Below are 57,671 nucleotides of genomic sequence, written 5' to 3' on the forward strand. Positions count from 1 at the left end.
CGGACTCGGCCGCGGCGGTGAGCCAGCGTTGGAAGAAAGAGGTGTCGAGCGCATGTTCGACTGCGGGTTCACTGCTGGACACAGACGCCTCCTCAGGACGGTAACCGACGGCGACAGCGTACGGATCGGGTCGACCGGCGGGGTGGGCCGGTGGGGTAAGGGGCACGGGGTGGTTCGGGTCAGCAGCCCCAGCGCAGCCCGGCAGTCCGTACGGGCGCGTCCCACAGCCGCAGCAGGTCCTCGTCGACCTGGCACAGCGTGACCGAGGCGCCCGCCATGTCGAGTGATGTGACGTAGTTTCCGACGAGCGTACGTGCCACCGCCACGCGGCGCTCGCCGAGGACCCGGTGCACCTCGGCCGCGAAGCCGTACAGCTCCAGCTGCGGGGTCGCGCCCATTCCGTTGACGAGGACGAGCACCGGATTGTCCGGGCGCAGGTCGTCCAGCACCGCGTCCACCGCGTAGTCGGCGATCTCGCGCGAGGTCATCATGGCCCGCCGCTCCCGCCCCGGCTCGCCGTGGATGCCCACGCCCAACTCCAGCTCCCCGGCGGGCAGATCGAAGGTGGGGCCGCCCTTGGCGGGCGTCGAGCAGGGCGAGAGCGCCACGCCGAAGCTGCGCGAGGACGCGTTGACCTGGCGGGCGATCGCCTCCACCCGCTCCAGCGGAGCCCCTTCCTCGGCCGCCGCACCGGCGATCTTCTCCACGAACAGCGTCGCGCCGGTGCCCCGGCGGCCCGCCGTGTGGGTGCTGTCGGACACCGCCACATCGTCGTCGACGAGCACCCGCGCGACCTGGATGCCCTCGTCCTCGGCCAGTTCGGCCGCCATGTCGAAGTTGAGCACGTCGCCGGTGTAGTTCTTGACGACGAACAGCACGCCCTTGCCGCTGTCCACGGCGGCCGCCGCGCGCACCATCTGGTCGGGCACGGGGGAGGTGAAGACCTCGCCGGGGCAGGCCGCGTCGAGCATGCCGGGCCCCACGAATCCGCCGTGCAGCGGCTCGTGGCCGGAGCCGCCGCCGGAGAGCAGGGCCACCTTGTCGGCCACCGGCGCGTCCCGCCGGACGATGACCCGGTTCTCGACGTCCACGGCCAGATCGGGATGGGAGGCGGCCAGTCCGCGCAGTGCGTCGGCGACCACGGTTTCGGCCACGTTGATGAGCATCTTCATGGGAGTGTTCGTCCTCCACCGGAAGGGGGCTGTGCACCGCTGCAACAGCGTACGGATCCGGCGCGGTCATGGCACCCCTGAGACGCTGAGCCGAACGGCCTAATAAGCCGAAAAAGGTACATAGGCATCATATGGTGCGCGCATGGAGAACACTGCCGCACCGGCGGCCGCCACCGCGCGCCCGCGCCCGCATCCACCCCAGCCGCCGCGCCACCGGCGCCGCGCGCCGTGGCTCGCGGTGGTCGCCGTCGGCTATGCGGCGGTCCAGCTCGCGGTGGTCGTACCGCATGTCGGGCACGCGCTGGGCTGGGACGAGTCGGTGTACGTCTCCCAGGTGGACCCGCGCACCCCGTCCGCGTACTTCAGCGCACCGCGCTCGCGCGGCATCAGCATGCTGGTCTCCCCGGTGGTGGCCGCCACCTCCTCCATTACGGTGCTCCGGCTCCTCCTTACGGTGCTTTCCGCGGGCGCGCTCTACGCCGCCTTCCGCGTCTGGAACAGGTTGCTGCCGCGCGGCCCGGTGGCGCTCGCCGCGCTGCTCTTCGCCGGGCTGTGGATCACCACGATCAGTGGCCCGGCGGTGATGCCCAACCTCTGGGTCGCGCTCGGCGCGGTGGCCGCCGTCGGCTGGTTCCTGCGCCTGCCCACCGAGCGCCACGCCCGCTGGTGGCTCGCCGCCGTCATCGCCGGTGTCACGCTCGTGCGCACCCCCGACGGCGGCTGGCTGGCCCTCCCGCTGCTGGCCGTCGCCCTGCGGCTACGGGCCTGGCGGCCCGCCCTGCCGCCGCTGGTGGGCGGGCTGCTGCTCGGCGCCGCGCAGTGGATTGGCGAGGCCTACGACCGGTTCGGCGGCGTCGGCGGGCGGCTGGACGTCTCCAGCGAGGTCGAGGGCGGCATGGGCCTCCACTTCGCCGTGGGCGCCGCGCTGCGCAGCCTCAACGGGCCGCAGCTGTGCCGCCCGTGCGAGGTGGGGCTGACCCATCCGGAGCTGACCCTGTGGTGGCTGTCGCTGCCGGTGCTGACCCTCACCGCCGTCACCCTCGCCCTGCGGGACCGTCACGAACGGCGGACCCGGACGCGCGTCGGGCTCGGACGGCCGTACGTACCGCAGGACCCCGGGGTGCCGGTCACCGTGCTGCCCATCGTCTGCGCGGCCTCCCTCGCCGTCCCGTACCTGCTGCTCATCGACTACTCCGCGCCGCGCTTCCTGATGCCCTCCTACGCCCTGCTCGCCCTGCCCATCGCCGCGCTCGGCTTCCGCGCCGTACGCGACGCGCGCTCACCGCGCCACATGGCCACCGCGCTCGGCATCGTCGTCCTGCTCCACCTGGGCAGCCAGCTCGCCGTCCTCACCCACACCTCGGCGATCTCCGAGAAGACCACCGGGCGCTACCGCACCGCCGCCGACGGGCTGCAGCGGCTGGGGCTGCGGCCGCCGTGCCTGGTGGCCGGTGACCGGGCCCTGCCCGTCGCGTACCACGCGGGCTGCGCCTCCGCCCAGACCGCCGGGAACAACCGCTCCACCAGCGTGTCCGGGCTGCTGCGGCGGGCCGGACACGAGCCCACCGCGCTGCTGGTGCGGCGCGACGGCGACGCCCGGCCGCCGTCGTACGCCCGCACCTGGATCGGGTTCCCGCTGGCGGGGACGGCGTGGAGCGCCTATCTGCCGCCGGACCAGGCGCGCCGGGTGGCCGCGCGCGGCGCGGGCAAGCCCCTGCCGTCCCGGGAATCCGGACCAAGGATGTCGGGTAATGCCGCGAGCATGGGCGCCATGACGACGCATCCGATCACCAGTTGGGCCGGATTCCAGGCGGCGGAGCCCGGCTTCGCCACGGCCGCGCAGGAGCGCTTCGAGGGCTACCGCACCCATGTCCTGGCCACCGTCCGCCGGGACGGCTCGCCACGGCTGACACCTCTGGAGGTCAACTTCCGCTTCGGGGAGCTGTGGCTCGGCATGATGCCCGACTCGCGCAAGGCTCTCGACCTGCGGCGCGACCGGCGCTTCTCGATCCAGGCCAACCCGGGCCCCGGCACCTCCGCTGGTGGCGATGTCCGGGTCAGCGGCCGGGCCGTCGAGGTCACCGACCGGGACTCGCTCGCCCGCTTCGCCGCCGAGGTCCATCCGCCCGAGCCCTTCCACCTCTTCCGCGCCGAGGTGACCGAGGTCGTGCACACCGCCGCCGAGGGATCCGACCTGGTGCTGCGGACCTGGCGGCCGGGCCATCCCGTACAGGTCGTACGGCGCGGCACGGACGACAGCCCGCCCCGGGTGGACGAGACGGGCTGACCCGCCGCCTGTCGGTCTGCCCGATGCTCCACGGCCCTTCCGAATTTCTGGAACGCGTTCTACCGTGCCCCTCGTCGTGGCGCACGTGAGACTCCAGGAGGGGCCGTGGACCTCGAATACACCCCCGCACAGCGGCAGTTACGAGCCGAGCTGCGCACCTACTTCGCCGAGCTGGTCCCCGACGACGCCTACGCCCGCTACGCGGACCCGGCCGGGCAGAAGCGGTTCTACCGCGAGACCATCCGCCGCCTCGGCACCGACGGCTGGCTGGGCGTCGGCTGGCCCCAGGAGTACGGCGGGCGGGGGCTCGGCCCGGTCGAACAGTTCATCTTCTTCGACGAGGCCGCCCAGGCGGGCGTACCGCTGCCGCTGATGGCCCTCAACACGGTCGGCCCGACCCTCATGCGCTACGGCACCGACGAGCAGAAGCGGTACTTCCTGCCGCGCGTCCTCTCCGGCGAGATCGACTTCGCGATCGGCTACAGCGAACCCGACGCCGGAACCGACCTCGCCGCCCTCACCACCCGCGCCGTACGCGACGGCGACGACTACGTGGTGAACGGCCAGAAGACCTGGACCACCAACGGCGACACCGCCGACTGGGTCTGGCTCGCCGTCCGCACCGACCCCGACGCCAAGCCCCACCACGGCATCAGCATCCTGCTCGTGCCGACCACCGACCCCGGCTACTCCTGCACCGTCATCACCACCCTCGCCTCCCACGACACCACCGCCAGCTACTACGAGAACATCCGGGTCCCCGCGAGCCGCCGCGTCGGCGCCGAGAACGAGGGCTGGCGGATGATCACCACCCAGCTCAACTACGAACGCGTCACCCTCGCCGCCCACGGCACCATGGCCATCCGCGCCCTGCGCGGCGTCCGCCAGTGGGCCGCCGACACCAAGCTCCCGGACGGCCGCCGGGTCATCGACCTGGCCTGGGTCCGCGCCCGCCTCGCCCGCACCCACGCCCGGCTGGACGCCATGAAGGTCCTCAACTGGCAGATGGTGGACGCCCTCCAGCGCGACACCCTCACCCCGCACGACGCCTCCGCCGTCAAGGTCTACGGCTCCGAGGCCCGCCGCGACGCCTACGCCTGGCTGATGGAGATCGTCGGCGCCGCGGGCCCCCTCAAGGAGGGCTCGGCGGGCGCGGTCCTCCACGGCGAACTGGAACGCGGCTACCGCAGCAGCGTCGTCTTCACCTTCGGCGGCGGCAACAACGAGATCCAGCGGGAGATCATCTCCTGGATAGGCCTGGGCATGCCCCGCGTCCGCCGCTGAATCCGTTGTCCGGTTGTGCGTGTGATGAGCGCGCTCGGTTCAGCCGGCCTCCGCCGTCCGGTCGTGCCGCTCCCTGGCCCGCAGCGCCAGGGCGATGAGGGTGGCGTCCTCGGGTCGGCGTACGTCGTGTCCGGTGAGCTCGCAGAAGCGGTTGAAGCGGTGTTGCACGGTGTTGCGGTGGCAGTACACGGCCGCGGCTGTATCGGCTATCGCACCGTTCCCGGCGAGATGGACGCGCACGGTGCGCAGCAGCCGGTCCTTCTCGGCGTCGCTGACATCGGGTCGGTCGAGCCCGCCGAGCACGTCGTCGGCGAGATCGTGCGCGAGATCCGAGGTGTGGTGGACGAGGACGTCCAGCCAGCTGTCCCGTAGCCACCTCGGCCCGCAGGCGTCCATGGGCAGGCTGCGTGCCGTGGTGATGGCCAGCCGGACCGCACGTGGTACGTCGGCCAGCCGGCCGGCGGCGGACGACACCCCGCAGGGCGTCTCCCCCAGATGTCCCAGGACGGTGTGGGCGGCGGTGCGCGGCCCGAGCTGGGCGGTGAGGACCACCGCCGAATCGAGGGCCTGCTGCTGTACCGGCACCCCAGCGGTGCGCAGCTCCGCCGCGGCCCGGCGCAGCGCGGCGCCGTACTGCGGGGCGGCAGCGGCGCATACGTACTCCCCGCTGACCTGGAAGCCGAGCGCCAGCGCGCTGTCGCCCACCACGGTGGGATTGCGGCCGTCGCAGTCCATCAGGCGGGCGAACCACATCTGGCGCTCGTCCTCCGCCCGCCGCCCCATCTCCAGCACGGTGCGCTGGTACGCGGTCATGATCCCGGTGACATGGCGCTCGACGGCCTCCCAGATGTAGTAGGCGGAGGCCACCAGATGCGTCATGTTCCGGTCCTCGGCGCGCCGCACCAGGGCCGTCCACACCACGCGGAAGTCCAGCCGGGCCGCGTCCAGCAGGGACTCCAGCGGGACCCCCTGCCGCGCGCGCCGCGTTCCGACCCGCTCGGACACCTCAGCCATGTGCTCGGGCACGGGCAGCTGGGCCACGGTGCGCAGCAGCATCTCCAGCGCGTGGCGTGCGGAGTCCCGGAAGTCCGTGTCCGGTACGCGGTCGGCGTAGGCCCGGCGGGTGGGGCCCACCACCTCGATCCACAGCTCGATCAGCCCGTCGAGGTCGTCCAGGCACTCCCGGGCGAGCTCGGCGATGCGTGGGTCGGGCGGAGGGAAGGCGACGGCCGCATTGTGCATGTGCACGATTCTGGGCAGCGCATCAGATGCATTTCAACCTTGGCTGGATTCCATCGCCCCGGGATTCTGATGTGACCCCCGGGCGACACGCATCGGGGCCTACCATCCAGGAGGTCACGGCAGTGCATCTGACTCCTCGCGAGGTGGAACGGGTCCAGCTCTTCACCGTCGCCGAAATGGCCCGCCGCCGTCGTGCGCGCGGTCGGCGGCTGAACGCCCCGGAGGCCATAGCCCTCATCTGCGACGAGGTGCTGGAGGCGGCCTGGGACGGGGCGGACCTGGACGAGGTGATCGAGGTCGGGCGGTCGCTGCTGACCGTGGACGATGTGCTGGAGGGAGTGCCCGCTCTCGTCGGTACGGTCCAGGTCGAAGCGCTGTTCCCGAGCGGAACGTCCCTGGTCGCGGTGGAGAACCCGATCGAGGGCGGCGATGGGGCCCACGCTCCCGGGGCGATCCGTACGGCCGCGGAGCCGGTGCTGATCAACGCCGGGCGCCCCCGGCTGCGGCTGACCATCCGCAACAGCGGCGACCGCACCGTCTACCTCTCCTCGCACTACCCGCTCGCGGAGGCCAACTCCGCCCTCGAACTGGACCGCGAAGCCGCCGCCGGGATGCGGCTGGACATCGCGGCGGGGACGGCCCTGGCCGTCGAGCCGGGCACCGAACACGAGGTGGACCTGGTGGCCGCCCGCCACGAGGGACATGAACAGGAGAAGCCGGCATGACGCGGATCGACCGACGTACGTACAACGCGCTCTACGGTCCCACCACGGGTGACCGTGTCCGCCTGGGTGACACCTGTCTGTGGGTCGAGGTGGCGGCCGACGACGGCACTCCCGGTGACGAGCTGCTGGGCGGCTGCGGCAAGACGGTCCGCGATGGGCTGCTGGCCTCCCCGCGCTCCGACCGGGCCTCGGCCCTGGACCTGGTGGTTTCCAGTGTGCTGCTGATGGACCCGGTCCTGGGAATCCGCAAGACCGACATCGGTGTCAAGGACGGCCGGATCGTCGCGGTCGGCGGAGTGGGCAACCCGGATCTGATGCCGGTGGACTTCGCCATCGACTCGCACACCGCGGTGGTCACGGGGGAGGGGCTGATCGCCACCCCGGGCATCGTGGACAGCCATGTGCACCTGTCCTCGCCCGAGGTCGCGCCCGCCGCGCTCGCCTCCGGTGTGACCACGGTGGTGGGCATGGGGCTCGGCGGGGTCTGGGACATCGGCTGCAACCCGGCCCACAATCTGCACACCCTGATGGGATCCTGGCGCGGCACCCCGCTCAATGTGGCCTTCCTCGGCCGTGGCTCCTCCAGCTCGCGCGCTCTGCTGGACGAGTCGGTGCTCGCCGGGGCCGGCGGATTCAAGATCCATGAGGACTTCGGGGCGACCCCGCGCATCATCGACACCTGCCTGGCCACCGCGGAACACGCCGATCTGCCCGTGGCGCTGCACACCGACTCGATGAACGAATCGGGCTATCTGCGCGACACCATCGGCGCCACCCGCGGCCGCACCGTGCACGCCTACCACGTGGAGGGCGGCGGCGGACACCCTGATCTGCTGGAGATCCTCTCCGAGCCGAACATCCTGCCGTCCTCGACCACCCCCACCATCCCGTACACGGCGAACACCGTCGGGGAACTGTTCCCGATGACCATGACCGTGCACCGGCAGAACCATCACGTCCACAGCGATGTCGAGATCTCCCGCGGCCGCATCCGCGGCCACGCCATCGCCGCCGAGAACGCGCTGCACGACCTCGGCGCCATCAGCATCGTCAACTCCGACTCGATGGGCATGGGCCGCATCGCCGAGACCGTTCGGCGCACCTGGCAGCTCGCCCATGTCCAGGCGCTGCGCGCGGGGGAGAGCGGAGTGGAGCGGCCCGCGAACGAGCGGGTGCTGCGCTACCTCGCCAAGATCACCCTCAATCCGGCGATCGCCCATGGCCTCGCCCACGAGGTGGGCACCGCCCAGCCCGGACGCCTCGCCGACCTTGTGCTCTGGCATCCAGCCTGGTTCGGCACCAAGCCCGAACTCGTCATCAAGGGCGGCTTCGTGGCCTGGGGCAACCGCGGCTCGGGATCCGGCTCGACCCGGCTCACCCAGCCCCGCACCTACGGCCCCTACTTCGGTGCGCTCGGCGACGCGCCGGCCCAGCTGTCGCGGATCTTCGTCGCCCAGGCCGCCCTCGACGACACCAAGGCCCGCGCCGCCCTCCCCGGGGGCTTGCGCTACGCGCCGGCGCGCGGCGCCCGTGGGCTCACCCGCGCCGACATGCTCCACAACACCGCCACCCCGCGCGTCGAGGTGCCCCGCGAACCCGCCCCCGTCCTCGTCGACGGCCTGCCCACCACCACCGACGCCGCCACCGAACTACCGCTCGCCCAGCTCCACCACTTGGCCTGACCGCCCGGCCGGTTCCTCCGTCCCCGATAGCCGCCACCGGCTACCGCCGTCTCCTGGAGAACCCGTGAGCACCATCCCCACCGCGCCGCCCCGGCCCAGCGCGGGAGACATCAAACGGCTGCTGTCCGCCGCGTTCATCGGCACCGCCCTGGAGTGGTACGACTACTTCCTCTACGGCACCGCCGCCGCCCTCGTCTTCAACAAGCTCTTCTTCCCCTCCCTCGATCCGACCACCGCGACCATCGCCTCCTTCGTCACCTTCGCCGTCGGGTTCCTGGCCCGGCCCATCGGCGCCGCCGTCTTCGGCCACATCGGCGACCGCTACGGACGCAAGGCGGCGCTCATCATCACCGTCATCCTGATGGGCGCCTCCACCGGCTGCATCGGACTGCTCCCCGACTACGACGCGATCGGCGTCTGGGCCCCGGCCCTCCTCGCCGCCCTCCGCTTCCTCCAGGGCATCTCGGTCGGCGGCGAATGGAGCGGCGCCATGCTGCTCACCCTGGAACACACCCCCGAGGAGAAGCACGGCAGTTACTCCTCCATCCCCCAACTCGGCTCACCGGTCGGCACCTTGCTCTCCAGCGGCGCCTTCGCCCTGGTGGGGATGTTGCCCGACGACGCCTTCTACTCCTGGGGCTGGCGCATCCCGTTCCTGGCCGCCTTCGGGCTGCTCGGCTTCGCGCTCTATCTGCGGCTGCGCATCGAGGAGTCCCCGGTCTTCCGCGCCATGCACGAGGCAGCCGAGCGGGAAGGACCGCCGCCCGCCCCGCTGATCGAGGCGTTCCGCAGGACCTGGGGCCGCATGCTCATCGGTGTGGCCGCGGCGTTCCTCGGCATCGGCGGGTTCTTCCTGCTGACGACCTACGTGATCTCCTACGGCACCGAGCAGCTCGGCATCGACAAGGCCGTGATGATCAACGCCACTCTGCTGGCGGCGGTCGCCGAGATCGCCGTCATCGTCATCGCCGGACGGCTCGCCGACCGCGTCGGCCCCTGGAAGGTGTGCGCCGTCGGGGCAATCGCCTCCGTGCTGGTGGCCTTCCCCGCGTTCTGGCTCATCGACACCCGGCACACCGGACTCGTGATGCTCGGCGTTTCCCTCGGCGTCGCCGTCATCTCCATCCCCTACGCGGCGATCGGCGCTGTCGTCACCGGGATGTTCCCTGACATCGTCCGCTACAGCGCGGTCGCCATGTCCTACAACCTCGCCGGCGTCCTAGGCGGCCTCGTACCGCTGGCCGCCGCCTGGCTCACCGGCCTCGCCGACGGCGCCTCCTGGGGCGTGGCACTGCTCCTGATCCTCATCGCGGCCTGCACGGCCACCGGCTCCTACCTCGCCGGACCGCCACTGCGCCGCCGCCTCGCCCCGTGCACCCCGGAAGAGTCCGCGACTGTGAAGGCCACCGCATGACACCGCAGCACCCCGCCCGCACCGGTGGGCAGGTCCTGATCGACCAGCTCGTCCGGCACGGCGTCGACACCGTGTACGGCGTCCCCGGCGAGAGCTACCTCGCCGCGCTCGACGCCCTGCACGACGCCCCCGTCCGGATGGTCGTCTGCCGCCACGAGGGCGGCGCGGCCTACATGGCCGAGGCACACGGCAAGCTCACCGGCCGCGCGGGCGTGTGCTTCACCACCCGCGGCCCCGGCGCCACCAACGCCCTGGTCGCCCTGCACACCGCACACCAGGACGCCACCCCGCTGGTGCTCTTCATCGGGCTCGTACCGCGCGGCCACACCCACCGCGACTCCTTCCAGGAACTGGATCTGCGCGCCACCTTCGGAACCAATGCCAAGCTTGTCGAGACCATCGAGGACGCCGCCCGCATCCCCGAACACGTGGCCCGCGCCTTCGCGGTCGCCGGCAGCGGGCGCCCCGGGCCGGTCGTCCTCGGACTGCCGGAGGACATGCTCACCGACACCGTCCAGGTGCCCGACGCCACCCCGCTGCCCGTGCCCGACGGCGCGGTCTCCGCCGCCGAACGCGACCGTCTGGCCGCGCTCCTGGGCGCCGCCGAGCGCCCGCTGCTGCTGCTCGGCGGCAGCCGCTGGACCGACCGGGCCCGCGCCGACATACGGGAGTGGGCCGAGGCGTGGTCGCTGCCCGTCACCGTCGACTTCCGCTGCCAGGACCTCGTAGACAACGACAGCGACAGCTACATCGGGGCGCTGGGGTACGGACGGTCCGACGCCGTCGCCGAGCGGGTACGCGGGGCCGACCTGCTGATCTGCGTCGGCACCGTCCCCGGCGACGTGTGCACCGACGGCTTCACCCTGCTCCCCACCGACGGGACCGGCCCGCGCCTGGTCCAGGCACTGCCCGCACCGCAACCGCCCGCTCCGCTCTACCCGGCCGACCTCGCCCTGCTCGCCGGTCCCGAAGCCTTCGGCGAGGCGGTACGCGGTCTGCTCCCCGACACCGCGGTGCCCTGGGGCCCGCTGACCAAGCAGGACCGCACCGCGCACCTGGAGTTCCGTACTCCGGTGCCGGACGACGACGACCCGCTGGATCTCGGCGCCGTATTCGCCCACCTGGACGCGCGGCTGCCCCGCGACACCGTCGTCACCTTCGGCGCCGGCAACCACGCCGTCTGGGCGCAGCGCTTCCTCACCTACCGCGACGGATGGCGCCAACTCGCCCCGCGCAACGGCTCGATGGGCTACGGCATCCCCGCCGCCGTCGCCGCCGCGATCGCCGAACCCGGCCGTCAGGTGGTCTCCGTGGCGGGCGACGGCTGCTTCCTGATGAACGGTCAGGAACTTGCCACCGCCCTCGCGGCGGGCGCGGCCCCCCTCGTCCTCGTCCTCAACAACTCCACCTACGGCACCATCCGCCAGCACCAGGAGCAGAGCTACCCGGGACGGGTCAGCGGTACCGGCCTGGTCAACCCGGACTTCGCCGCCCTCGCCCGGGCCTTCGGCGCCCACGGCGAGACGGTCACCACCCACGACGCGTTCCCGGCGGCCCTGGAGCGGTCGCTGGCCTCCGGCACCGCAGCACTGATCGAACTGAAGGTTACCGAAGGTCTCCTGGCTCCCGGTGTGACCGTCGACTCCCTCCGTGAGGAGCACCAGCATGTCTGATCTGGCCCTGCACAACATCATCGACGGCGAACCGGTGACGGTGGCCGAGCGCATGGAACTCACCGACCCCGCCACCGGCGAGGTCTACGGCACCGCGCCGCGCTCCTCCTCCGCCGATGTGGACACCGCCGTCGCCGCCGCCCGCCGGGCCTTCGCCCCGTGGCGCCGCTCCACCCCGAGCCTGCGTCAGGAGGCGCTGCTGCGCCTCGCCGATCTCGTGGCCGAGCACGCGGACCAGCTGCTGGACGCGGAGATACGCGCCACCGGCAAACCGCGCGAGACCACCCGTGCCCTCGAAATCCTCCGGGGCGCCGACCAGCTGCGCTTCTTCGCCGGGGCCGCCCGGGTCCTGGAGGGCGTGGCGGCGGGCGAGTACACCGAGGGCCACACCTCGTACATCCGCCGCGAGCCGGTGGGAGTGGTCGCCCAGGTCACCCCCTGGAACTACCCCTTCATGATGGCCGTGTGGAAGCTCGGACCCGCCCTCGCGGCGGGTAACACGGTCGTGCTGAAGCCCTCCGACACCACCCCGTGGTCCACGGTGCTGCTCGGCGAGCTGGCGGCCCGGGTCTTCCCGCCCGGCGTCGTCAACGTCGTGTGCGGCGACCGGGACACCGGGCGCGCCCTGGTCGGGCACCGGGGCATCGACATGGTCGCCATCACCGGCTCGACCCGCGCCGGTTCCGAGGTCATGGCCGCGGCCTCGGCGGAAGCCAAGAACGTCCATCTGGAGCTGGGCGGCAAGGCCCCGGCCGTCGTCTTCGCCGACGTCGACCCGCGGCGCACGGCCCGCGCCCTCGCCGACGGGGCCTTCTTCAACGCGGGCCAGGACTGCACCGCCATCACCCGGGTGCTGGTCGAACGCCCCGCCTACGACGCGGTGCTCGCGGCGCTCGTCGAAGCGGCCCGGGCCACCCGTACCGGGCCCCCGTCCGAGGAAGCCTTCTTCGGCCCCCTCAACAGCGCCGCCCAGGCCGGCAGGGTCAGCTCCGTCCTGGCCGGGCTGCCGGACCACGCCGTGATCGAGACCGGCGGCGAGCGGCTCGATTCGCCGGGCTGGTTCTTCGAGCCCACCGTCATCTCCGGTGTGCGCCAGGACGACGCGGTGGTCCAGCAGGAGACCTTCGGTCCGGTGGTCACGGTGCAGCCGTTCGACACCGAGACGGAAGCCGTGGAGCTCGCCAACGGCGTCGACTTCGGCCTGGCCTCCAGCGTCTGGACCGCCGATCTGGGCCGCGCCACGCGGCTCGGCGCCGAACTGGACTTCGGCTGCGTCTGGCTCAACTGCCACCAGGTCATCCTCGCCGAACTGCCGCACGGCGGCTACAAGCAGTCCGGTATCGGCCGCGATCTGAGCCGCTACGGATTCGACGACTACACCCGCGTCAAGCACGTCATGGCCGCGCACCGGAGCCCGCTCGGTCCGCCGGCCGGCACCGGGACCCACGGGGAGACCTCATGACTCAGACACGAGACCAGCACCTGTCGGTCCGAAAAGTAGCCGTCGCGAGTGTCATCGGGACCGCGGTCGAGTGGTACGACCTGTTCGTCTTCGCCACGGCATCGGCGATCGCGTTCAACAAGCTCTTCTTCCCGACGTTCGACCCGCTCGTGGGAACGCTGCTGGCCTTCGGCACGTTCGCCTCCGCATATCTCGCCCGGCTGATCGGAGCGGCCGTCTTCGGCCACTTCGGAGACCGGCTCGGGCGGAAGTCGATGCTGCTGATCTCGCTCTCGATGATGGGCGCGGCCACCTTCGCCATCGGCCTGCTGCCCACCTACGGGAGTGTCTGAATCTGGGCCCCGGTCCTGTTGTTGACCCTGCGGGTCGTCCAGGGGCTCGCCCTGGGCGGCGAGTGGGGCGGAGCGGTGCTGATGACCGTCGAGCACGCGCCGAAGGGCAAGCGCGGATTCTTCGGCTCCTGGGTGCAGACGGGTGTGCCGATCGGCACGCTGATGGCCAACTCGGCGTTCCTGCTCGTCGCCCTGCTCCCGGAGATGGACCTGCTGTCCTGGGGCTGGCGGATTCCCTTCCTGGCGAGCTGTCTGCTGGTCCTGGTCGGGCTGGTCATCCGGTCGCGGACCACGGAGACGCCCGCGTTCCAGGAGGTCAAGCAGAGGGATACGCAGGTGCGGCTGCCGCTGGCCGAGGTGTTCCGCAGGTACGGGCGGCAGGTCGTCCTCGGCGGCGTCGCCACGATGTCCACGGGGGTGGCGTTCAACATCCTCGTCGCGTTCGGCCTGACCTACGGTACGGACACCCTGGGACTGTCCCGCAGCACGATGCTCACTGTCGCGCTGTTGTCCTGCGTGGCCGCGATCGGGCTCATCCCCGCTTTCGGCGCGCTGTCCGACCGCTTCGGACGTAAGCCGGTGATCATCGGGGGCATCGTCGGCGAAGCGGTGGTCGCCTTCCCGATGTTCTGGCTGATGGACACCAAACAGTTCGGCCTGGTGCTGCTGGGCTATCTGCTGCTGATGACGGCGTTCGCCGCCAACTACGGGCCCATCGCCACGTTCCTGGCCGAGCTGTTCGGGACCACGGTCCGCTACTCGGGCCTGTCGGTGAGCTACATGCTGTCGGGTCTCCTGGGCAGCGCCGCGACGCCCGCCGTGACCACCGCGCTGCTGGACGCGACGGGGAAAGGCTCGTCGGTCGCCTGGTTCATGGTCGGCTCCGCCGCGGTGTCGCTGGTCTGCCTGCTGCTGCTCGCCGAGACCCTGCGCAGCGAGATCCACGAGCGGTCCGACGCCCCCGAGGCCGCACCTGTCCAGGGCGCGCCGACCACCATCTGATATGGCGCGGCCCTTCGGGCCGCGTGGAGGAAGAGAGCGGGAATGCAGCACATCCGGGCCGCACAGGGCGGGCCACAGCCGGTGGGTCCCTACGCGCAGGCCGTCGTGGCGAACGGACTGGTCTTCACCGCGGGACAGATTCCCGCCGTCCCCGGGGGAGACATGCCGGCGGATTTCGCCGGCCAGGTGAGGCAGACGTTCACCAATCTCGCGACGGTGCTCGCGGAGGCCGGATCGGATCTGTCCCGGGTGGTGAAGGTCAATGCCTACCTGGCCGAGGAAGACAGCATGGCGGAGTTCAACGAGATCTACCGCGAGATCTTCGGACCCGATCGCGTTCCGGCCCGGACCACCGTCGCGGTCGGGCTGTGGGGAGTACGCCTCGAAGTGGACTGCGTCGCGGTATGTCCCCCGGAATCACACGCGTAGGCGGGAGAGCACGATGACAACGAGCGCGCACACATGGACCGCGGCCCCCGACGACTCCTTGACGCGGAAACTCCAGGAGGTCGGCTTTCCGACGCTCGGCCACTTCCTCGAAGAGGGGTTCGCCGATCCGCGGATCCGTGCCCTCGTGCCGGATGTGAAGATCGTCGGCCGGGCGGTGACCGTGCGGATCGTGCCACCGGACGCCACCCCGATGGCCGAGGCACTGGGCCTGCTGGGCCCCGGGGACGTGCTGGTGGTCGACACCGGGCAGAACGGCACCCACGCTCCGATCGGCGCCGTCACCGGCTGTGCCGCGCGGGCCGCGGGCGCGGCGGGCATCGTGGTCGACGGAGTCGTCACCGATCTGCGGGAACTGCGTGAGATGCGGCTGCCGGTGTTCGCCCGGGGCACCAGCCTGCTCACCACCAAGAGACTCGGGCGGAGGGACGGGGGAGTGGGCCGGACCGTGTCCTGCGGCGGCGCCGTCGTCCGCCCCGGTGACCTCGTCCTGGCCGATGACAACGGTGTACTGGTCACCAGCCCGCGGATCGCCGCCGATGTGCTCGCCCGCGCGCTCGCCTCGGACCGTGCGGAGCCCGCCCTTCTCGCCCGGCTGCGGGCGGGTGAATCACCCCTGACCGTGCTGTCGGATTGAGCCGGTTCCCCGAGGGGACGCGGGTGGCGATTTCCCGGGAGCTGTCCTACGGGCGGCGGGACGCGTCCGGCCTGGCCTTGCGGGCGTGGCGGGCCGCCTTGTACGGCTCGGGCAGGAAACGGTGTTCGACCGCCGCGCGGCGGGTGGCCCGGTCGCCGCCGATGACCTGGGGCCGGCCGGACATCAGGGCGTCGTAGCCCTGGCGGGCCACCTGGACGCGGCTGTTCTTCTTCATGCCGGGGCCGAAGGCGGTGTCGTTCATGCCCGCGCGGGCGTGGAAGTCGCTGTCGGTGGCGCCGGGGAGCAGGGTGGTGACGCTCACGCCGTGGTCCTTGAGTTCCTCGCGCAGGCCCAGGGCGAACATGCGAGTGAAGGCCCGGGAGGGTCCGTAGACGGTCTCGTACGGGGTCGGCAGGGTGGCCGAGAGCGAGGACGTGATGAGGATCCTCCCGTCGCGGCGGGCGGCCATGTGGCGGGCCACGTGCTTGGCGAGGTGGACCACGGAGGTGACGTTGAGGCTGATCAGGCTCAGCTCGTCCGCCAGGTCGGTGTCGAGGAAGGCGCCGCCGATGCTGCGCCCGGCGTTGAGGACGGCCGCCGACAGGGGGCGGCCGGTGTCCTCGACCGCCTGCCACACCGCTTCGACGCCCTCGTGCCGGGCCAGATCGGCCTGGACGGGGATGACCTGGGCGCCGTGCGCCGCGAAGTCGGCCGCGGCCCGGTGGATCGTGTCGCTGCGGCCGGTGGCCACGAGGTCGTGGCCATCGCGGGCGAACAGCAGGGCCAGTTCGTAGCCGATCCCGGCCGAGGCGCCGGTGACCAGGGCCAGCGGGCGGTGGGAGGGGGCGGTGCTCACGGGGTGCTCCTGTGGGGTGTGGTCTTGGTCTGTTCGGCTGCCCGAGTCTGTTCGGGTGCCCGGCCGCGGGGTGCGGTGTCGGCGTTCCAGCTGGTGAGCAGCTGCCACGCGTCCTGGGATGCCTGGTCCTTGGCGGGCAGGTAGAGGAAGAGGGTCTGGTCTTCCTCGCCGGGCAGGGTGAACGCCTGGTAGTCGATGGTCAGCGGGCCGACGACCGGGTGCCGGAACCGCTTCTGGCCGAAGGTGCGGTCCAGCACCTTGTGGTCGGCCCACCAGTGGCGGAAGTGCTCGCTCTTCATGGCCAGTTCGCCGACCAGCTCCGCGGTGCGGGTGTCCTCGGGGTGGCGTCCGGCGTCCAGCCGCAGGATCGCCGTCATCTCCGAGGCGATCTTCTCCCAGTCCACGTACAGATCCCGGGCGGACTGGTCCAGCAGGATCCAGCGGGTGAGGTTGCGCTCCCGGTACGGCATGGCGTCGAAGTCGGCGAGCAGGACCCGGCACAGATGGTTGGTGGCCAGGATGTCCCCGCGCCGCCCGAGGACGAACCCGGCGTGGTCGGTGAAGGAGTCCAGGAACCGGCGCAGGCCGGGGCGGGCCTTCTGCACGACGGGCGGGCTGCGCCGGGCCTTGTTCGTCTGCGGTCGTACGAGGTCGAACAGGTGGGCCCGCTCGGCGTCGTCAAGACGCAGCGCGGCGGCGACCGCTTCCAGGACGGGCGGGGAGGGGCTGATCTGCCTGCCCTGTTCCAGGCGTGTGTAGTAGTCGGTGCTCACCCCGGCCAGCTGCGCGACCTCCTCGCGTCGCAGGCCGGGGACCCGCCGGTAGGCGCCGCGCTCGGGCAGGCCCACCGATTCCGGGCTGATCCGGGCACGGCAGCGGCGCAGGAATTCGCTGAGATCCACGTTGCGTGCCATGACTCCATGCTGCCGCGCCTTCCCCCGCCCGGCAGGGCCCCAAGGTAGGTCTGTGCGTCCTAGGAAGTCGCTGACCAGGAATGTTGCGGAGGTATCAGGCCGTGCGCGGGTACAGCAGACAGTCCTCCGGGCGGATCGGCAGGCTGATCCCGGGGCCCGTGTGGCGGACCGCGCTCTCGGCGTGGACGCGCAGATCGCCGAGGGAGAGTTCGTCTTGGTGCAAGGCAATCCGGCTCTAGTCTGGCCCCAGGAGGTGGTCGGCCATGGCGGCGGCTGTGCGGCAGGGCATACCGGATCTCGACTCGGGGTTGTACGGCCCTAAGTCCGTGACATGGCAGATGCATGGCGACCCGATGATGTGGATCGCCGGAGTCCGCGCGCTCTATCTGCAGGCCCTGCACCCGCTCGCGGTGCGCGGCGTCCTCCAGAACTCCGACTTCCGCGAGGACGCCTGGGGCCGCTTGCTGCGCACCGCCCGGTTCGTCGCGACCATCACCTACGGCACCACCGACGCCGCGGAGCGGGCCGGGGCCCGGGTGCGCGGCATTCACCGCCGCCTCTCGGTGACCGACCCCGGTACCGGCGCCCGGCACGCCGTGGACGAGCCCACGCTGCTGCTGTGGGTGCACTGCGCCGAGGTCGCCTCGTACCTCCATGTCGTACGCCGCTCCGGCTACCCCCTCACCGATGCCCAGGCGGACGGCTATGTGGCCGAGAACAGGGAATCCGCCCGCCTGGTCGGGCTCGACCCCGCCGGGGTGCCGGGCGATACGGCGGAACTGCGCGCGTACTTGGCGAGGGTGCGCCCCGAACTCGCCGCCACCCCCGAGGCCCGCGAGGTGGATGCCTTTCTGCGCAAGCCCCCGGTGCACGCCGCGCTCGCCCCGGCGCGCGACCTGATCTGGGGGCGCTTCGCCGCCCTGGCGTACGCCTCCCTGCCCCCGTACGCCCACGCGCTGTACGGGCGCCCCGCGCCCGCCCCCGCCACCGTCACCCGCCGTCTGCGGGCGACGGGCCGGGCGCTGCGGTGCGTCCCGTCCACGGTGCGCTGGCAGCTGCCGCCGAAGCACATCCTGCGGGCGGTGGAACGGCTCGGCCCCGGCACCCGCCCCTCGCCCCGCAACCTTCCCCGCGACGCGGCCGTACCGGGCGCGGCCGGGTAGCTCGGGCGTTCGTGGCGTGCTAACCAGAGGGCATGCCTCACAGCGATGCCAGTGATGTCAGCGATGTCAGCGATGTCAGCGATGCCTACGACGTCGTCATCGTCGGCGGCGGCCACAACGCCCTGGTCGCCGCCGCCTATCTGGGCCGGGCGGGACGCAGCGTGCGGGTGCTGGAGCGGCTCGACCACACCGGTGGCGCGGCCGTGTCGACGCGGCCTTATCCCGGGGTGGACGCCCGGCTCTCGCGCTACTCGTACCTGGTCAGCCTGTTGCCCCGGCGCATCGTCGACGACCTGGGGCTGCGGTTCGCGGTCCGCAAGCGGGCCGTCTCCTCGTACACCCCCGCCGTCCGGGGCGGGCGGCCGACCGGGCTGCTGGTGGAGACCGGCGGCGGGGCCCGCACCCGGGAGGCGTTCGCGCGGCTGACCGGCGGGGAGCGGGAGTACGCGGCCTGGGAACGGTTCTACGCGATGACCGGGCGGGTCGCCGAGCGGGTCTTCCCGACGCTGACCGAGCCGCTGCCGGACCGGGCCGCACTGCGGGCCCGGATCGGCGACGACGCGGCGTGGGAGGCGCTGTTCGAACGGCCGCTGGGGGAGGCGGTCGAGGCGGCGTTCGAGGACGACCTGGTGCGGGGCGTGGTGCTCACCGACGCGCTGATCGGCACGTTCGCCTCCGCCCATGACTCCTCGCTGGCGCAGAACCGCTGCTTCCTCTACCACGTGATCGGCGGCGGCACCGGCGACTGGGACGTGCCGGTGGGCGGCATGGGCGCGTTCACCGACGCGCTCGCGCACGCGGCGAGCCTGGCGGGCGCGCGGATCGCGACCGGCTGCGAGGTCACGGGGATCGCCACCGACGGGACGGCGGCCGAGGTGACGTACGTCGACCAGGACGGCGAACACGTCGTGGGCGCCCGCCACGTACTCGTCGGGGCCGCCCCGCGCGAGCTGGCGCGGCTGCTCGGCGAGGAGCCGCCCGCCCCGCCCGCCGAGGGCGCGCAGCTGAAGGTGAACATGCTGCTGCGGCGGCTGCCCGTGCTGCGCGACCCCGAGGCGGATCCGCGCGAGGCGTTCGCAGGGACGTTCCACATCGCCGAGGGCTACGGCGACTTGGAGACGGCGTACCGGCAGGCGGCCGCGGGGGAGCTGCCCCGGCGGCCGCCGTCGGAGATCTACTGCCACTCGCTGACCGACCCGTCGATCCTCGGCCCGGACCTGGCCGCGCGGGGCTACCAGACCCTGACCCTGTTCGGCCTGCACACCCCCGCCCGGCTGTTCGCGGACGACCCCGCGACGGCCCGCGAGACCCTGCTGCGGGACACCCTCGCCCAGCTCGACGCCCATCTCGCCGAGCCGATCGCCGACTGCCTCGCGTACGACGCCGACGGCAGGCCGTGCATCGAGGCGAAGAGCCCGCTGGACCTGGACCGCGAACTGCGGCTGCCGGGCGGGAACATCTTCCACCGGGAGCTGGCCTTCCCGTACGCCCAGGAGGGCACCGGCCGCTGGGGCGTGGAGACGCGCCACGCCAATGTGCTGCTGTGCGGCGCGGGCGCGGTGCGCGGCGGCGGGGTCAGCGGCATCCCCGGCCACAACGCGGCGATGGCGGTGCTGGGGAAGTAACCCCCGACAGGCTCAGCCAATCTGACGTTCCGTCAGAAAAACTCTTCCGCTCCCCGGTCCCCTGCGGCATCCTGCCCCGCATGAAGACGGAGCTGAGCACAAGGCTGGGTGTCGAGCACGCCATCTTCGGCTTCACGCCGTTCCCCGCCGTGGCCGCGGCGATCACCCGGGCGGGCGGGTTCGGCGTGCTCGGCGCGGTCCGCTACGCCGAGGGCGACGAGCTGGCTCGCGACCTCGACTGGATGCAGGAGCACACCGACGGCAAACCGTACGGCCTCGACGTCGTGATGCCCGCGAAGAAGGTCGAGGGGGTGAGCGAGGCCGACATCGAGGAGATGATCCCGCAGGAGCACCGCGCGTTCGTCCAGGAGACCCTGGTCAAGCACGGGGTGCCCGAACTGGCCGAGGGCGAGGCGTCCGGCTGGCGGATCACCGGCTGGCTGGAGCAGGTCGCCCGCAGCCAGCTCGACGTCGCGTTCGACTACCCCGTCAAACTGCTGGCCAACGCGCTCGGCTCACCGCCCGCCGATGTCGTCGCCCGCGCCCACGAGCACGGCATCCTGGTCGCCGCGCTGGCGGGCAGCGCCCGCCACGCCCGCCACCACAAGGACGCGGGCCTCGATGTCGTCGTCGCCCAGGGCTACGAGGCGGGCGGCCACACCGGCGAGATCGCGTCCATGGTGCTCACCCCCGAGGTCGTCGAGGCCGTCGACCCGCTGCCGGTGCTCGCCGCGGGCGGCATCGGCAGCGGCGAACAGATCGCCGCCGGACTCGCCCTCGGCGCCCAGGGGGTCTGGCTCGGCTCGATCTGGCTCACCACCGAGGAGGCCGAACTCCACTCGGCCGCGCTCACCAACAAGCTCCTGGCCGCCGGATCCGGCGACACCGTGCGCTCCCGCGCCCTCACCGGCAAACCCGCCCGCCAGCTGCGCACCGTGTGGACGGACGCCTGGGACGACCCGCAGGGCCCGGGACCGCTGCCGATGCCGCTCCAGGGACTGCTGGTCGCCGAGGCCGTCTCGCGCATCCAGAAGTACGAGGTGGAACCGCTGCTCGGCACCCCGGTCGGCCAGATCGTCGGCCGGATGAACTCCACCCGCAGCGTGCAGGCCGTCTTCGACGACCTGACCCGGGGCTTCGAACGAGCCATCGACCGCGTCAACCGCATCGCCGGACGGGACTGAAACGGGACCGGAAACGGGACTCAAGGAGGGCGACGACCGATGACCGCCACGACCAGCGACCCCACCCCCACCATCCCCGTCGGCTTCTGGGCCCAGGCCGCGAGCGAACCCGACCGCGTCGTCCTCGTCGCCCCCGACGGCGAGGAGTGGACCGCCGCCCGGCTGCACGCCGCGTGCAACCAGCTCGTCGGCGGGCTGCGCGCCGCCGGGCTGCGGCGCGGCGACGCCTTCGCGGTCGTCCTGCCCAACGGGGTCGAGTTCTTCACCGCCGCGCTCGCCGCCACCCAGGCCGGGCTGTACCTCGTGCCCGTCAACCACCACCTCGTCGGCCCCGAGATCGCCTGGATCGTCTCCGACTCGGGCGCCAAGGTGCTGATCGCCCACGAACGCTTCGGCGCGCAGGCCGCCCTGGCCGCCGACGAGGCCGGGCTGCCCGCCGACCACCGCTACGCGGTCGGCGCCATCGAGGCTTTTCGCCCATACGCCGAACTCCTCCAGGGACAGCCGACCGACCCGCCCGCCGATCGCGAACTCGGCTGGGTCATGAACTACACCTCCGGCACGACGGGACGCCCGCGCGGCATCCGGCGCCCCCTGACCGGAAAGCTGCCCGAGGAGAGCCATCTCGGCGGCTTCCTGCGCTTCTTCGGGATCAGGCCCCGCGCCGAGGAGCCCGACCACATCCACCTGGTGTGCTCGCCGCTCTACCACACGGCCGTCCTGCAGTTCGCGTCCTCGTCCCTGCACATCGGCCACCCCCTGGTCCTCATGGACAAGTGGACGCCCCAGGAGATGCTGCGGCTCATCGACGCCTACCGCTGCACCCACACCCACATGGTGCCCACCCAGTTCCACCGGCTGCTCGCCCTCCCCGAGGAAGTACGGACGTCCTACGACGTCACCTCGATGCGCCACGCCATCCACGGCGCCGCGCCCTGCCCCGACCACGTAAAACGCGCCATGATCGACTGGTGGGGCGGCTGCGTCGAGGAGTACTACGCGGCGAGCGAGGGCGGCGGCGCCTTCGCCACCGCCGAGGACTGGCTGAAGAAGCCGGGAACGGTCGGCAAGCCCTGGCCCATCAGCGACCTCGCCATCTTCGACGACGACGGACGGCAGCTGCCGCCCGGCGAACTCGGCACCGTCTACATGAAGATGAGCACCGGCGGCTTCAGCTATCACAAGGACGCGGGCAAGACCGCCAAGAACCGCATCGGGGACTACTTCACCGTCGGCGACCTCGGCCTCCTGGACGACGACGGCTATCTCTACCTCCGCGACCGCAAGATCGACATGATCATCTCGGGCGGGGTCAACATCTACCCGGCCGAAATCGAGTCCGCGCTGCTCACCCACCCCGCCGTCGCCGACGCCGCCGCCTTCGGCATTCCGCACGACGACTGGGGCGAGCAGGTCAAGGCGGTCGTGGAACCCGCCCCGGGCCACACCCCTGGCCCGGAGCTGGCGGCCGCCATTCTCGACCACTGCGCGGAGCGGCTCGCGGGCTACAAGCGCCCCAAGTCCGTCGACTTCATCGCGGAGATGCCCCGCGACCCCAACGGCAAGCTCTACAAGCGGCGGCTCCGGGAGCCCTACCGGGACGGACATGAGCGACCCGTGTGACAGGGGTGGTTCCCAGCCGTATCGGCCGTATCCTCTGGCCCATGCACACACTTGACAGTGTCGAGGTGGACGGGGTCGAGCTGACGTACCGGGTGTGGGGCACCGCGGGCGACCCGCCCGTCCTGCTGCTGCACGGCCTGGGCGAGGACGGCGTCGACTGGATCGCCATAGCGCGGCGCCTCGCCCCGGGCCGCCGGGTGTACGCGCTGGACCTGCGCGGACACGGATCCAGCGACTGGCCGGGGGAGTACGCGCTGGAACTGCTGCGCGACGAGGTCGCCGGGTTCCTCGCGGCGGTCGGGGTGGAGCGCGTCACGCTGATCGGGCACTCGTACGGCGGCGTGGTCGCCTACCTCGTCGCCCAGCGCTTCCCGCAGCTGACGGAGCGGCTGGTGATCGAGGACGCCCCGCCGCTGCTGCCCCAGGACCCGCCGCTGGAGGTACCGCCGCGCCCGACCGGGCGGATGGCCTTCGACTGGGCGGTGAGGACGCAGTTCACCGCCCAGCGCAACGCCCCCGACCCGGACTGGACCGAGGGGCTCTCGGCCATCACCGCGCCCACCCTGGTGATAGGCGGCGGCCCGGCCAGCCACATCCCGCAGGAGCTGCTGGCGGAGCTGGCGGAGCGGATACCCGACTGCAGCCTGGTCACCATCGACGCGGGCCACCACGTCCACCAGAACCGCCCCGAGGAATTCCTCGCCGCCCTAGGGGCGTTCCTGGACGACGCATAGACTCCTCCCCGCCGATCGCCGAGAGAGGGGTCCGCCCGTGCGACTGACCAATACCCTGCGCCCTGTTCTGATCGCCGCCATGACCACCGCCATGACCACCGCCGTGCTGGTCGCGGGAGCCGGGGGAGCGGTCGCGGCCCCCTCCCACGGCCAACTGCGGCCGCTGGCCGGACTGTCCGCAGACCGGCTGCTCGTCGCGGACCAGGTCGCCGCCGCCAAGTGGGGCACCGACAGCCCGATCGACGACCCGGCCCGCGAACAGCAGGTGCTGGACGCGGTGGCGGAGCAGGCCCGGGAGACGGGCGGCGATCCGGTGGCGACGTCGAGGATCTTCCGCGACCAGATCGAGGCGAGCAAGGTCGTCCAGCGCGGCCTGTACCGGCGGTGGCAGGCCGACCCGTCCACGGCGCCCACCGAGCGCCCCGACCTCGCTAAAGTCCGGCTGGAGATCAACCGGATCAACGGCGAACTGGTCCGGGCGATCACGGCTGCGGCGGACGCCCGTACCGCCCCCTCCTGCCCGCCCCGGCTGCTGGCCGGGGCTCTGGCCACGGGCCATGAGAAGCGGCTGGACGGCCTGCACGCGGTGGCGCTGACCCGCGCGCTGCCGTCGGTCTGCGAGACGGCCCCCTAGGCTGCCGGTACGGACGACCGGCGGCGCAGCAGCCGCACCGCCATCGGGCCCACCAGGGACGCCAGCGCCAGGCACAGGATGGCGGCGGACACCGGGCGGGTGAGGAAGACCGTCCAGTCGCCCTCGCTGAACGCCAGCGCACGGCGGAACTGGGTCTCGGTCATGGGACCGAGGACCGCGCCGAGGATCAGCGGCGCCACCGGATAGCCGGTACGGCGCATCAGGAAGCCGAGCACCCCGAAGGCCACCGCCACCGCGAGGTCGACGGCGTTCTGCGACAGCGCGTACACGCCGAGCGTGGCGAAGACGAGGATGCCCGCGGTCAGCAGCGGCCGGGGCAGCCGCAGCAGCTTCACCCACAGCGGGATCATGGGCAGGTTGAGCACGAGCAGCATCACATTGCCGATGTAGAGGCTCGCGATCAGCGTCCACACCAGCGCGGACTGGGTCTGGAACAGCTGCGGTCCGGGCTGCACGTCGTACATCTGGAAGGCGATCAGCAGCACACTCGCCGTCGCCGACGTGGGGATGCCGAGAGTGAGCAGCGGCATCAGCACACCCGAGAACGCGGCGTTGTTGGCGGCCTCGGGACCGGCCACGCCCTCGATGGCGCCCTTGCCGAACTGCTGCTTGTGCCGGGAGAGCCTGCGTTCGAGGTTGTAGCTGAGGAAGGTGGGGATCTCCGCGCCGCCCGCCGGGAGGGCGCCGATCGGCAGGCCGATGGCCGTGCCGCGCAGCCACGGTTTCCAGGAACGCCCCCAGTCCTCGCGGCTCATCCCGATCCGGCCGCCCACCGGGAGCATCTGTTCCTCGGGGGCGCGCCGCAGTCGGGCGGCGGTGTACAGCCCCTCGCCGATCGCGAAGAGACCGACGGCGACGGCCACCACCTGGACGCCGTCGTACAGCTCCGGCACGCCGAAGGCGTAGCGCACCTGGCCGGTGAGGCTGTCGATGCCGACGAGCCCGATCGCCAGCCCCAGGAAGAGGCTGCACAGCCCGCGCGCCGGGGCGTCGGCGACGACCGCGGTGACGGTGGCGAACGCGAGGATCATCACCGCGAAGTACTCGGCGGGCTGGATGCTCTCGGCGACCCGGGACATGGCCGGGCCGATGAAGGTGATCGCGACGGTGGAGATCGTGCCCGCCACGAAGGAGCCGATGGCGGCGGTGGCCAGCGCGGCGCCCGCCCGGCCGGAGCGGGCCATGGGATGGCCTTCGAGCGTGGTCGGCACCGAGGCCGTCTCACCGGGGACGTTGAGCAGGATGGCCGTCGTCGAGCCGCCGTACATCCCGCCGTAGTAGATCCCGGCGAACAGCACCAGCGCGCCCACGGGATCGAAGACGTACGTCAGCGGCAGCAGCAGCGCGACGGTGGTGGCGGGGCCGAGCCCGGGCAGCACCCCGACGAGGGAGCCGAGGGTGCAGCCCGCGAAGGCCAGCAGCAGGTGCATCGGGCTGAACGCGCTCGCGAAGCCGTCCGTGAGGTGGGTGAGCACATCCATGTCAGAACGCCAATCGGATGATGCCGGGCGGCAGATGGATGCCCAGCAGACGGTCGAAGAGGACGTACACGGCCAGCGCCAGCACGAGTCCTACAGCTGCGTCACGGAGGAGCTTGCGGCTGCCCAGGACGCGTGCGACCAGGGTGAACAGCACGGCCGTGGACTGCCAGTAGCCGCAGGGGGCGAGCGCGAAGAGATAGCCGACGAGCAGCGCGAGCAGGGTGGCGACCGGGCGCCACTCGGTGATCCGGGCCTCCTCGCGCGCCTGGTCCGCCTGCTCCCGGTCGGCCCCGCGGAAGGCCTGCACCGTGGAGAACGCGGCCGCTACGCACAGCCCCACCCCCACGAGCAGCGGAAACGCGCGCGGGCCCACGTCCTGCTCGGTGGCCCGCGCGGGGATGGCGAACGCCCAGCCGACCACGACCACCCCGGCGGCGAGGAAGAGCAGCGCCGCCACGCGCGGGCCCCAGAGCGCTTCGGACCGTGCCTCGTGTCCCTGGCCGCTCATGAGGTCAGCCCCACATCGTTCAGTACCTGGGCGACCTGCTTCTGCTGCCGGTCGATGAGCGCCCCGAACTTCGTGTCCGGCAGCCACACGGCCTTCCAGTCGTTCTGCTTCAGGGTCCGCTTCCAGCACGGGGTGCGGCGCATCCGGTCCACCATCGTCACGATCGCCCGCCGTTCGCCGTCGCCGAGGCCGGGCGGGGCCATCACCCCGCCGATGCTCCCCACGCTCGCCCCGCCGTAGCCGAGATCCTTCAGGGTCGGGGCGTCCAGCCCCTCGGGCCGCTCGCCGCCGCTGATCGCGAGGACCCGCAGCTTGCCCGCCTCGATCTGCGGACGGATCTCCGTCAGTGTCGACATGCCGACCTTGGACGCTCCGCTCAGCAGCAGGTTGAGCACTTCGCCGCCACCGCCGGTCGGCACGTACGTCATCGTGCGGACGGGGATTCCCTCGGCCTTGGCGAGGGAGGCGACCGTGATGTGGTCGGGGCCGCCCAGCGAACCGCCCACCCAGGACATGGCCTTGGGGTTCCGCTTCATGGCCGCCAGTACCGACCGCAGATCGCGGAACGGGGACCGGGCGGGCACCACGATCACGCTGGGGCTCACGGTGAGCCCGGCGATGGGGGTGAGGGAGGAGAGCCGCACCGGGGAGTCGTTCTGCACCGCGCCCCCGGCCATGGTGACGGTGTCCATGGTCATCAGCTGGTACGGGTCGCCTCGGCGGCCGACCATCCGGGCGAGCCCGATGGCCCCGCCCGCGCCCGGCTTGTTGGTGACCGTGACGTCCTCGTCGATGATCTCGCAGCCGGTGAGCGCGGCGCCCATGCCGCGCGCCCGTGCGTCCCAGCCACCGCCGACGCTGCCGGGGGCCAGGATGGACAGGCCACGGGAGGGGTATCCGGCGGCCGAGGTGGAGTCGTCGGCGGAACCGATGGTGCACGCGCTGCTCACCGTGGCCAGCAGGGTGACGGCCAGAACGACGCGCGGACCGTTCCGGAGGAGAGGGGGCATGGCAACGCTCCGTCGCGGAAGATGCGGGATCGGTACGGGATCGGGGAGTGGGCGGGGAAACGGGGACCGGCCGGGGAAACGGGGGAGCGGCCGGGAAGATGACCGGAGCCTGCGCCCCTCGCGGTCCGGCCACAAGACGATTGACAGCAAGGCGTCAATCCCCGACCGTCGACGCATGCCCGTAGTCATCGACCTGGGCCCCGCCCCCGAGGAGCGCATCGCCGCACGGCTGTCGCCGCTCGCCGAGCTGTGCGCCTGCCTGCACGCCCTGGACGAGCCCCGGCACCATCCGGCCAGCCGCCGCTGGGTCGGCGCCGTGCTCCAGGGCGCGGACGAGCGGCTGCTCGCGCGGGCCGCGCGCTGGGCACCGCTGTGGGGCGCGTTCCGCGCCCGCTATCTGCTGCCCCTCACCCCCGGTCCTGAGCGCTCCCTGGACGAGGAGCTGGCCGACATCGCCGGACTGCCCGAGGCCACGTTCACGGCCATGACCGAACAGGCCCTGATCGGGCAGAACAGCCACCGGCCGCAGGTCGCCTCGGGGGACTCCCCCGAGCGATTCCTCGGTCGGCTGCGGCAGATGTCGGAAAGCCGGTTCGCGCTGGGAGTACGGCTGCTCGCGGGCCCCGCCGCGTTCCGCGACGACCTCACCGACTTCCTGTCCGCCGCCGCAGGTGAGCTGTTCGAGGCGGAGTGGGCCCGGCTGCGCGGCGTCCTGGAGGCGGACGTCCGTACGCGCTTCCAAAGGCACCGGCTGGACGGCGCCCGGGCGCTCGCCGACTTCCCCACCGCCCGCGTCGAGGCCGATCCGCCGCGGGTCGTCTTCGACAAGCTCTACAACGCGCGCGCAAGCCTGGCCGACGCGCCCTGTCTGCTGGTGCCCTCGCTGCACATCAACCCGCACATCGCGATCAAGCACTACCCCGGCTATCCGGTGATCGTGCAGTACCCGGTGCGGGGCGACGGCGACGGCGAGCCGCCCGCCATGGACGAGGTGCTGCGCCGGGTCCGGGCGCTGGACGAGCCGCTGCGCGTCCGGGTGTGCCACGTCCTGCTGCGGCAGTCGATGACGACGACCGAGCTGGCCAGCCACTTCGGCACCACCCCGCCGCAGATGTCGCGCCATCTGCGCAAACTCCGGGAGGCCGGAATGGTGCACACCCACCGGCAGGGGGCCAGGGTGCACTACCAGCTGGACGAGGAGGCCGTCCGCACCCTCGGCGTCGACCTGCTCGCCGCGATGCGCCGCTGATTGATGCCTGTGCGGCAATCATCTTGAGCCGACACTGTCGCACGCCTGATCGTGGCGGCACGGCCCCACAGGAGGACATGTGACACCGCGCATCAAGACCACCAAGGCGTTCTACCGCACCGGCGCCACCACCTTCTTCGCCTCCCGGCACGACCAGCGGTTCTCCTACAGCCTGCATGTGCCCTCCGTACACGAGACCACCAGCACCCCGCTCCCGCTGCTGGTGATCCAGCACGGCACCGGCCGCACCGCCGCCGAGTACCGGAACGCGATGGCCGACTTCTCCGAGCGGCACGGCGTCGTCATCCTCACCCCGCTGTTCCCGGCGGCCATCGGGGACCCGGACGATCTGCACAACTTCAAGTTCATCGAGTACGACGGCATCCGCTACGACCGGGAGCTGCTGGCGATCGTCGACGAGGTCGGGACGCGCTTCACCGTTGACACCGACCGCTTCATGCTCCAGGGCTTCTCGGGCGGCGGCCAGTTCGCGCACCGCTTCCTGTACCTCCACCCGGAGCGGCTGTGCGCCGTGTCGATCGGCGCGCCGGGCCGGGTCACGCTGATCGACCCGGACCGTGAGTGGTGGCTGGGCACGGCCGGTTTCGAGGAGCGCTTCGGGGCGCCGGTGCGGCTGGAGGAGATCCGTAAGGTGGCGGTCCACATGGTGGTCGGCGCCGAGGACACCGAGACCTGGGAGATCAACAACCCGGGCGACTCCAACTGGATGGACGGCGCCGACGCCCTCGGCCGGACCCGGGTCGAGCGGATCACCGCACTGCGCGACAACTACCTGGCGCTCGGCATCGACGTCACCCTCGACATCGTGCCGGGGGTCGGGCACAGCGGCCGGGGCATCCTGGACGCGGTCCGCGAGTTCGCCGCCCGCGTGCTGCCGCGCACCCCGCCGCCCGCGTCCTGAGCCCAGCTACGGTCGCGGTTCGTCTCCGGCCGCGACCGCGCGGGCCCATCGGTAGTCCGCCTTGCCGCTGGGGGAGCGCTGGATGTGGTCGGTGAAGACGACCGTACGGGGGATCTTGTACCCGGCGAGCCGGGTGCGGCAGTGGTCCCGTACCGCGTCGGCGTCCAGGGCCCCGGCGCCCTCGCGGGGCTGGACGACGGCCGCCACACGGTGGCCCCAGCGCTCGTCCGGGACGCCCGCCACCAGCGCGTCGTACACGTCCGGATGGGCCTTGAGGGCCTGTTCCACCTCCTCCGGGTACACCTTCTCGCCGCCGGTGTTGATGCACTGGGAGCCCCGGCCGAGGACCGTGATCACGCCGTCCTCGTCGACCGTGCCCATGTCGCCGAGGAGTACCCAGCGTTCGCCGTCCGCCTCGAAGAAGGTCTCCGCGGTCTTCTTCGGATCGTTGTAGTAGCCGAGCGGCACATGGCCGCGCTGGGCGATCCGGCCCGGTTCGCCGGGCGCGACGGGACGGTGGGTCGCCGGGTCCACGACGGCCGTACGGTCGTGAACGCTCACCCGGAAGCCCCGCTCGGGCCCGGAGTCCGCGGTGGCGGTGCCGTTGAACCCGGACTCCGAGGAGCCGAAGTTGTTGAGCACCAGGGTGTGCGGCGCGAGCGCGGCGAACTGGGCGCGCACGGTGTCCGAGAGGATCGCCCCCGAGCTGCTGACGCTGAGCAGCGGGGAGAGGTCGATGTCCTTGAGAGGCCCGGTGAGGGCGTCCACCAGGGGCCGCATCATCGCGTCGCCGACCAGCGACACCGTACTGACCTTCTCCTTCTCGACCGTCCTCAGCACCTCCTCGGGCACGAACTTCCGGTGGAGGACCACCTTCTGACCGAAGTTGAGGGCGATGAAGGCCGTGAGGGTCGAAGTGCCGTGCATCAGCGGCGCGGTGGGGAAGAAGACCAGACCGTCACCGGAGACCGCCACCCGCTCGGCCAGCTCCTCGGGGCGGCCGACCGGGATGCCGGTCGGCGCGCCGCCGCCGAGCCCGGAGAAGAACAGGTCCTCCTGCCGCCACACCACGCCCTTCGGCATGCCGGTGGTGCCGCCGGTGTAGATGATGAAGCGGTCGTCCCCCGAGCGGTCCGGGAAGCCGCGCCCGTCCGACCCCGACGCCTCGGCCTCGGCGAACGGGACCGCGCCGGGCGGCCCGTCCCCGGCGCCGACCTGGATCAGGTGGCGCAGCAGGTCCGTGCGGGGCAGCGCAGCCGCCACCCGGTCGCCGAACTCGGCGTCGTAGACCAGGGCGGCGAGATCGGCGTCGCGGTAGAGATAGACCAACTCATCTTCGACGTAGCGGTAGTTGACGTTCACCGGCACGGCCCGGACCTTCAGGCAGGCGAGGACGGTCTGCAGATACTCGACGCCGTTGTACAGGTGGAGCCCCACATGCTCGCCCGGTGCGATCCCCGCGCCCCGGAGGTGGTGGGCGAGCCGGTTGGCGGCGGCGTCGAGCTGGGCGTAGCTCAGCCGCCGCTCGGCGCCGGTGCCCGGGTGGTCGGCGTACACCAGCGCTTCTCTGCCGGGCACGGTGTCCACGATCGACTCGAACAGGTCGGCAAGGTTGTACTCCACGGCTCCTCCTGACCTGACATCGGGCGGGCTCGGCGCTCATGACAGCACCGTGGGGGAGAGGTGGGAAGGGCTGCGGCCAAAAAATCTGACTGTCCATCAGATTGCTATTGAAGTCGCTCCGTCACTACTGCAACCTGTTCTAGGTCTGAGACGGGAGGACTGCCGTGCCACACGGGACCGAACACCTCGTCGTCGAGCGCAGAGGCGCCACGCTGGTGCTCACGCTCAACCGGCCAGAGGCCAAGAACGCGCTCTCGCTGCCCATGCTGGTCGGGCTGTACGACGGCTGGATCCAGGCCGACGAGGACGACACCGTCCGATCCGTCGTGCTCACCGGCGCGGGCGGTGTCTTCTGCGCCGGGATGGACCTCAAGGCGCTCGCGGGCGGCGGCCGGATGGAGGGACAGCACTACCGGGACCGGCTGAAAACCGACCCCGACCTCCACTGGAAGGCCATGCTCCGCCACCACCGGCCGCGCACACCGGTGATCGCCGCCGTCGAGGGCCACTGCGTGGCGGGCGGCACCGAGATCCTGCAGGGCACCGACATCCGGGTGGCGGGCCGTGGCGCCACCTTCGGGCTGTACGAGGTCCGGCGCGGGCTCTTCCCCATCGGCGGCTCCACGGTGCGCCTCGCCCGCCAGGTGCCGCGCACCCACGCCCTGGAGATGCTGCTCACCGGCCGCCCCTACAGTGCCGAGGAGGCCGAGCGGATCGGGCTGATCGGCCGGGTCGTGGACGACGGCACCGCGCTGACGAAGGCCCTGGAGATCGCCGAACTCATCAACGCCAACGGCCCGCTGGCCGTCGAGGCGGTCAAGGCATCCGTCTACGAGACCGCCGAGATGACCGAAACCGATGGCCTCGCGTCCGAACTCGCACGCGGCTGGCCCATCTTCGACACCGCCGACGCCAAAGAGGGATCGAAGGCCTTCGCGGAAAAACGCCCCCCGGTCTACCGCCGGTCGTAGTGCTCCGCTGACCTCAGAAGGAGACGCCCCATGACACCGGCTCCCACCCCCGAGGTGCTGCAGGCCCCTCTGGTCGTCGAGTTCCCCTTCACCCGCTCCCTCGGCCCCGTCCAGAGCGCCTTCCTCACGGGACTGCGCGAGTGCGTCGTGCTCGGCGTACGGACCGCCGACGGCCGGGTGCTCGTCCCGCCCGTCGAATACGACCCGGCCACCGCCGACGAACTGCGCGACCTGGTCGAGGTCGCCCCCACCGGCACCGTCACCACCTGGGCCTGGAACCCGGCCCCGCGCCGTGGTCAGCCCCTGGACACCCCGTTCGCCTGGGCGCTGGTCCGGCTCGACGGCGCCGACACCGCCCTCCTCCACGCCCTCGACGCGCCCGGCCCTGACGCCGTGCGCACCGGCATGCGGGTACGGGTCCGCTGGGCCGGTGAGCGCACCGGCGCCATCACCGACATCGCCTGCTTCGAACCGTACGACGGCGACGCCACCCACCACGTCACCCCGCACAACGGGGAGTTCGCCGACCCCGTCACCGGCATCGTCGCCCCCGCCCGCCTCGACTACACGTACGCGCCCGGCCGCGCCCAGTCCCGCTACCTCGCCGCCCTCGCCGGACAGAAGACCGTCGGCGAGCGCTGCCCGTCCTGCCGCAAGGTGTACGTACCGCCCCGTGGCGCCTGCCCCACCTGCGGCGTCGCCACCGACGAACAGGTCGAGGTGGGCCCCGGCGGCACCGTCACCACCTTCTGCATCGTCAACATCAAGGCCCGCAACCTCGACATCGAAGTGCCGTACGTCTACGCGCACATCGCCCTCGACGGCGCCGACCTCGCCCTCCACGGCCGCATCGGCGGCATCCCGTACGACCAGGTGCGGATGGGGCTGAGGGTGACGCCCGTATGGACCGAGGGCGGCCGCTACCCCGACCACTACCGGCCCACCGGCGAACCCGACGCCGACTACGACACCTACAAGGAGCTGTTGTAGATGCGAGACGTCGCCATCGTCGCCTTCGGGCAGAGCGGAACCCGGCGTACCAGCGCCGAGGTCTCCGAGGTCGAGATGCTGATGCCCGTCCTCCACCAGGTGCTCGGCGCGGTGGGCCTGCGGGCGGGCGAGATCGACTTCACCTGCTCCGGCTCCTCCGACTACCTCGCGGGCCGCGCCTTCTCCTTCACCATGGCGCTGGACGGCGTCGGCGCCTGGCCGCCCATCTCCGAGTCCCACGTCGAGATGGACGGAGCGTGGGCGCTCTACGAGGCCTGGGTCAAGCTGCTGACCGGCGAGGCGGACACCGCGCTCGTCTACGCGTACGGCAAGTCCTCGCCCGGCGACCTGCCCGAGGTCCTGACCCGCCAGCTCGACCCGTACTACGTCGCCCCCCTGTGGCCCGACTCGGTCTCCCTGGCCGCCCTCCAGGCGCAGGCGCTCCTCGACGCGGGCGCCACCGATGAACGCGCCCTCGCCGAGGTCGCCGCGCGCGGCCGCAACGCCGCAGCCGACAACCCGCACGCCCAGGTGACCCGCTCCGCCCCGCCCGCCGCCCTCCTCGACACCCCGTACCTGGTGCGGCCGCTCCGCCGCCACGACTGCCCGCCCATCGGCGACGGCGCCGCCGCCGTGGTGCTCGCCGCCGGGGACACCGCGCGGCGGCTGTGCGCCCGGCCCGCCTGGATCCGCGGCATGGACCACCGCATCGAACCGCACGGCCTGGGCGTACGGGACCTCACCCGCTCCCCGTCGACCCGGCTCGCCGCGACCCGCGCCGGGGTCTTCGACGCGCCCGCCGACCTCGCCGAACTCCACGCCCCGTTCACCTCGCAGGAGATCATCCTCCGCCGCGAACTGGAGCTGGGCGACGGCGTACGCGTCAACCCGTCCGGCGGGGCCCCGGCCGCCCACCCCATGATGGCCGCCGGGCTCATCCGGCTCGGCGAGGCCGCCGCCGCCATCCACCGTGGCGATGGTGACCGGGCGCTCGCCCACGCCACCTCCGGCCCCTGCCTCCAGCAGAACCTGGTCGCCGTCCTGGAAGGGGAGACCTTGTGAACACGTCGGGGAAGGAACCGGTGGCCGTCGTAGGCGTCGGCCAGACCAAGCACACCGCCGCCCGGCGCGATGTCTCCCTCGCCGGGCTGGTCCGGGAGGCCGCCGTACGGGCCCTGGAGGACGCCGAGCTGACCTGGGCGGACATCGACGCCGTCGTCATCGGCAAGGCGCCCGACTTCTTCGAGGGCGTCATGATGCCCGAGCTGTACCTCGCCGACGCGCTCGGCGCGGTCGGCAAACCCATGCTGCGCGTGCACACCGCCGGATCGGTCGGCGGCTCCACCGCGCTCGTCGCCGCCAACCTGGTCGCCGCCCGCGTCCACGGCACCGTGCTCACCCTGGCCTTCGAGAAGCAGTCCGAGTCCAACGCCATGTGGGGGCTCTCGCTGCCCGTCCCCTTCCAGCAGCCGCTGCTGGCCGGGGCGGGCGGCTTCTTCGCGCCGCACGTCCGCGCGTACATGCGGCGCACCGGCGCGCCCCCGGCCGTCGGCGCGCTCGTCGCCTACAAGGACCGCCGCAACGCCCTGCGCAACCCCTACGCCCACCTCCACGAACACGATCTGACGCTGGAGAAGGTGCAGTCCTCGCCGATGCTGTGGGACCCCATCCGCTACTCCGAGACCTGCCCCTCCTCCGATGGCGCGTGCGCCATGGTGCTCACCGACCGCACCGGCGCCGACCGCGCCCCCCGCCCGCCCGCCTGGATGCACGGCGGCGCCATGCGCAGCGAGCCGACGCTCTTCGCGGGCAAGGACTGCGTCTCGCCGCGCGCCGGGCGCGACTGCGCCGCCGACGTCTACCGGCAGGCCGGGATCACCGACCCGCGCCGGGAGATCGACGCGATCGAGATGTACGTACCGTTCAGCTGGTACGAGCCCATGTGGCTGGAGAACCTGGGCTTCGCGGAGGAGGGCGAGGGCTGGAAGCTCACCGAGTCGGGCGTGACCGAGATCGGCGGCGAACTCCCCGTCAACCCCTCGGGCGGGGTGCTGTCCACCAACCCCATCGGCGCCTCCGGCATGCTCCGCTTCGCCGAAGCGGCCCTCCAGGTGCGTGGCCAGGCGGGCGAACACCAGGTCGAGGGCGCCCGCACGGCGCTCGGCCACGCCTATGGCGGCGGCTCGCAGTTCTTCGCGATGTGGGTGGTCGCGGCGACGCCTCCCACCGGGTGAGCCCGCGCCCCGCCGGACAGATCACTTCCCCCTTTCGTGGCCTGTCCGGCGCCGCCCGCGATCGCTAGGGTGGGGCCGGGACGACGATCCGGGAGGAGCCGACACGTGGCAGACACCACCACGACCGCACAGCCGCTCAGGGGCAACGGCGAGAAGCCCGACCTCGACCTCACGAGCGCCCAGTGGCAGTCGAGCAGCCAGGGGGTGGGCGATGTCGAGATCGCCTTCGTCGAGGGCTTCATCGCGATGCGCCACGGCCGCCGTCCCGAAGGCCCGGCCCTGATCTTCACCCCGGCCGAATGGCGCGCCTTCGTCCTGAACGCCCGCGAGGGCGAGTTCGACCTGACCTGAAGCCTCATCCGAGTACGACGCAGCCCCGCTCGACGAGCGCCCGGACGACCGGGCCATGGTCTACGCCCTCGTCGAGCGGGTTCCAGCGCAGGTCGAGCTTCTCCAGACCGGGCAGGTCCGCGAGCCAGCCGGGAAGCGCCCGGATCCGGTTGCCGCGCAGATCGAGTTGGCGCAGCCGCGGAAGTCCGCGCAGCGGCTCGGGCACCTCGCTCAGCGCGTTCTCCCGCAGCTCCAGGTGGCGCAGCTGACGCAGGTCGCAGACCCCGGAGGGCAGGGCGGTGATCCGGTTGCCGCGCAGCCACAGCTCCCGCAGCGAACCGAGCCGCCCGATCGAGCCGGGCAGCCCGGTCAGCCCGGCGTACTGGGCGCGCAGCTCCACCAGCCCTGCCAGGCCCCCGAGTTCCTCCGGAAGCCGCCGCAGCCGTCCGAGGCGGGCGGGAGGTGGGTGAGCCGTCCGGCGCTTGAGGACCACGTCCCAGCCCGTCCGGCGATTGAGGACCGGGGGTCCGGGGGCAGAGCCCCCGGTTGCGGGGAGGGGCGGGTAGGGGAAACGCGCAGGCCGGTGCGCTGCCAGATCTCGTCGGGGGCTGCGGCGAGCCCCGCCTTCCACAGGTTCAGGGTGTCGGTCACTCGCCTTTGATACACGAACGGCCCGCCGGGGCGGGCCGTTCGTGCGTAGCGTGTTCGATCAGGCGGGGCCGGGGGCGCTGAGGCCGGCCCACGGTCGTTGGCGGCCGTCGCTGACCGCCGCTATGCCCCGTTCGTCGTAGCGGGCCGTCCGCAGGGACCAGCCCAGGTTGCCGCACATCACATGGCGCATCCCGTCCACGTAGTGCTCCACGTCCCGGCGCAGATCCGCCCCCGCGCCCGCCTCCCGCAGCAGCCCGGGCAGCCGGTCGGCGGTCTGCTCGAACCAGTGGTAGCGGGCGTTGGCGAGGTGCGCGATGTGCTCGACCGCGTCCTCCAGGGAGCCGCCGTGCCGCTGGTGGCGGACGATGACGGTGTTGTGGACGTCCCCGGCGGCCAGCTCCTTGTCCAGGGAGGCGATGTCGTTGGTGAAGACGACGACGTCGTCCGTGGCCTCCCGCATCCGGGCCAGCGGGTGGCCGCCGTGGAGGGCGGCGGGCAGGGCGTAGCCGCCGAAGCGCTCGTTCAGGTCCAGGCACGGCTGCACGCCGATCGAGTGGCGGCGCAGCGCGAGCACCGCGTCGACAGAGAGCGGGGGGCCCTGGGGGCCGGTGCGGTCGAGGGCCTCGCGGTGGTAGGAGTGCAGATACTCCAGCCAGTGGTGGCGGAAACGTTCCCGCCACACCGGCGGCCGGTCCGCGTGGATGCGCCGCCACAGATCGCGGAAGCTCTCCAGCAGGGGCCCGCCGCCCGCCCCCGGCGCGTCCTCCGGTTCCTCGGTGACCCGTATGACGTCCTGGATCATCCGCGCCACCGCCTCCGGGCGGCAGCCGAGTTCACCGTCGAACTGATCGTCGAACACGAAGTACCAGCCGATGAGGTCATTGCCCACATCCAGCTCCGCGCCGGTCGTCCGGGGGTAGAACAGGCCGTTGAGCAGCTCGAAGCGGAGCGCGTCGTACTCGGCGACCGCGCCCCCGGCGCCGAACACGCCGTACCGCGACAGCCATTGGACGGTGTGCACTCTGGCGGCCCCGGTTCCGGGGCTGGGGTCGGCCGAGGCCGGAATGTCGAGCAGGGCCGCCCGGCTCAGCAGCGCCGCTTGCCGGGTGTGCGGATGCGAAGTGGTCGTGTACGTCGTGTTCATGGCGATATCGCCCCCCTTCGGGATCAAGGGAGGGCCGCGCCGCCACTACCACAAGCCCCCGAGGCGACGGGCCGACCCGATGAATCCGGTCATCCTCGCGTGGTGAACGTGCCATCGATAGAGCGCGAGTTGAATTGGCGTGTGCCAATGGCAATGCCAGAAGGAAATACCCGCATACCGGGCTACGGAGCGTGCCAGACAGGCTACGCTCGGCGTTACGTGCCGAAGGGGAACGAACGTGGCGGACATGATGGACCGGCAGGACCGGACACGTCGGGCACTGCTGGAGCGGGAGGCGGAACTCGCCGCGGTCGACCTGGCGTTGACCGATCTGTGCGGCACCGATCCCGGTGACCCGTCCGGCACCCGCACCGGCGGAGTGATCGCCTTCGCCGGACCGGGCGGCGTCGGCAAGACCGCGGTGCTCGGCGAGATGCGCCGCCGCGCCGCCCACCGGGGCTGCACCGTGATGTCGGCGCGCGGCGGCGAGCACGAGCAGGGCGCCGCGTTCCACGTCGTACGGCAGCTCTTCCAGCCCGTCCTCGCGACGACCGGCGAGGAGGAGCACCGCAGGATCCTGGGCGGCTGGTACGACATCGTCGCGCCCGCCGTGGGCCTGGTGGTCTCCGGCAGCGGCGGCTCACCCGATCCGCAGGGCGTGCGCGACGGCCTGGACTGGCTGGTCACGCGGTTCGCGGTCGAGCACGCGCCGGTCGTCATGATCCTGGACGACGTCCACTGGGCCGACCCCGAATCCCTGGACTGGCTCCTGCGGTTCGCCGCCCGCGCCGTGGACCTGCCGCTGCTGCTCGCCGTCGGCTACCGCCCGGAGGACCTGAGCGCCGACGCCGCGGCGGTGCGCGGCCTCACCGAGCGCCAGGGCTCGCGGCCGCATGTGCTCGCCCCGCTCACCCCGGCCGGGGTCGGCCGCATCGTGCGGGACGTTCTGGGTGAGGAGGCCGACGAGGCGTTCTGCCGCGAGTGCTGGGCGGTGACCGGCGGCAACGCCTTCGAGATCGTCGAGCTGACCGCCAAGGTCCGCGACCGCGACCTGAAGCCGCAGTCGGTCAACCTCGGCGCCCTGCGCGAGCTGGTCGCCGCCGCGAAGGACAGCGGTCTTGGCGACCGGCTGACCCGGCTCGGCACCGCCGCCGTCCGCCTCGCCTGGGCCGTCGCCGTCCTCGGCATCTAGGCCACCCCGTCGCTGACGGCCAACGTCGCCGGGCTCAGCGAGACCGAGGCCGCCGAGCAGGTGGTGCGGCTCGCGGACGCCCGTATCCTCGCCCCGCCACGGCAGGGCACCCACGGCGGCCAGCCGCTCGAATTCCTCCACCCGCTCATCGCCACCGCCGTCTACCAGGCGATCCCCGGCGCGCTGCGCGTGGCCATGCACGGCCAGGCCGCCTCCGTGGTGCTCGCCGCGGGCCTGGGCTCCGCGGCCGCCGGGCGCCATCTGCTGGAGATGCACCCGGAGGGCGACTCCCAGGTGGTGCGCCACCTCAGGGACGCCGCCCGCGAGTATCTGCGGGCCGGTGCGCCCGACGCCGGGCGCCGCTGCCTCGCCCGCGCCCTGCGCGAACCGCCCGCCCCGGAGGAGCGCGCCGCGGTCCTGTACGAGCTGGGCTGCTCCGCCCAGCTCACCGAGCCCTCCGTCACCGTCAACCATCTGCGGGCCGCCCTGGAGGAGCCGGACCTCGGCCCCGACCTGCGCGAGGCGATCACCTACCGGCTCGCCCAGGCGTACGGCCACAGCGGCCGCATGGAGGAGGCCGCGGAGGTCGTCGCGGCCGAGGTCGGCCGCGCCACCAGCGCCCGCACCCGGCTGCGGATGCAGGCCGAGCAGTTCATGTGGAACATGTTCCGGGCCGACGAGCGGGAGTCCCCCGCCCGCTCCCGGCGCCTCGCCCGGCTCGCCGACCACCTCACCGGTCGGGGCATGGCCGAGCGCTATCTGCTGGGCCTGCGCGCCTGGGACGCGATGACGCGCGGAGAACCGGCGGCCACCGCCCTCCACTACGCCGAGGAGGCCTTGGGCGACGGTTTGAGCTGGACCGACGACGACTGGGGCTTCGAGGTGCCCATCCTGGTCGCCCTGATCTTCCTCCACTGCGACCAGCCCGGACGCGCCGAGGCGCTGTTCAACACCGGCATAGCCGAATGCGAGCGCAAGGGCTGGCGCGGCTCCCACCTGGCGTTCGGCATCACCCTCCTCGGATACGCGCGGCTGCGCCGCGGAGCGCTCGTCGAGGCCGAGGAGCTGGCCCGCGAGGGCATGCGCATCGCCGACCTCGTGGGCTCCTCGACCCCCGCCCACTGGACCGCCGTCGGCACCCTCATCGAGACCCTGATCAGCCGTGGCCGGATCCGGGAGGCCCAGGAGTTCGCGGCCGGGCACGGCGGCGAGATCCTTCCGCAGGCCGTGCTCTGCCCCGACGTACCCACCGTCCGTGGCGAACTGCTGCTGGCCTCCAACCTGCACGGCGAGGCCCGGCAGCAGCTCGCCGACGTCGGCAGCCGGATGGACGGGCGCGGCATGCGCAACCCCGCCTGGTGCCCCTGGCAGCTCCACATGTCCCAGGCCCTCGCGCTGACCGACCCCCGCCAGGCCGCCGAGGTCGCCGACGACGCGGTGCGCCGCGCCCGCCAGTTCGGCACCCACTCCGCGATCGGCCGGGCACTGCACAGCGCCGCCGCCGTGGCCCAGGGCTCGGAGCGGATCAAGCTGCTGGCCGAGGCCGTCAGCCATCTGGAGCGCTCCCCGTCCGCGTACGACCTGGCCGTGGCCCTGGTCGACCACGGCGCCGCCCTGCGCCGCGTCGGCCTGCCCCAGGAGGCCGGGGACCGGCTCTACCGCGGGCTGGAGGGCGCCGTCCAGTGCGGCGCGGACACCCTGGCGACCCGGGCCCGCGACGAGCTGTCCGCCGCCGGGCTGCGCCCGATGCAGCTGCGGGTCGACCACACCAGCCCCCTCACCTCGCAGGAGCAGGCCGTCGCCGAGCGAGCCGCCGAGGGCTGGCCGGACGCCCGGATCGCCGAGGCGACGGGCCTCGCGGAGCGCGACGTGGCCCGGCTGCTGTCCGACGTCTACCGCAAGGTAGGCACCGACCGCAGTGGCCTGGCCACCCTCTTGGGCCCACCCGCCCCTCACGCCCGCAGCCCACGGACTGAGCCCGGGGACGCCTAGGCGTCAGCGCCGGGGGCCGCCTGGTGCCCCGTACCCCGGGGCGGCCCGATGACTGAGCCCGCAGCGCCAGCCGACCGATCCCGGGGCTGCCGCCGACCGAGGCTGGGGCGCCTCCGTGCCTGAGCCCGGGGCGGCCCGATGGCTGAGCTTGGGGCGTCCCGGCGGCCGGGCCCGGGGGTGGCCAAGAGGCCTGGGTTCGCGGCGCCCTGCCGTCCCGGCCCCGGGCCGTAGGAGGCTGCTCCCGGGCGGGGGAACGGGGGGCGGGGCACGTACCATGTCCGCATGTCCTTCCTCCGCCGCCGCAGCGCCGCCACGCCCACCGGGCCGGACTTCGATGTCCTGGCCATGGATCCGGGGGACTGGCCCGGCGATCTTGGCGCGGGGCTGCTGCCCGCACCGGACGGCACCTGCCAGGGCGTCTTCCTGCGCTACGACCTCTTCGGCGGACGCGGCCCGGCGATGATCATCGGGAATCTGCCCGAGGGATCCCCGGCCCGCGAGGTGGCCGAGGGGCAGGCTCCGTTCGAGGTGACCCAGCTGCTGGCGGCCCTCGGCAACGAGGAGCAGGTACAGGTCGTGGACACCGAGGACACCCCGGTCATGCACGACGACAACCTCCTCATCGTGCGCCGGATCAAGCTCTCCGAAGGCCGGATCTCCTGCGCCCAGTTCGACCGCAGCGACGGTGTCCTCGTCACCATCGCCAGCTGGGACCGGCCGATCACGGACGACCTGTACCGGCTGCTCAAGCCGCTGCCCGCGGAGATGTTCCAGCAGGGCTGAGGGGGAGGCGCCCCGATGGGCCGCACGACGCTCTGGTACGACAGCCCGGCGGCGGACTGGGAGCGCGAGGCGCTGCCCATCGGCAACGGCACGCTCGGCGCTATGGTCTTCGGCGGCACCGCCCGGGAGCGGATCCAGTTCAACGAGAAGTCGTTATGGACCGGTGGTCCAGGACATGAGTCGTACGACCACGGCAACTGGCGTGAGCCCCGCCCCGGCGCCCTCACCGCCGTCCAGCGGCTGATCGACGAGCGCGGCGCGGCCGCTTCCGAGGACGTGGCGGCCCGGCTCGGGCAGCCACGCTCCCGCTACGGCGCCTACCAGCCCTTCGGTGACCTCTGGCTGGACATCCCCGGCGTGCCCGGGACCCTGGACAGCTATCGGCGCCGCCTGGAGATCGGCCAGGGCGTGGCCCTCGTGGAGTACACCGCCCACGGCGGGCGGCACCAGCGCGAGTTCTTCGCCTCGTACCCCGATCGGGTGATCGTCGGACGGCTGAGCGCCGCCCCGTGGGACGTCGGCTTCACCCTGCGCCACACCTCACCCCACCCCGGCGACCACCACGTCACCGCCCACGACGGGCGGTTGACGATCCGCGGCGCGCTGGCGGACAACGGGCTGCGCTTCGAGGCCCAGGTGCGGGTGGTGTGCGACGGCGGCACCGTGACCACCCAAAAGGACGGCACGCTCACCGTCACCGGCGCCCGCAGCGCCTGGTTCGTCCTCGCGGCCGGGACCGACTACGCCGACACCCACCCCCACTACCGCGGCGAGGCCCCCCACCGGGCCGTCACCGAGGCCGTGGACGCCGCCGTGGACCACGGCTATCCCACCCTGCTGAGCCGCCATGTCCGCGACCACCGCGCCCTGTTCGACCGTACGGTGCTCGACCTCGGCGGCCAGCCCCCGCCCGGCCTGCCCACCGACCGGCAACTCGCCGCGTACACCGGCGGGGACACCCCGGCCGACCGGGCTCTGGAGGAGCTGTTCTTCGCGTACGGCCGCTACCTCCTCATCGCCTCCTCGCGCCCCGGCGCCCCGCTCCCCGCCAACCTCCAGGGCGTCTGGAACGACAGCGTCCAGCCCGCCTGGTCGGCCGACTACCACACCAACATCAACCTCCAGATGGCCTACTGGCCCGCGCACGCCCTCCATCTCGCGGAGACCGCCGAGCCACTGCACCGCTTCATCACCGCCCTGCGCGCCCCCGGCCGGATCACGGCCCGCGAGATGTTCGGCGCCCGGGGCTGGGTCGTGCACAACGAGACCAATCCGTACGGCTTCACCGGCGTCCACGACTGGCCCACCGCCTTCTGGTTCCCGGAGGCGGCGGCCTGGCTGGTCCACCACCTCTACGAGCACTACCGCTTCACCCTCGACACCGGCTTCCTGCGGGACACCGCGTACCCGGCGATGCGGGAGGCCGCCGCGTTCTGGCTGGACACACTGCGCCCGGACCCCCGGGACGGCACGCTCGTCGTCTCGCCCGGCTACTCGCCCGAGCACGGCGACTTCACCGCCGGGCCCGCCATGTCCCAGCAGATCGTCCACGACCTGCTCACCGCCACCCTGGAGGCCGCCCGCACCCTCGGCGACGACCCAGCCTTCCAAGCCTCACTGCGGCGCGCCCTGGACGCCCTCGACCCGGGGCTGCGCATCGGCTCCTGGGGCCAGCTCCAGGAGTGGAAGGCCGACCGGGACGACCCCGCCGACACCCACCGCCACGCCTCCCACCTCTTCGCCCTGCACCCCGGACGGCAGATCGCCCCGGACAGCGAGTGGGCCGGGGCCGCCGCGGTCTCGCTCGACGCGCGCGGCGACGGCGGCACCGGCTGGAGCAGGGCGTGGAAGGTCAACTTCTGGGCCCGGCTGCGCGACGGCGACCGCGCCCACCGGCTGCTCGCCGGACAGCTGACGGATTCCACCCTCCCCAACCTGTGGGACACCCATCCGCCGTTCCAGATCGACGGCAACTTCGGCGCCGCCGCCGGGATCGCCCAGATGCTGCTGCAGAGCCACCGGGCGGTGCTGGACGTCCTGCCCGCCCTGCCGCTCCGCTGGCCGGACGGCTCGGTGCGCGGGCTGCGCGCCCATGGCGACCTCACGGTGGACATCACCTGGCGCGAGGGGCGCGCCCGTACCCTCACCGTGGCGGCGGGACAGGACGGACCGGTGCGGATACGCGGCGACCTGTTCGCCCGCCCGTACACCGCCCATGACGACACCACGGGCCACGAGACGCCCGTACGCGACGACACCGGTTCCGGGGACGTCCGTACGGTCACGCTCGCGGCCCGCGGCGGCCACACCTACCGCTTCACGGCGCGCTGACCTACCGGCCCGACCGCCGCACCCGCACATCGGCGGCCCGGACGAACGCCACCCGGTGCCCGAACTGGATCTGGTAGTACACGTCCTGACCGCGCACCACCTTGTGCCCGGCCTGATCGAACGTGACCGCCCACAGATACTCGCCCTGGGTCCGCAGCCCCAGCGCGTACCGCTGCCCGGCGAGCAGCTTGTACGGCAGTGGCGAGACCGCCTGCACCGGTACGCCCTCCGGGTACGCCTCCTTCTCCGGGTAGGCGCGCCCGTACACCGGCACCTCCGCCAGGCCCGGCTTCGGGGTGACGACGAGCCCCTTGGCGTACACGGCCGTGGGCCGCCGCCGGGGATTGCGGAACCACGCCTGCTGGCCGAGGTACCAGATCGCCGTCCAGTCGCCCTGCCGCCCCGCCACCGCGTACTGCTGGCCGGTGGTGGCGCGGGCGCCGGTGTCGTTGACGCCGGTGGTCGAGTCGGCGCCGTCCGGCCGCAGCCCGATGTCCTTGACCAGCGGGGCGTCGCCGCTCGGCGCGGTGTGCAGCCGCACCGCGGACGAGCCGTGCGGGGCGCACACCTGACCGGCCTGCTCGCAGCCCGTGTACACCGGCTCGTATCTCTCGTAGTCCGGGCGGATGGTGACCAGCCCCCCGGAGGCGCCCGCGGTGCGGTGGAACGGCGCGCCGAGGAGGCTGAAGTAGTGCGCCCAGTCCCAGTACGGGCCCGGGTCGGTGTGCATGCCCCTGATGGTGGCGGCCGTCGTGCCGGGCACATTGTCGTGGCCCAGGATGTGCTGACGGTCCAGCGGGATGTCGTACCGCCGCGCCAGCCACTTCACCAGCCGGGCCGACGAGCGGTACATCGCCTCCGTGTACCAGGCGTCGGGCGCGGTCAGGAAGCCCTCGTGCTCCAGGCCGATGGACTTGGCGTTGACGTACCAGTTGCCCGCGTGCCAGGCGACGTCCTTCAGCGGTACGTGCTGGGCGATATGGCCGTCGGAGGAGCGCAGCGTGTACTGCCAGGAGACATACGTCGGGTCCTGGACCAGCTTGAGGGTGGTGTCCCAGGAGCCCTCGGTGTCATGGACGATGATGTAGTCGATCGACTGGGAGACGGGGCGGTTGCCCAGGTCGTGGTTGCCGTAGTCGTTGTCCCCGAACTGCTCGTAGGGCGCCGGGATCCACTCGCACGACACATCGCGCGGCGCCTCGACATGCGGATCCCGCTTGGGGTCCGGCAGGCCGAGCGACCGCAACTGGCGCCGATCCGGGACGACCTTGGGGACGGCGTCGAGCGTGACCCGCTCACCGTCGCCCGTGGTGCGCGCCGCGCCGTCGCGGATCACGTCGTAGACGTCGTCGGCGAACACGGCGGCGGCCGGGGCGCTGTTGGCGCCGCAGTACGCCGCCACCGCCGCGTACCAGTCGGCCGGGTCCTCGCTCGGCGGCAGCCCCAGCCGCTTCTGCGTGGCGGCCAGCAGGGCGGCGCCACCGCGCACATTGGCCGCCGCGTCGCCGCGCAGCACCTCGGCGGCCAGGCCCGTCAGCTCGGCGGCCCGGTCCAGGGTGCGCAGCCGCGCGGGCAGCTGCCGTGGCTCGGACACCGAGGCCTCCGGCACGGGCAGGGGCCGCGCCTGGTCGCCCCGGGCGTCCTCGGTGCCCTGGCTGTGGTGCGGGCCCGTGGAGAGGGCGGTGAAGGCGTCGGTGAGGTGCATGGGGCCGTAGCCGCCGGTGACGCTGGCGGCGCCTCGGTGGCCGTCCCAGCGGGACTGCAGATACGACACGCCCAGCAGCACGCTCAGCGGTACTCGGTGCTCCTTCGCCGCCGCAGCGAAGGCCCGTTGCAGCGACCTGGCCGCGCCCGGCGACGGCTGGTCGCCCGATGGCCGCTGATCGGCCCGGGCGGCCGGTACCGCGGCGACGACCGGAAGCAGAAAGGCGGCGGACGCGGCGGCGCCCGCGGTGCGCAGCGCCGTACGGCGGTCGGGGCCCGGTCTGTCCGCGCCGGTACCTGAGCCGCTGTCCGAGTCGTGAGTGCTGTCCTGTGCGGATCCTGGCATTGCAGCCTCCTCAAGGTGGGCTGAGCCGAACCGTAGCCGTGCCTCACCTCCACCGGAGGCACGGCACGGCCTACAGCTATCCGCTGCCAGGCGATCCGTCAATCACCGTCGCGCGAAGAAGGCTTCGCACCCCACCTAACGGACACTCACCGCGTGCCCACCGCGGCCCGCACGGCACGCCGGGCCATCCCGCAGTCGTCATGCAGCCGCCGCAGCAGCAGCCGCTGCTCCTCCCCGGCGGCCATCACCCCCGGCACGACCGGCGCGGGATCGTGCATGGTGCGCTGCACGGCGGTCTCGTACCGGCGGATCTCCCGGGTGAGGACGAGCATCAGGTTCACCAGGAAGGCGTCCCGCGCCGCCGGACCCGCCGACTGCGCGAGCTGGCTGATCTGACGCCGGGCCACCGGGGCGTCGCCCAGCACCGCCCACAGCGTCGCCAGGTCGTAGCCGGGCAGATACCAGCCCGCGTGGTCCCAGTCGATCAGGACCGCGCCCGAGGGGGACAGCAGTACGTTGTTCAACAGGGCGTCGCCGTGGCAGAACTGGGCCGGGAGCTGCCGCCCCGCCGCGTGCGAGACGCCGCGCAGCAGCTTGCGCACATCGCCCATGTCCCGGTCGGTCAGCAGCCCCAGCTCGTGGTAGCGGGACAGCCGCGCCGCGTAGTCCACGGGGGCGTCGAACAGGTCACCCGGTGGCCGCCACTGGTTGATCCGGCAGATCGCGCCGAGCGCGGCCCGCACATCGGCGCGCGGTGGCGCCTCGGTGGGGTGGCGCTGCGCGGCCACGATCCGCCCGGGCATCCGCTCGATGACCAGCGCGCAGTTGTCGGGGTCGGCGGCGATGAGCCTCGGCACCCGCACGGGCGGACGCTGCCGTACGAACGTGCGGTACATCGCTATCTCGCGACGGAACCGCTCGGCCCACGCTGGAGAGTGGTCCAGCAGGCATTTGGCGACCGCCGTGGTGCGGCCCGTGGAACCGAGCAGGAGGACGGACCGCCCGCTGCGCCGGAGCACCTGGACGGGGTTGAACTCCGGGCAGATGCGATGGACCGAGGCGATGGCGGTGCGCAGCTGGGCACCCTGGGGGCCGGACACATCGAGTCTTCCGCTGGGCGGCACGGAGCCGAGGGCGGGGGTCCGCCGGGGGCGGCCGCCGGGAGCGGGATCGAGGTACGGCCCATTGCCGGGCAGCTGCCGCCGGTACGGCCGAGGTGGGGCGGACACGGAGGACGACGCTGCGTACATGGGCGAGACAGATCCCTTCGTGTGCCGACGATGTACGTACGCCCCCGGCCCCGGTGACGGGGCCGCACCCTGGGGAATGCGGCTGGCATGTGCCAAATGGCAATCTCCAGCTGGATTTTCCAACTGGATTTTCCACCTGGGATTTCCAACTGAGATTTCCAACCATCACCGGGCCGGGTAGCGCACTCCTACATCACACCCGCGCGCGGGTGGCACACCATCTGGCGGACCCTGGCGAACCCTGGCGAATAGTCGCACGGCTCGTGACGGGCCCGTTACTGTCAAGTCAGCCGAGGATCCTGGGGGCTTGACGTGACGAGGGAACCCAACACCCGTCTTGCGGACCTTTTCGGCCTCGCCGGCTGGTCCAAGGGAGAGCTCGCGAGGCTCGTGAACCGGCGTGCGGCGGCCATGGGCCACCCGCAGCTGGCGACCGACACCTCGCGGGTGCGGCGTTGGATCGACACCGGCGAGACGCCGCGCGATCCGGTGCCCAAGGTGCTGGCAGTCCTGTTCACCGAGCGCCTCGGTCGTGTCGTGACCATCGAGGACCTCGGGTTCGGACGAGGTGGGCGCGCGGGAAAGGGGCAGTCCGCCGACGGGCTGCTCTGGCCGCCCGAGTCCACGGCCGCGGTCCTCACCGAATTCACGGGAATGGACCTTATGTTCAACCGACGCGGCTTGGTGGGTGCGGGCGCCGCGCTCGCCGCAGGATCCGCCATCACCGGTGCCATGAGCGAATGGCTGCTCTCCGACCCCACCCTCGCCACCGACGCGCCCCGTTCCGACAACCCCCTCTCCGCCGAGCCCGCGGGCTTCGACCGCTATGAGGCAGCCCCGGTGGGCTCCCAGGAGGTCGACGCGCTGGAGGCGTCGGTCGACGTCTTCCGCGCCTGGGACGCGGCCCGTGGCGGCGGGCTGCAGCGCAAGGCCGTGGTGGGCCAGCTCAACGAGGTGGGCGGGATGCTCGCCTATCGCCACCCCGAGGATTTGCAGCGCAGACTGTGGGGTGTCGCGGCCAATCTGGCCGTGCTGGCGGGCTGGATGTCCCATGACGTGGGCCTGGAGCCCACCGCCCAGAAGTATTTCGTCATCGCCGCGCACGCGGCCCGGGAAGGCGGCGACCGGCCCCGGGCGAGTGAGGCGCTGTCCCGCGCCGCCCGTCAGATGGTGCACATCGGCCGCCCGGACGACGCCCTCGATCTGATGCGGCTGGCCTTCTCCGGCGCGGGCGAGGAGGCGCTGCCCCGCACCCGCTCCATGTTCCGCACCATCGAGGCCTGGGCGCACGCCTCGAAGGGACACGGCCAGGCGGTGCGGCGCACCCTGGGCGAGGCGGAGGAGCTGTTCGTCTCCGATGAGGACCGGGGGGCACCGCCGAGCTGGATGCAGTTGTTCAACGAGGCGGATCTGCACGGGATGCAGGGGCTGGTCTACCGCACCCTGGCCGAGCACGACCCCGCTGTGGCGGCCATCTCGCAGCGGCACGCCATGGAGGCGCTGCGGATGCGGGAGGGCGGTCGTCAGCGGTCGCAGATCTTCGACCACATCTCCATCGCCTCGGCCTGCTTCATCGGCGGCGACCCGGAGCAGGGGACCGCCTCCGCCCGCCAGGCCCTGGCCACGATCGAGCAGAACTCCTCGCACCGCACCTGGGACCGGCTGCGGGAGATGTACCGGCTCACCGCGCCGTACGCGTCGTCCCCCGCGGTACGGGAGCTGCGGGCGGAGCTGCAGCAGGCCATGCCGAAGACGATGGGCCACCAGAAGGGAGCCGGAGGAGGGGCGAAGGGGGCGGGCGGGGCGGCGAAGAGCGCGGCCGTCTAGCGGCCGTCCGGTCAGCGGCAGCCCATCAACCGGTTCAACCGATCATCTCAGCCGGTTCAACCGATCATCGCGAGCAGTACGCAGGCGTCGCCCTCACGCTGCTCGTCGTCGAACTCCTCGGCCACCACTCGTACGCACTCCTGGGTGCCACGGGCGGCGGCGAACCGTGGCGCGAGCGCGAGCAGCCGCTCGGCCGTCACCGTGGGGTCCTCGGCGAGCCCACCGGCGTGCAGCAGGAGCAGATCGCCCGGCTCCAGCCGCTCCTCGGCCTGGGTGTACGTGGCGCCCGCCGTGCCGCCGAGCAACACCCCGGCCGGGGGCCGCAGGGCGCGCCCCGCTCCGTCGCGGAACAGCAGCGGGGCGGGGTGCCCGGCCTGCGACCACACCAGGGTGCGGGTGGCCGGGTCGTACCGCCCGCAGACGGCGCTGCCCAGGGCGGGCTGCGCGGAGGCGTCGAGCAGTTGGTTGAGCCGCCCCATCAGCGGGCCCGGCTCTATTCCGGCCACCGCCATGCCGCGCACCGCGCCCAGCACCATCGCCATGCCGGAGGTCGCGGCGACGCCGTGGCCGGTGAGGTCGCCGACGCTGAGCAGGGTGCCGCCGTCGGGCAGTTCGAGCGCGTCGTACCAGTCGCCCCCGATCAGGGCGCTGTTGGCGGAGGGGAAGTAATGAGCGGCGACATCGAGGGCGGTGCTGGTGGGGCCGGTGCCCGTGGGCCGCCCGCCGTGCGCGAGGGGCGCGGAGCCGCGCCATGGCGGCAGGACGGCCTCGTGCAGCTGGACCGCGAGGCGGCGCTCGGTGCGGGCGATGTGCCGCTGGCGCTGGAGCGTGTCGCGGGACTCGCGCACCGCCCGCTCGCTGCGGCGCAGTTCGCTCACATCGCGGAGCACGGCCCACATGGAGGCGGTGCTGCCGTCGCTGTCGAGCACGGGCTCGCCCGCCATGTGCACCGTACGGACGGCGTCGTCCGCGCGGACGCCGCGGAACTCGCCGTCGATCGGCTTGCCGTCCACCAGGCAGTCCGTGACCATCGCGGTCAGCACCGGCTGATCGTCGGCGACGACCCACGAGGGCAGTTCGTCCAGGGACAGCCCGCCCTCCTCGGGGCCTCGGCCGAAGATCTGGCACAGCTCGTCGGACCACGTCACCTCGTCGGTGAGCAGGTTCCACTCGGCGCTGCCGACCCGGTGGAGCAGCGAGCCGGGCCCGGTGGGCGCGGGAGACCACTTCCGCGGTTCCGCTTCCGGGGTCTCCTTCGCCTCCCCGGGCTGCTCGGACGGCAGCCCCTCGCGCAGCTGGTCCAGATGCTGGCCGAGGTCGTCCAGATGATGGACGGCGAGATCGCACAGGGCGCGCTGCCAGCGCAGCTGGGGTTCGTACGCCGTACCGCTCAGGTCCGCCGTGGTGTCGCGCCGCACGGCCGCGATGCCGCCGCGGAGCCGCCGGGTCTGCGTGATGAGCGCGTCGACCGTGCCGCGCCGGGGCGACGGGGCGGCGGGGTGATCCGCGGAGCGGGGGGGCGGCATGTGTTCTCCGATACGGGCCGGTACGGCGCGGCGCGGCCGGGTCTGAAGGGGTCAGGGGTGTCTTGGGCCGGTAACGACTTTTGCACAGGGTGCGACGTCGCGTAAGTCGTTTGGCAATACCCGATCCGGTGGTGCTTCCGGCATATGCCCATGGCCTTCCTGGGGCAACTCGGACACGGCTCGGTGGAGGGTGCGATTCCGGGTAGGCTGCGGCGCTCGGGATTCCCTCAGTTCAGGTGTTCATCCGGCATATGGCGCCAGGACACCGGCAAGAATGCCGATCGACGGAAATCCCGTTGCCAGCGAACCCCCCGCACCGGATGCTGACCTCATGTTCGATCCAGACATAGCGCCCAGCGGTACCTTGCTCGGCCTCCTTCAGCGAGGCCGCGGCGACGGTACTCTGCATGCCCTCGCCGCGCCGCGGGCCGAGGCGCTCGCGGCACTGCACCACTGCGTGCTGCACGACCCCCGCCGTGACTGGCAGGTCGAGAACCGCTCCCTCTACTACGCCCGGCTCTGCCTGGACCTCGACGCGGACCTCGACGAAATCGAACAGCACCTGTTCCACGCCGACGATCTGGTGAACACCGACGAGGAGCGCACCGGGCTCGCCCTCGCCGTCCTCGGCCACCTCGCCGCGTACGACCGGCTCGACGCGCTGCGGCTGCTGCGCCGGTACGCCGCCGCGGGCAGCAACTGGGAATGGGCCCTGGACGAGCTGGCCCTGCGCGACGACGACGCCGGGCTGCGCGCCCTCGCCCCCGCCATCCTCGGCCGCTTCCCCGCGAACCCCGACGGCGACGCCGAGCTGGCCGCCGCCGCGCGCGGCGCCTACGAGCCGCGCCCCTGGCGGCTGTGGGCCGACGACCCGGCGCACGGGGCGCGCGTGCGCGCCGTGCAGGAGCGGGGCGCCTTCGACCGCTGGCAGCGCCAGCTGCGCCCCTCCGGGCCGCGGCCCGGCTGGAGCGTCCGCGACGTGCTGGCCTGGGCCCAGGACGAACACGACCTGCGGCCCGGCGCCCGGCGCCCCGACGCCGCCGCCCGCTGCCTCGCCGCCGTCGCCGGTCCGGAGGACCGGCCCGAGCTGCTGGCCGCCGCCGCGTCGGCCCCGGACGCGGCCCGTGCGACCGCCCTGCGGTACCTCGCGGACGTCGGCGACCCCGAGGTGCTGGACCTGGTCGAGGCCGCGGTGACCGAGCCGGACGCCTCTGAGTCCGTCTCCCGGGCCGCCCTCGGCGCGTTCGAGCGCATGCGCGGCATCGCCGCCCTGGACCGCGCCCGGATCTGGGCCCACCGCCCCGACGCGCTCGGCGGCGCGGCCGCCGCGATGCTCGCCGCCCGGGGCGGGCAGTACGACACGGGCCTCGTGCTCGCCGCCCTCCGCCGTACGGTGCGGGCCGAGGGCCCGCACTCGCAGGCCCTGTGGACGCTCGTGGACGGCGCCGGGCGCCTCGCGATCACCTGCGCCGCCCCTGTCCTGCGCCACGTCTACCGCGAAACCGCCTCCTCCCACCTCCGCGGCCGCGCCGCCCGCGCCCTGGCCGCCACCGATCCCTCGTTCGCGGCGGGTTTCGCGGTCGAATGCCTCTGGGACTGCGAGGAGACCACCCGCGAACTCGCCGCCCACCACGCCGCCACCGGTGACGCCCGCGTGGTGGAACAACTCCGCAGGCTGGCCGCCGACCCGGCCGAGGAGGCCGAGGTCCAGACCGCGGTCCGCAGCCGCATCGGCCCCGACGCCGCCGGAGTCTGACCCCTCCCCGCCGCGCGCCCCCTGGGGCGGTCCGATGCCCCGCCGCGCCGGGGGTGTCACTCGGAGTGGCGGGGTCGGTGGGATGGGTCACCGGAATCGGGCGGGGACCGATGTGTTTACGCCATGTGGTCGTCCGTAAACCCCGGGGTCGGTGCCGGGTTTCGGGGGGTTCGTCCGGCACTCGCCCGGCTTCGGAGGGCCCGGGGGCCAACGCTCACGGGACGTTTCACGGCTCGCAAGGTGCACGATGCCGGGGCCACCCTTCGTACGCCGACAACACCGGTATGCGAGTCGCCATCGTGACCGAATCCTTCCCGCCCGACATCAACGGCGTCGCTCACTGCACGCTGCAGACCGCCCAGCATCTCCACCGGCGCGGTCACCAACCCCTCGTCATCGCCCCCGCGGGTCCGCACGACGGACCGGCCGACGGGGCCGGGGACACCGACGGGACGCATCCGTTTCCCGTTGTCCGGATCCCGTCCCTGCCCCTGCCCGGCTATCCGCAGGTGCGCGTCGCACTGCCCAGCCGTCGGCTGGCCGCCGCGATCACCTCGCACCGCAGCGATCTCGTCCACCTGGCCAGCCCCTTCGTGCTCGGCGCGCGCGGGATGACGGCCGCGCTGCGGCTGCGGATCCCCGCCGTCGCCGTCTACCAGACCGACCTGGGCGGTTACGCCCGTACGTACCTTGGCGCGGGCGAGAACGCGGCCTGGCGCCGGATACGGGCCGTACACACCGCCGCCGACCGCACCCTCGCCCCGTCCACCGCCGCCGCCCGCGACCTCGACGAGCACGGGGTGCCGCGGATCGCGCTGTGGCCGCGCGGGGTCGACACCGAGCGGTTCCACCCCTCGCGCCGCGACCCGGAGCTGCGCCGCTCGCTGGCCCCCGGCGGCGAGCTGATCGTCGGCTACGTCGGCCGCCTGGCGCCCGAGAAGAACGTCGAGCTGCTGGCCCCGCTGTGCGCGCTGCCCGGCGTCCGCGTCGTCGTGGTCGGCGACGGGCCGAGCGAGCCCGCGCTGCGCGCCGCCATGCCCGGCGCCCACTTCCTCGGCCGCCGCACCGGCACCGAGCTGGCCCGCATCTTCGCCTCGCTGGACGTCTTCGCGCACACCGGCCCGCAGGAGACCTTCTGCCAGACCGTGCAGGAGGCGCAGGCCAGCGGCGTGCCGGTGGTCGCGCCCGCCGCGGGCGGCCCGCTCGACCTTGTCGACCACGGCCGCACCGGCCTGCTGGTGCCGCCCGGCGACGCGGACGAGGTGCGCGACGCCGTATCGCTCCTCTCCGCCCACCCCCGGATGCGCGCCTCGGTCGGGCAGGCGGGCCGGGAGGCGGTCGAGGGCCGCACCTGGGAGGCGATCGTCGACCAGCTGATCGACCACTACGCCGAGGTACTGATGGCCCGTACGGCGGTGGCGGCATGAGCGACGCGCCGTCCCTCCGGATCGTCCGGCTCGCCAACTTCGTCACCCCCTCCTCCGGCGGCCTGCGCACCGCGCTGCGCGAGCTGGGTGCGGGCTACCAGGCGGCCGGGCACGAGTCCGTCCTGATCGTGCCGGGGGAGCGCGACACGGACGAGCACACCCGCCAGGGCCGGGTGATCACCCTGCCCGGGCCCGCCGTGCCCGGCACCGGCGGCTACCGGGTGCTCACCGACCGGCGGCGGCTGGCCCGGCTGCTCGACGGGCTCGCGCCCGACCGGCTGGAGGTCTCCGACCGCACCACCCTGCGCTGGACGGGGGAGTGGGCGCGGCGCGCCCGCGTACCCGCCGTGATGGTCTCCCACGAGAGCGCCGACGCCGTGCTGCGCACCTGGGGCGTGCCCGAGTCGGCCGCCCGGGGCGCGGCCGACCGGCTGAACCGGCGCACCGCGCGGGCGTACGCGCGGGTCGTGTGCACCACGGAGTGGGCGGAGCGCGAGTTCGTACGGATCGGCGCGCGCAATGTCGTACGCGCCCCCCTGGGGGTCGACCTCGGCCACTTCCACCCGTCCCACTTCGACGGCGCCCTGCGCGAGCACCACCGGGGCGGCGCCTCGGTCCTGCTCGTCACGTGCACCCGCCTGTCGCCCGAGAAGCGGCCGGGCCGCGCGCTCGACGCCCTCGCCGAGCTGCGGCGGCGCGGCGTCCCGGCGGCGCTCGTCGTCGCGGGCGACGGCCCGATGCGCGCCCGGCTGGAGGCCCGCGCCCGCGCGGAGGGGCTTCCGGTGACCTTCCTCGGCCACGTCGGCGACCGGTCCCGGCTGGCCGCGCTCCAGGCCAGCGCGGACGTCGTCCTCGCCCCCGGCCCGGCGGAGACCTTCGGGCTGGCCGCCCTGGAGGCGCTGGCGTGCGGGTCGCCCGTGGTCGTCAGCGCCCTGTCCGCGCTCCCCGCCATCGTCGGCCCGGCGGGCGCGACGGCGGCCGACGACGGTGCGGCGTTCGCGGACGCCGTCGCCGAGGTCCTGGCCCGCCCCGAGCCCGTACGCCGCGCCACGGCCCGGGCCCGCGCCGAGCGCTTCGGCTGGCCCGCCGCGGTCGACGCCTTCCTGGCCGCCCACGAAGCGCCCGCCGCCACCCGGCCCGACGGCCGGACCCCGGCCCGCACGGCGGCCGGCGGTGCGCGGTGACCACACCGCGCGCTTGCCGTGGCCGCCGACCGTATGCCACGCCCCGTACCGACCCGCCGGTCGGCCCGACGGTGCCCACCACCCCGCCCGACGGCCGCGCCGTACCAGGGGTGACCGGAGGGGCGTCGGTGCCCCCGCCGGGCGGCCCGACCCTCCCGGGCGCCCGGGCCGCTGACCCCGTGGTTGCCGGGGGCGCTCCCCATGCGGTGACCGGCGGCGACGCCCTGCTCGCACGGTCGGCCCCGGGCGGGACCGACGCCCGCCCCGCCGGGTCGCCCAGGGGCCGGGCCGACGCACGCCCCATCCCGGACGAGCCCGCAGCGGTGGTGATCCCGTCCGGCGGCTCCGCAAGGGCTCACGTCGCTGCCGCCGCCGCTCCACCGCCCCCACCGACCCCGCCCACCCAGCCGCCCCGCCACGCCGGATCCGCCGACCGGCGGTGCGCCCCGGCGCCACCGCCCCGGCACCTGGTGCGGTCCGTCCCGGACGGGCCGGTCTGCCCGGCTGTGCCCGCTCCCGTCTCGGCGGCTCCGGAGGGCCTGGACGTCCACCGGGCGGTGAACGTAGCTTCAGGGGCCGCCCTCGGTGACGTCGCGAAGGACTCTCCGTGCTCTGTCCGGGCCGCCAGCCGGGCCGTTTCGGCCGCGCCGGTGGTTCCGGAGCCCCGCCGCGCGGGGGCCGCCGGACCGGCGGTACCGGCCGACGACACGGCGACCGGCCCGTCGCCCGCCATTCCGGCATGTGCCCCGGCCTCGGGCGCGGCTGCTCCGAACGTCCGCCGGACCGCGCCTGCCGAGGCCGAACTCCCGGTGCCCGCCTCGGCGGGCCGGGGCGGGAGCCGGGGTTTGGCGGGGGCCATCCGGTTCGTGGCGCTCGGCGACTCGCTCACTGAGGGGCTCGGGGATCCCGTGCCCGGGGGCGGGTGGCGGGGGTGGGCGGCCCTGCTCGCCGGGGCGGCGGGGGAGGCCGTGGACTTCGTCAACGTCTCCCGCAGCGGCGCGCTCACCGCCGACGTGGCCGGTGAGCAGCTGACCGCCGCCCGCCGGGCCCGCCCCCACCTCGCGTCCGTCGTCGTCGGCATGAACGACACCCTGCGCGACACCTTCGACATCCGCCGCGTCGCCGAGGCCCTGGACGCGACGATCGGCGCGCTGCGCGCCGACGGGACCGTGGTGCTCACCGCGTGCCTGCCCGACCCGGGGCGGATGCTGGGGCTGCCGACCGCGCTGGCCCGGCCGCTGGGGCGGCGCATGCGGGCCGTCAACACGGTGGTGCACGCGCTGTCCGGGCGGCACGGCGCCGTCCACGTGGAGCTGACCGAGCACACCTGGGTCGCGGACCGCGAGGCGTGGAGCGTGGACCGGCTGCATCCGAGCGAGCTGGGGCACCGGATGCTGGCGCGGGAGTTCCACAGCGCGCTCACGGCACGCGGCATCGCCATGGGCGAGCCGCCGTCCACGGTGCTCGACGGGCAGACTCCCTCGCGGGCCGGGAGCGCCTGGTGGATGGCGACCCGGGGGACCAGGTGGGTCGTGGACCGCTGCACCGATCTGCTGCCCGGACTGCTCGCGCTGGCGGCGCAGGAGGTCCGTCACCGCGTGCGGGGGACCGCGCATCAGCTCGACGGGCAGGAGCGGCGCGCGGCGCTCGCCGCGCTCGCCTCGCTACCCCGGCTGGAAGCCCCGGCACCCGCGCACGCTGCGACAATGGCGGGGTGACCGGTCGCTGGGAATTCTGGATCGACCGTGGCGGTACCTTCACGGACGTCGTCGGGAAGCGTCCGGACGGCCGCCTGGTGACGGGCAAGCTGCTGTCCCACCATCCCGAGCGCACCGGGGACGCGGCCGTCGCCGGGATCCGGCAGACGCTGGGGCTCGGGCCGGACGAGCCGGTTCCGGCCGACCGGATCTCCGTCGTCAAGATGGGCACCACCGTCGCGACCAACGCCCTGCTGGAGCGCGAGGGCGAGCCCACGGTGCTCGTCGTCACGGCCGGTTTCCGGGACGCGCTGCGGATCGCGTACCAGAACCGGCCGAGGCTGTTCGACCGCCGGATCACGCTGCCGGAGGCGCTGTACGACCGGGTGATCGAGGTGCCCGAGCGGGTGGACGCGCACGGCGCCGTCGTACGCCCCCTGGACCTCGACGCGACCACGGAGGCCCTGCGCGCCGCCCATCGCGACGGCTTCCGCAGCGCCGCTGTCGTCCTGACGCACGGCTATCGGCACGCCGCGCACGAGCGCGCGGTGGGCGGGGCGGCCCGCGATCTCGGCTTCACGCAGGTGAGCTGTTCGCATGAGGTGAGCCCGCTCATGAAGCTGGTGTCGCGCGGCGACACCACCGTCGTCGACGCGTATCTCTCGCCGATCCTGCGCCGCTACGTGGAGGACGTGGCGGCCGAACTGCGCGGCATCCGGCTGATGTTCATGCAGTCCAACGGCGGGTTGCGGGAGGCCGCGCACTTCCGGGGCAAGGACGCGGTGCTGTCGGGGCCCGCGGGCGGCGTCGTGGGCATGGTGCGCTCCTCCGCAGAGGCCGACCACGGCGGTTACGACAGGGTCATCGGCTTCGACATGGGCGGCACCTCCACCGACGTCTCGCACTACGCGGGCGAGTTCGAGCGGGTCTTCGGGACCGAGGTCGCCGGGGTGCGGATGCGCGCGCCCATGATGAACATCCACACCGTCGCGGCGGGCGGCGGCTCGGTGCTCCACTTCGACGGCCGCCGCTACCGCGTGGGCCCCGACTCGGCCGGTGCCGTCCCGGGCCCCGCCTGCTACCGGCGCGGCGGCCCGCTGACCGTGACCGACGCCAACGTGATGCTGGGCCGTATCCAGCCCGCCCACTTCCCGGCCGTCTTCGGCCCGCACGCCGACGAGCGGCTGGACGCGGAGGCCGTACGGGAGCGCTTCGGCCGCCTCGCCGAGGAGATCGCGGAGGCGACCGGCGACCGGCGCGGTCCGGAGGAGGTCGCGGCGGGCTTCCTGGACATCGCGGTGCTGAACATGGCCAACGCGGTCAAGAAGATCTCCGTACAGCGCGGCCACGACGTCACCCGCTACGCGCTCACCAGCTTCGGCGGCGCGGGCGGCCAGCACGCGTGCGCGGTCGCCGACGCCCTCGGCATC

At 73.1% G+C, this 57,671-nt stretch carries 45 protein-coding genes and 2 pseudogenes (2 of these 47 only partly in view); 32 read left to right on the plus strand and 15 right to left on the minus strand.

The window, feature by feature from the left end; translation table 11 throughout:
* Together dhaL and dhaK are read right to left on the minus strand one after the other, a co-directional pair.
* On the minus strand, positions 1 to 82 hold the beginning of the coding sequence (gene dhaL, locus ACFV9T_RS20765) for a dihydroxyacetone kinase subunit DhaL (RefSeq protein ID WP_385442369.1). 554 nt of this gene lie to the left of the window's left edge; 82 of the gene's 636 nt are visible here — the first part of the coding sequence; it begins with the start codon at positions 80 to 82; its stop codon lies beyond the left edge, outside the window.
* A gap of 97 nt (positions 83 to 179) precedes the next feature.
* Positions 180 to 1,172, minus strand: a complete 993-nt coding sequence (dhaK, locus tag ACFV9T_RS20770) for a dihydroxyacetone kinase subunit DhaK (RefSeq protein ID WP_385442371.1) — start codon at positions 1,170 to 1,172, stop codon at positions 180 to 182.
* Between the two features lie 142 nt (positions 1,173 to 1,314).
* Between dhaK and ACFV9T_RS20775 the strand changes: the two genes are divergently transcribed.
* A complete protein-coding gene (locus tag ACFV9T_RS20775) occupies positions 1,315 to 3,459 on the plus strand; it encodes a pyridoxamine 5'-phosphate oxidase family protein (protein ID WP_385442374.1) in 2,145 nt (714 codons plus the stop codon).
* 105 nt (positions 3,460 to 3,564) lie between these two features.
* Positions 3,565 to 4,743 (plus strand): acyl-CoA dehydrogenase family protein, encoded by a 1,179-nt coding sequence (locus ACFV9T_RS20780; RefSeq protein ID WP_385442377.1) that lies wholly within the window; start codon positions 3,565 to 3,567, stop codon positions 4,741 to 4,743.
* Positions 4,744 to 4,782: 39 nt separating this feature from the next.
* Here the strand turns inward: ACFV9T_RS20780 and ACFV9T_RS20785 are convergent, their stop codons facing one another.
* The gene (locus ACFV9T_RS20785; RefSeq protein WP_385442380.1) at positions 4,783 to 5,985 is read right to left on the minus strand and encodes a PucR family transcriptional regulator; all 1,203 of its coding nucleotides are present in this window, start codon (positions 5,983 to 5,985) and stop codon (positions 4,783 to 4,785) included.
* A 122-nt stretch (positions 5,986 to 6,107) separates the two neighbouring features.
* Here ACFV9T_RS20785 and ureA point away from each other — a divergent pair, with 122 nt between their 5' ends.
* The 8 genes and pseudogenes from ureA to ACFV9T_RS20825 all read left to right on the plus strand — a co-directional run bounded on the left by ureA (position 6,108) and on the right by ACFV9T_RS20825 (position 15,359).
* Complete coding sequence (gene ureA / locus ACFV9T_RS20790) at positions 6,108 to 6,710, plus strand: urease subunit gamma (RefSeq protein ID WP_385442383.1); 603 nt, start codon at positions 6,108 to 6,110, stop codon at positions 6,708 to 6,710.
* Positions 6,707 to 8,392, plus strand: coding sequence for an urease subunit alpha (locus tag ACFV9T_RS20795; protein WP_385442385.1), 1,686 nt, complete (start codon positions 6,707 to 6,709; stop codon positions 8,390 to 8,392). Before ureA ends, ACFV9T_RS20795 begins: the two co-directional genes overlap by 4 nt.
* A gap of 64 nt (positions 8,393 to 8,456) precedes the next feature.
* Entirely contained in the window at positions 8,457 to 9,806 is a 1,350-nt protein-coding gene (locus tag ACFV9T_RS20800; protein WP_385442388.1) for an MFS transporter, read from the plus strand.
* Positions 9,803 to 11,479 carry a thiamine pyrophosphate-dependent enzyme gene (locus tag ACFV9T_RS20805; protein ID WP_385442389.1) on the plus strand — a complete coding sequence of 559 codons (1,677 nt, stop codon included), beginning with the start codon at positions 9,803 to 9,805 and terminating at the stop codon, positions 11,477 to 11,479. Before ACFV9T_RS20800 ends, ACFV9T_RS20805 begins: the two co-directional genes overlap by 4 nt.
* Complete coding sequence (locus ACFV9T_RS20810) at positions 11,472 to 12,941, plus strand: aminobutyraldehyde dehydrogenase (protein WP_385442392.1); 1,470 nt, start codon at positions 11,472 to 11,474, stop codon at positions 12,939 to 12,941. The genes ACFV9T_RS20805 and ACFV9T_RS20810 overlap by 8 nt, the downstream gene beginning before the upstream one ends.
* Positions 12,938 to 14,275, plus strand: a pseudogene (locus ACFV9T_RS20815) (MFS transporter). The gene ACFV9T_RS20810 and the pseudogene ACFV9T_RS20815 overlap by 4 nt, the downstream one beginning before the upstream one ends.
* 42 nt (positions 14,276 to 14,317) lie before the next feature.
* A complete protein-coding gene (locus tag ACFV9T_RS20820; RefSeq protein ID WP_385442395.1) occupies positions 14,318 to 14,704 on the plus strand; it encodes a RidA family protein in 387 nt (128 codons plus the stop codon).
* A gap of 13 nt (positions 14,705 to 14,717) precedes the next feature.
* Positions 14,718 to 15,359 carry an RraA family protein gene (locus tag ACFV9T_RS20825; RefSeq protein WP_385442398.1) on the plus strand — a complete coding sequence of 214 codons (642 nt, stop codon included), beginning with the start codon at positions 14,718 to 14,720 and terminating at the stop codon, positions 15,357 to 15,359.
* 46 nt (positions 15,360 to 15,405) lie between these two features.
* Here ACFV9T_RS20825 and ACFV9T_RS20830 read toward each other — a convergent pair whose 3' ends face one another.
* From ACFV9T_RS20830 to ACFV9T_RS20840, 3 genes are all read right to left on the minus strand, one after another.
* Complete coding sequence (locus ACFV9T_RS20830; RefSeq protein WP_385442401.1) at positions 15,406 to 16,215, minus strand: SDR family NAD(P)-dependent oxidoreductase; 810 nt, start codon at positions 16,213 to 16,215, stop codon at positions 15,406 to 15,408.
* Complete coding sequence (locus tag ACFV9T_RS20835; RefSeq protein WP_385442402.1) at positions 16,212 to 17,129, minus strand: helix-turn-helix transcriptional regulator; 918 nt, start codon at positions 17,127 to 17,129, stop codon at positions 16,212 to 16,214. Before ACFV9T_RS20835 ends, ACFV9T_RS20830 begins: the two co-directional genes overlap by 4 nt.
* Before the next feature lie 94 nt (positions 17,130 to 17,223).
* Entirely contained in the window at positions 17,224 to 17,352 is a 129-nt protein-coding gene (locus ACFV9T_RS20840) for a hypothetical protein (RefSeq protein WP_385442405.1), read from the minus strand.
* 40 nt (positions 17,353 to 17,392) lie between these two features.
* On the opposite strand from ACFV9T_RS20840, the gene ACFV9T_RS20845 reads away from it, so the two are divergent.
* The 6 genes from ACFV9T_RS20845 to ACFV9T_RS20870 all read left to right on the plus strand — a co-directional run bounded on the left by ACFV9T_RS20845 (position 17,393) and on the right by ACFV9T_RS20870 (position 24,092).
* Complete coding sequence (locus tag ACFV9T_RS20845; protein ID WP_385442407.1) at positions 17,393 to 18,292, plus strand: oxygenase MpaB family protein; 900 nt, start codon at positions 17,393 to 17,395, stop codon at positions 18,290 to 18,292.
* 32 nt (positions 18,293 to 18,324) lie between these two features.
* Complete coding sequence (locus ACFV9T_RS20850) at positions 18,325 to 19,917, plus strand: phytoene desaturase family protein (protein WP_385442409.1); 1,593 nt, start codon at positions 18,325 to 18,327, stop codon at positions 19,915 to 19,917.
* An 80-nt stretch (positions 19,918 to 19,997) separates the two neighbouring features.
* Positions 19,998 to 21,101 carry a nitronate monooxygenase gene (locus tag ACFV9T_RS20855; protein WP_385442411.1) on the plus strand — a complete coding sequence of 368 codons (1,104 nt, stop codon included), beginning with the start codon at positions 19,998 to 20,000 and terminating at the stop codon, positions 21,099 to 21,101.
* Positions 21,102 to 21,140: 39 nt separating this feature from the next.
* The gene (locus ACFV9T_RS20860; protein WP_385442414.1) at positions 21,141 to 22,724 is read left to right on the plus strand and encodes an acyl-CoA synthetase; all 1,584 of its coding nucleotides are present in this window, start codon (positions 21,141 to 21,143) and stop codon (positions 22,722 to 22,724) included.
* A 41-nt stretch (positions 22,725 to 22,765) separates the two neighbouring features.
* Positions 22,766 to 23,458 carry an alpha/beta fold hydrolase gene (locus ACFV9T_RS20865; RefSeq protein WP_385442416.1) on the plus strand — a complete coding sequence of 231 codons (693 nt, stop codon included), beginning with the start codon at positions 22,766 to 22,768 and terminating at the stop codon, positions 23,456 to 23,458.
* 79 nt (positions 23,459 to 23,537) lie between these two features.
* Positions 23,538 to 24,092: a chorismate mutase gene (locus ACFV9T_RS20870; RefSeq protein ID WP_385442509.1), complete on the plus strand. Its 555-nt coding sequence runs from the start codon at positions 23,538 to 23,540 to the stop codon at positions 24,090 to 24,092.
* On the opposite strand, the gene ACFV9T_RS20875 is transcribed toward ACFV9T_RS20870, so the two are convergent.
* Genes ACFV9T_RS20875 through ACFV9T_RS20885 form a run of 3 tightly spaced genes read right to left on the minus strand, consistent with a single transcriptional unit; the run spans position 24,089 to position 27,112 of the window.
* Complete coding sequence (locus ACFV9T_RS20875) at positions 24,089 to 25,594, minus strand: tripartite tricarboxylate transporter permease (RefSeq protein WP_385442418.1); 1,506 nt, start codon at positions 25,592 to 25,594, stop codon at positions 24,089 to 24,091. The two genes, ACFV9T_RS20870 and ACFV9T_RS20875, sit on opposite strands and share 4 nt — an antisense overlap.
* 1 nt (position 25,595) lies before the next feature.
* Positions 25,596 to 26,102, minus strand: coding sequence for a tripartite tricarboxylate transporter TctB family protein (locus ACFV9T_RS20880; RefSeq protein WP_385442420.1), 507 nt, complete (start codon positions 26,100 to 26,102; stop codon positions 25,596 to 25,598).
* Positions 26,099 to 27,112: a Bug family tripartite tricarboxylate transporter substrate binding protein gene (locus tag ACFV9T_RS20885; RefSeq protein WP_385442422.1), complete on the minus strand. Its 1,014-nt coding sequence runs from the start codon at positions 27,110 to 27,112 to the stop codon at positions 26,099 to 26,101. The genes ACFV9T_RS20880 and ACFV9T_RS20885 overlap by 4 nt, the downstream gene beginning before the upstream one ends.
* Before the next feature lie 175 nt (positions 27,113 to 27,287).
* Between ACFV9T_RS20885 and ACFV9T_RS20890 the strand changes: the two genes are divergently transcribed.
* Together ACFV9T_RS20890 and ACFV9T_RS20895 are read left to right on the plus strand one after the other, a co-directional pair.
* Complete coding sequence (locus ACFV9T_RS20890; protein ID WP_385442425.1) at positions 27,288 to 28,361, plus strand: DUF5937 family protein; 1,074 nt, start codon at positions 27,288 to 27,290, stop codon at positions 28,359 to 28,361.
* A 79-nt stretch (positions 28,362 to 28,440) separates the two neighbouring features.
* Positions 28,441 to 29,283: an alpha/beta hydrolase gene (locus ACFV9T_RS20895; RefSeq protein WP_385442427.1), complete on the plus strand. Its 843-nt coding sequence runs from the start codon at positions 28,441 to 28,443 to the stop codon at positions 29,281 to 29,283.
* A 6-nt stretch (positions 29,284 to 29,289) separates the two neighbouring features.
* Here the strand turns inward: ACFV9T_RS20895 and ACFV9T_RS20900 are convergent, their stop codons facing one another.
* Complete coding sequence (locus ACFV9T_RS20900; RefSeq protein WP_385442428.1) at positions 29,290 to 30,906, minus strand: acyl-CoA synthetase; 1,617 nt, start codon at positions 30,904 to 30,906, stop codon at positions 29,290 to 29,292.
* 164 nt (positions 30,907 to 31,070) lie between these two features.
* On the opposite strand from ACFV9T_RS20900, the gene ACFV9T_RS20905 reads away from it, so the two are divergent.
* From ACFV9T_RS20905 to ACFV9T_RS20925, 5 genes are all read left to right on the plus strand, one after another.
* Positions 31,071 to 31,877 (plus strand): crotonase/enoyl-CoA hydratase family protein, encoded by an 807-nt coding sequence (locus ACFV9T_RS20905; protein ID WP_385442430.1) that lies wholly within the window; start codon positions 31,071 to 31,073, stop codon positions 31,875 to 31,877.
* Between the two features lie 30 nt (positions 31,878 to 31,907).
* Positions 31,908 to 32,867: a Zn-ribbon domain-containing OB-fold protein gene (locus ACFV9T_RS20910; RefSeq protein ID WP_385442432.1), complete on the plus strand. Its 960-nt coding sequence runs from the start codon at positions 31,908 to 31,910 to the stop codon at positions 32,865 to 32,867.
* Positions 32,868 to 33,929, plus strand: coding sequence for a thiolase domain-containing protein (locus ACFV9T_RS20915; RefSeq protein WP_385442434.1), 1,062 nt, complete (start codon positions 32,868 to 32,870; stop codon positions 33,927 to 33,929). It begins immediately after the preceding gene.
* Positions 33,926 to 35,101, plus strand: a complete 1,176-nt coding sequence (locus tag ACFV9T_RS20920) for a thiolase domain-containing protein (protein WP_385442437.1) — start codon at positions 33,926 to 33,928, stop codon at positions 35,099 to 35,101. Before ACFV9T_RS20915 ends, ACFV9T_RS20920 begins: the two co-directional genes overlap by 4 nt.
* A 105-nt stretch (positions 35,102 to 35,206) precedes the next feature.
* Positions 35,207 to 35,452 (plus strand): DUF397 domain-containing protein, encoded by a 246-nt coding sequence (locus tag ACFV9T_RS20925; RefSeq protein WP_385442440.1) that lies wholly within the window; start codon positions 35,207 to 35,209, stop codon positions 35,450 to 35,452.
* Positions 35,453 to 35,456: 4 nt separating this feature from the next.
* On the opposite strand, the gene ACFV9T_RS20930 is transcribed toward ACFV9T_RS20925, so the two are convergent.
* Positions 35,457 to 35,924: a leucine-rich repeat domain-containing protein gene (locus tag ACFV9T_RS20930; protein ID WP_385442443.1), complete on the minus strand. Its 468-nt coding sequence runs from the start codon at positions 35,922 to 35,924 to the stop codon at positions 35,457 to 35,459.
* A gap of 216 nt (positions 35,925 to 36,140) precedes the next feature.
* A complete protein-coding gene (locus ACFV9T_RS20935) occupies positions 36,141 to 37,226 on the minus strand; it encodes an isoafricanol synthase (protein WP_385442445.1) in 1,086 nt (361 codons plus the stop codon).
* Between the two features lie 250 nt (positions 37,227 to 37,476).
* Here ACFV9T_RS20935 and ACFV9T_RS20940 point away from each other — a divergent pair.
* From ACFV9T_RS20940 to ACFV9T_RS20950, 3 genes and pseudogenes are all read left to right on the plus strand, one after another.
* Positions 37,477 to 40,410 (plus strand): annotated as a pseudogene (locus ACFV9T_RS20940) (ATP-binding protein).
* Between the two features lie 282 nt (positions 40,411 to 40,692).
* Entirely contained in the window at positions 40,693 to 41,193 is a 501-nt protein-coding gene (locus ACFV9T_RS20945) for a hypothetical protein (protein WP_009713271.1), read from the plus strand.
* Between the two features lie 15 nt (positions 41,194 to 41,208).
* Positions 41,209 to 43,524, plus strand: coding sequence for a glycoside hydrolase N-terminal domain-containing protein (locus ACFV9T_RS20950; protein ID WP_385442446.1), 2,316 nt, complete (start codon positions 41,209 to 41,211; stop codon positions 43,522 to 43,524).
* 1 nt (position 43,525) lies between these two features.
* Here ACFV9T_RS20950 and ACFV9T_RS20955 read toward each other — a convergent pair whose 3' ends face one another.
* Both ACFV9T_RS20955 and ACFV9T_RS20960 read right to left on the minus strand, forming a co-directional pair.
* Positions 43,526 to 45,574 (minus strand): N-acetylmuramoyl-L-alanine amidase, encoded by a 2,049-nt coding sequence (locus ACFV9T_RS20955; RefSeq protein WP_385442448.1) that lies wholly within the window; start codon positions 45,572 to 45,574, stop codon positions 43,526 to 43,528.
* A gap of 146 nt (positions 45,575 to 45,720) precedes the next feature.
* The gene (locus ACFV9T_RS20960; RefSeq protein WP_385442451.1) at positions 45,721 to 46,824 is read right to left on the minus strand and encodes an aminoglycoside phosphotransferase family protein; all 1,104 of its coding nucleotides are present in this window, start codon (positions 46,822 to 46,824) and stop codon (positions 45,721 to 45,723) included.
* A 312-nt stretch (positions 46,825 to 47,136) separates the two neighbouring features.
* On the opposite strand from ACFV9T_RS20960, the gene ACFV9T_RS20965 reads away from it, so the two are divergent.
* A complete protein-coding gene (locus tag ACFV9T_RS20965) occupies positions 47,137 to 48,651 on the plus strand; it encodes a hypothetical protein (protein ID WP_385442452.1) in 1,515 nt (504 codons plus the stop codon).
* 56 nt (positions 48,652 to 48,707) lie between these two features.
* Here the strand turns inward: ACFV9T_RS20965 and ACFV9T_RS20970 are convergent, their stop codons facing one another.
* Positions 48,708 to 50,177 carry a PP2C family protein-serine/threonine phosphatase gene (locus ACFV9T_RS20970; protein ID WP_385442455.1) on the minus strand — a complete coding sequence of 490 codons (1,470 nt, stop codon included), beginning with the start codon at positions 50,175 to 50,177 and terminating at the stop codon, positions 48,708 to 48,710.
* A gap of 331 nt (positions 50,178 to 50,508) precedes the next feature.
* Between ACFV9T_RS20970 and ACFV9T_RS20975 the strand changes: the two genes are divergently transcribed.
* The 5 genes from ACFV9T_RS20975 to ACFV9T_RS20995 form a co-directional block, all read left to right on the plus strand.
* Positions 50,509 to 51,933, plus strand: a complete 1,425-nt coding sequence (locus ACFV9T_RS20975) for a HEAT repeat domain-containing protein (protein ID WP_385442458.1) — start codon at positions 50,509 to 50,511, stop codon at positions 51,931 to 51,933.
* Positions 51,934 to 52,217: 284 nt separating this feature from the next.
* Positions 52,218 to 53,360 (plus strand): glycosyltransferase family 4 protein, encoded by a 1,143-nt coding sequence (locus ACFV9T_RS20980; RefSeq protein ID WP_385442460.1) that lies wholly within the window; start codon positions 52,218 to 52,220, stop codon positions 53,358 to 53,360.
* Positions 53,357 to 54,544, plus strand: a complete 1,188-nt coding sequence (locus tag ACFV9T_RS20985; RefSeq protein ID WP_385442463.1) for a glycosyltransferase — start codon at positions 53,357 to 53,359, stop codon at positions 54,542 to 54,544. The genes ACFV9T_RS20980 and ACFV9T_RS20985 overlap by 4 nt, the downstream gene beginning before the upstream one ends.
* A gap of 857 nt (positions 54,545 to 55,401) precedes the next feature.
* Positions 55,402 to 56,262, plus strand: coding sequence for an SGNH/GDSL hydrolase family protein (locus ACFV9T_RS20990; RefSeq protein ID WP_385442512.1), 861 nt, complete (start codon positions 55,402 to 55,404; stop codon positions 56,260 to 56,262).
* Positions 56,259 to 57,671: the beginning of a hydantoinase B/oxoprolinase family protein gene (locus tag ACFV9T_RS20995; protein ID WP_385442465.1), read on the plus strand. The gene runs 2,208 nt beyond the window's last position; the window shows 1,413 of its 3,621 coding nt (coding positions 1–1,413); the start codon lies at positions 56,259 to 56,261; its stop codon lies beyond the right edge, outside the window. Before ACFV9T_RS20990 ends, ACFV9T_RS20995 begins: the two co-directional genes overlap by 4 nt.

Source organism: Streptomyces sp. NPDC059850, from assembly GCF_042731515.1.
In the GTDB taxonomy this organism is placed as follows: domain Bacteria; phylum Actinomycetota; class Actinomycetes; order Streptomycetales; family Streptomycetaceae; genus Streptomyces.

Coding starts and splice junctions, on each gene's coding strand:
- dhaK (WP_385442371.1), bottom strand. CDS start 1,172: ATGAAGATGCTCATCAACGTGGCCGAAACCGTGGTCGCCGACGCACTG.
- ACFV9T_RS20775 (WP_385442374.1), top strand. CDS start 1,315: ATGGAGAACACTGCCGCACCGGCGGCCGCCACCGCGCGCCCGCGCCCG.
- ACFV9T_RS20785 (WP_385442380.1), bottom strand. CDS start 5,985: ATGCACAATGCGGCCGTCGCCTTCCCTCCGCCCGACCCACGCATCGCC.
- ACFV9T_RS20795 (WP_385442385.1), top strand. CDS start 6,707: ATGACGCGGATCGACCGACGTACGTACAACGCGCTCTACGGTCCCACC.
- ACFV9T_RS20805 (WP_385442389.1), top strand. CDS start 9,803: ATGACACCGCAGCACCCCGCCCGCACCGGTGGGCAGGTCCTGATCGAC.
- ACFV9T_RS20810 (WP_385442392.1), top strand. CDS start 11,472: ATGTCTGATCTGGCCCTGCACAACATCATCGACGGCGAACCGGTGACG.
- ACFV9T_RS20820 (WP_385442395.1), top strand. CDS start 14,318: ATGCAGCACATCCGGGCCGCACAGGGCGGGCCACAGCCGGTGGGTCCC.
- ACFV9T_RS20825 (WP_385442398.1), top strand. CDS start 14,718: ATGACAACGAGCGCGCACACATGGACCGCGGCCCCCGACGACTCCTTG.
- ACFV9T_RS20835 (WP_385442402.1), bottom strand. CDS start 17,129: ATGGCACGCAACGTGGATCTCAGCGAATTCCTGCGCCGCTGCCGTGCC.
- ACFV9T_RS20845 (WP_385442407.1), top strand. CDS start 17,393: ATGGCGGCGGCTGTGCGGCAGGGCATACCGGATCTCGACTCGGGGTTG.
- ACFV9T_RS20850 (WP_385442409.1), top strand. CDS start 18,325: ATGCCTCACAGCGATGCCAGTGATGTCAGCGATGTCAGCGATGTCAGC.
- ACFV9T_RS20855 (WP_385442411.1), top strand. CDS start 19,998: ATGAAGACGGAGCTGAGCACAAGGCTGGGTGTCGAGCACGCCATCTTC.
- ACFV9T_RS20860 (WP_385442414.1), top strand. CDS start 21,141: ATGACCGCCACGACCAGCGACCCCACCCCCACCATCCCCGTCGGCTTC.
- ACFV9T_RS20865 (WP_385442416.1), top strand. CDS start 22,766: ATGCACACACTTGACAGTGTCGAGGTGGACGGGGTCGAGCTGACGTAC.
- ACFV9T_RS20870 (WP_385442509.1), top strand. CDS start 23,538: ATGACCACCGCCATGACCACCGCCGTGCTGGTCGCGGGAGCCGGGGGA.
- ACFV9T_RS20875 (WP_385442418.1), bottom strand. CDS start 25,594: ATGGATGTGCTCACCCACCTCACGGACGGCTTCGCGAGCGCGTTCAGC.
- ACFV9T_RS20880 (WP_385442420.1), bottom strand. CDS start 26,102: ATGAGCGGCCAGGGACACGAGGCACGGTCCGAAGCGCTCTGGGGCCCG.
- ACFV9T_RS20885 (WP_385442422.1), bottom strand. CDS start 27,112: ATGCCCCCTCTCCTCCGGAACGGTCCGCGCGTCGTTCTGGCCGTCACC.
- ACFV9T_RS20890 (WP_385442425.1), top strand. CDS start 27,288: ATGCCCGTAGTCATCGACCTGGGCCCCGCCCCCGAGGAGCGCATCGCC.
- ACFV9T_RS20910 (WP_385442432.1), top strand. CDS start 31,908: ATGACACCGGCTCCCACCCCCGAGGTGCTGCAGGCCCCTCTGGTCGTC.
- ACFV9T_RS20915 (WP_385442434.1), top strand. CDS start 32,868: ATGCGAGACGTCGCCATCGTCGCCTTCGGGCAGAGCGGAACCCGGCGT.
- ACFV9T_RS20935 (WP_385442445.1), bottom strand. CDS start 37,226: ATGAACACGACGTACACGACCACTTCGCATCCGCACACCCGGCAAGCG.
- ACFV9T_RS20945 (WP_009713271.1), top strand. CDS start 40,693: ATGTCCTTCCTCCGCCGCCGCAGCGCCGCCACGCCCACCGGGCCGGAC.
- ACFV9T_RS20950 (WP_385442446.1), top strand. CDS start 41,209: ATGGGCCGCACGACGCTCTGGTACGACAGCCCGGCGGCGGACTGGGAG.
- ACFV9T_RS20955 (WP_385442448.1), bottom strand. CDS start 45,574: ATGCCAGGATCCGCACAGGACAGCACTCACGACTCGGACAGCGGCTCA.
- ACFV9T_RS20960 (WP_385442451.1), bottom strand. CDS start 46,824: ATGTACGCAGCGTCGTCCTCCGTGTCCGCCCCACCTCGGCCGTACCGG.
- ACFV9T_RS20970 (WP_385442455.1), bottom strand. CDS start 50,177: ATGCCGCCCCCCCGCTCCGCGGATCACCCCGCCGCCCCGTCGCCCCGG.
- ACFV9T_RS20975 (WP_385442458.1), top strand. CDS start 50,509: ATGTTCGATCCAGACATAGCGCCCAGCGGTACCTTGCTCGGCCTCCTT.
- ACFV9T_RS20980 (WP_385442460.1), top strand. CDS start 52,218: ATGCGAGTCGCCATCGTGACCGAATCCTTCCCGCCCGACATCAACGGC.
- ACFV9T_RS20985 (WP_385442463.1), top strand. CDS start 53,357: ATGAGCGACGCGCCGTCCCTCCGGATCGTCCGGCTCGCCAACTTCGTC.